Raw genomic sequence first — 45,443 nt, forward strand, 5'->3', positions numbered from 1 at the left:
CTGCTGCACGAGCTGATGCAGCAGACGCTGCGGGTCGGCAAGCGGGCGCACGCCGAGACCGGCATCGACCGGGCCGGGCAGAGCGTCGTGACGGCCGCCCTCGACCTGGCCGCCGAGCACCTCGGCGCCGACCTGGCCGGGCGATCCGCGCTGGTCATCGGGGCCGGGGCGATGGGCGCGCTGTCGGTGGCCACGCTCACCCGGGCCGGTGTGGGCCCGCTGCGGATCACCAACCGCAGCCACGAGCGCGCCGACCGGCTCGCCGAGGCGTACGGGGCGGTCGCCGTCCGGTTCGACGACCTCGACGCGGTGTTGAAAGAGGTCGACATCGTGGTGTGCGCCACCGCCTCCACCGCGCCCGTGCTCACCCGGCAGCGCCTGGAGCGGGTCGGCAAGGAGCTGGTGGTCCTCGACCTGGCCGTTCCGCGCGACGTCGCGCCGGATGCCGCCGATCTGCCCGGCGTGCACATCATCGACATCAACAGCCTCGCCAGCAGCCGCCGGTCCCATCCGGCCGCCGCCGAGACCGCGGCCGTCGAGCAGATCGTCGCCACCGAGGTGGAGAACTTCCTCGGCTGGCTGCGCGGCGCCGAGATCGCACCCACGGTGGCCGCCCTGCGGACCCGGGCCGAGGAGGTCGTCTCGGCCGAGATGCGCAAGCTGATCGCCCGGCGGCCCGAGTTCACCGAGGAGCAGCGGGGCGACGTCTCCCGTACCCTGCACCGGGTCGTCCAGCAGTTGCTGCACTCGCCGACCGTGCGGGTCCGGCAGCTCGCCGCCGAACCCGGCGGCGACCAGTACGCGGCCCTGCTCCGTGAGTTGTTCGACCTGGACGTCCCGCTGGCCACACAGGCGAACGCGGTACCGGAGATCGGGGGGAAACCGTGACGCTTCGGCTCGGCACCCGGGGCAGCGCCCTGGCGCTCACCCAGTCACAGATGGTCGCCGACGCGCTGACCGCCGCCACCGGTCGCCCGGTCGAGCTGGTCCGGATCGTCACCCCCGGTGACCGGTCCGACGCTCCGGTGGCCCGGCTCGGCGTCGGGGTGTTCGTCTCCGCGCTCCGGGACGCGCTGCTGGCCGGCGAGATCGACTTCGCCGTGCACTCGTACAAGGACCTCCCCACCGGCGAGCACCCAGGGCTGCACATCGCCGCCGTACCGGCCCGGGAGGACCCGCGTGACGCCCTGATCGCCCGCGACGGACTGACGCTGGCGGAGCTGCCGCCGGGCGCCACCGTCGGCACCGGTGCGGTGCGCCGCATCGCGCAACTCCACGCCCTGGGGCTGGATTTGCAGGTCACGCCGATCCGAGGGAATGTGGACTCGCGCATCGCCCGGGTTCTCGGCCCCGAGGCCGACCTCGACGCCGTCGTTCTGGCCCGGGCCGGTGTGGCACGCCTCGGCCGGTCTGCGGAGATCACCGAGACGCTCGACCCGATGCTCATGCTGCCCGCCCCCGCCCAGGGTGCGCTGGCGGTGGAGTGCCGGGCCGACGACACCGACCTGATCGAGCTGCTGTCCGCTCTCGATCACGCACCGACCCGCGCCGCCGTGCTGGCGGAGCGGGCGATGTTTGCCACGCTCGAGGCCGGGTGCTCCGCCCCGGTCGCGGCACACGCCGAGATCGCCGAAGGCGACGACGGTGACGAGATCTACCTGCGCGGTGCGGTGATCAGCCCGGATGGGGTCCGAGCCATCCGACTGTCGCGCACCGGAACGCCCGCCGGCGCGGCGGAGATCGGCAAGGCGCTTGCCATCGATCTCCTCGACGCCGGAGCCGATACCCTGATGGGGAGCACAGAATGACCACCCGCACCGCCCGTAAGCCAGCCGGACGCATCGCGTTCATCGGCGCCGGACCCGGCGACCCGGAGCTGCTGACCCGCCGCGCGTACGCGGCGCTGACCGATGCCGACCAGGTGGTCTACGACCGCGGCGTGCCCGACACCCTGCTCAGCGCGATCCGCTCCGACGCCAAGGAGGACGCGCAGTTCAGCCCGGCCGAGGGCGCGCCCGGAGACGTCGCCAAGGTGCTGCTGTCCGCCGCCAAGTCGGGCCTCTCCGCCGTGCACCTGGTCGCCGGTGACCCGTTCGGCCACGACGCGGTGGTCAAGGAGGTGCAGGCGGTCGCGCGTACCGCGGTGCACTTCGAGGTGATCCCCGGCATCGGCCAGGCCGAGGGCGTCGCCGCCTACGCCGGCGTGCCGCTGCCCGGCGTCCGGATCTCCGCCGACGTCGACGACGTCACCACCCTGGACTTCGACGCCCTCGCCGGCGCCGCCCAGAAGGGCTCCTTCGCCGTCGCGGTGGACGCCGGTGACCTGGCCGCCGTTCGTGACGGCCTGCTGGCCGCCGGTGTCGAGCCGGGCGTCCCGGTCGCGGTGACCGGCGACGGCACCGGTGAGACGCAGTACACCACCACCTCGACCGTGGACAGCTTCGTCGCCGCGGCGCTCGGCTTCACCGGCCGGGTCGTGCTCACCGTCGGCGCCGAGGTGGCCGAGCGGGACACCCTCAGCTGGTGGGAGAACCGTCCGCTGTACGGATGGAAGGTGCTCGTCCCGCGGACCAAGGAGCAGGCCGGCGCCATGTCCGCCCGGCTGCGTGCCTACGGCGCCATCCCGTGCGAGGTGCCGACCATCGCGGTCGAGCCGCCCCGTACCCCGGCGCAGATGGAGCGCGCGGTCAAGGGCCTGGTCGACGGCCGGTACGCGTGGGTCATCTTCACCTCGGTCAACGCGGTCCGCGCCGTCTGGGAGAAGTTCGGCGAGCACGGCCTCGACGCCCGCCACTTCGGCGGTGTGAAGATCGCCTGTATCGGTGAGGCCACCGCCGACGCGGTCCGCGCCTTCGGCATCCAGCCCGAGCTGATCCCGTCCGGGGAGCAGTCCAGCGAGGGCCTGCTGGCCGAGTTCTCGCCACACGACGAGATCCTCGACCCGGTCGGCCGGGTGCTGCTGCCGCGCGCCGACATCGCCACCGAGACCCTGGCGGCCGGGCTCATCGAGCGAGGCTGGGAGGTGGACGACGTGACCGCGTACCGGACCGTCCGGGCCGCCCCGCCGCCCGCCGAGATCCGGGACGCGATCAAGTCCGGCGGGTTCGACGCGGTGCTCTTCACCTCGTCCTCGACGGTCCGGAACCTGGTCGGCATCGCGGGTAAGCCGCACGCCCGTACCGTGGTCGCGGTGATCGGCCCGAAGACCGCCGAGACCGCGGTCGAGTTCGGCCTCCGGGTCGACACCCAGCCGCAGACCGCCTCGGTGCCCGACCTGGTCGAGGCCCTCGCGGACTACGCACTGGAGCTCCGCGAGAAGCTGGCCGCGATGCCGGCCAAGCAGCGCCGCGGCTCCAAGGTCCAGGGGCCGACCGCCCTCCGATTCCGCTGATTCATCGAGAAGCGCGCCGATCATCGAGTCGGCGCGCTTCTTCTTTTCTCGAGGAGCGCCCGATGTCCTTCCCCGACATCCGCCCGCGCCGCCTGCGGCGCACACCCGCGATCCGCCGCCTGGTCGAGGAGACCCGGCTCGCCCCGTCCGAGCTGGTCCTGCCGCTCTTCCTGAAAGAGGGCCTGACCGAGCCGAAACCGATCAGCTCCCTTCCCGGAGTCGTCCAGCACAGCCGCGAGTCGCTGCGCAAGGCCGCGACCGAGGCGGTCAGCGCCGGCGTGGGCGGGCTGATGCTCTTCGGCGTGCCGGACAACGCCAACAAGGACGAGACCGGCTCGGGCGGCCTCGACCCGGACGGCATCCTCAACGTCGGCCTCCGCGACCTGCGGTCCGAGCTGGGCGACAGCACGGTGATCATGGGTGACCTGTGCCTGGACGAGTTCACCTCGCACGGCCACTGCGGCGTCCTGGCCGCCGACGGCTCGGTCGACAACGACGCCACCCTCGCGATCTACGCGGACATGGCGGTCGCGCAGGCCGAGGCCGGCGCCCACATGGTCGGCCCGTCCGGCATGATGGACGGCCAGATCGGTGTGATCCGCAAGGCTCTGGACACGGCCGGCCACCAGGACGTGGCCATCCTCGCCTACTCGGCGAAGTACGCGGGCGCCTTCTACGGCCCGTTCCGCGAGGCCGTCGAGTCGACCCTCCAGGGCGACCGCCGCCAGTACCAGCAGGACCCGCCGAACGTCCGCGAGGCCCTGCGTGAGGTCGACCTCGACGTCGCCGAGGGCGCCGACATCGTCATGGTCAAGCCGGCGCTGCCCTACCTGGACATCATCGCCGCGATCCGCGAACGGGTCACCGTGCCGGTCGCCGCCTACCAGGTGTCCGGCGAATACGCGATGGTCGAGGCCGCCGCCGCCAATGGCTGGATCGACCGCGAACGCGTCATTCTGGAAACCCTCACCTCGATCAAGCGGGCCGGCGCCCAGATCACCCTCACCTACTGGGCCACCGAGGTCGCCCAGCTGCTCCGCTCCCGCTTCTAAAGATCAAACCCGTTTCCGGTACGGCGTTCCCCGCCCGCAAAGCAGGGACGCCGTCCCGCCGGCTTCCCGCGAGCACCTGCCGGGTCAAGCCTGTGCCGCGCCCGCCGGGCGCAGATCGGTGCTCCGGCACACCACAAGACCACTCCACCCGCACATCAGTGCACTCGACATCCCCCGCAAAACGCCGCCGGTGTCGAGGCAAGTGATTTCCCGACGCCAGCGGGGTGTGCTGGCGGCGGGAAATCACCTGCCTCGACACCGGTTACAAGGCGTTTTGCCGCGGAGCGAAGCGCAGCCAAGCTAGCTCAGCTCTAGGCTCTGGACCAGTTGTGTCACGTCGGCTATGTACTCGTACCAGTCGCGGTCGGACTGGTAGCCCAGCTCGGCGTTGACCTTGAGCATCGATTCGTTGTGCTGTGCGTTCCACGTCTGGACCTGGCGCAACGTCGGCTCCGCGGCCCGCAGCTCGAACAGCATCCGCGCCTTGATCGCCCGGTCGATGCCGTATCCGCGGTGCTCCCGGACGACGATCGTGTCGTACTGGTCGGCCCGCTCCGGATGCTGCGCCGGAACGACCACCTCGGTCAGCCCGGCCACCGCACCGGTCGCCTCATGGATGGCCAGCACGATGTACGGCTTCAGACCACGCCGGTGGAGCGTTTCGATGGAATCGCGAAGCCGCTGCGGATCGGATGAGCGGGGCGCCAGCTCCAGGTCCTCATCGTCGTGCTGCGCCTCGGCCTTGGCCCGCGCGTAGGCCTCCAGCAGATGATCCGGCGGCCCGCCCGGGTGGTACTCGATCCGGTAGCCGGGGCTGATCCCGCTGGCCATGCCACCCAGGGCCAGCCAGTCCACCGAGTCCAGGTTGAGCACGCCGCGGGTCTCCACATACTCCCGTTCGAAGCCGAGCGACTCGTAGAACGGGATGGCCGTGGTGCCGCCGATCGCCTCCACCCCGATCGAGGAGAAGCCCTCCAGATAGGCCCGGCGGGCCGCCACCGCGACCAGCTGCCGACCCAGGCCGCGGCGCCGCAACTCGGGCCGGACCAGCACCTCGAGCACCCCGATGTCGCCGAGAAGCAGGATGCTGACATGCGCGAAAATCTTGCTCTCCCCCTCGGGGAGACGGTCGTCCTCGGCCACCCAGGTGATCCGGCGCTCGCCCGGCATGGTCTCGGCCAGATAGTCCCGGACCTGCACGTCGCGCCAGGGTGGATCGTCCGGGAGATCGGCCGCTAGGACCGCGTTCACCGTCTCCACGAGCGAGCGGACCTCGGCCGCGGACGCGGAGCGGGGATCCCATTCACGCACCCTCACGGGTACATCGTGCCGTTTGTGAGACCTTGAGGGAAGTGCTCACCACGCAAAAGTGCAGCTACGCTTACGCTGAGTCGCGAAATCTGTGTCGATCACATCTTGCTGCGACGTCCGTAGTCGTCGGCGATCCGGAACACCTTCTCCGCGTACGGGCGAACCGCGTTGTACGACAGGATCGCGTCCCACCAGGAGTCGGCGTTGGACATGTCGCGGCCACCCTTGCAGAGGTACACGGCCGCGGTGAGGCTGGCGTCGTCGACGTCGTTCGGGTTGACCACACCGTCCCGGTCGGCGTCGATTCCTGTCTCCTTCCAGGTGGACGGGATGAACTGCATCGGCCCGATCGCCCGGTCATAGGTCTTGTCCAGGTCCATCACGCCCTGGTCGGTGTCCGGGATCAGCTGCCGCCCACCCTGGCCGTCCAGCGGAAGCCCGATGATCGCCGGCAGCGCCACCCCGTCGGCCCCCAGCACCGCCCCGTTGACACTGCCGTGCGACGACTCCACCTCGCCGATGGCGGCGAGCGTCGTCCAGTTCAGATGACAGCCGGGCGTGGTCTGCGCGGTGACCAGCTCGGCATAGACGTACGCCTGCACCGCCACCACCGGGATGCTCACCCGGGTGCCGATCTCCGACGCCCAGCCCGCCAGCGCGTCCGCCGGCCGGGTGTTGTTGACCGTCGGCTGTGGCAGCCCGCCGATCCCGGTGGTCGGCACCGGAAGACTCGGCGGCGCGCTGGCCACCCCACCGGCCGGCACGCCACCCGGCGAGGCCCAGACCGGAGGCGGCACCGAGGCGCCGTCCGCCCCGAACGCCGGCGTCGCGCTGGGCGCGGGCGTCACCTCGAGCGCCTTGGGCACGAGATAGGCCCCCGAAGTCACCGCCAGCCCGACGAGCGCCGCCAGCATCGCCCCGGGAAGAACCACCCGCCCACTGGGCCCTTTGGCCCAGGCCGCCGTCCCGCGCGCGGCCCGCTTGGCGGCCCGCACCGGCCGAAACCGCCGCCGAACACTCTTCCCGGCCCCGGCCCCGGCCGTCACCGGGCTGCCACTCGCGGCGCCCTCCACCGCCTTGTCCGAGCCCTTCCCGGCCCCGGCGTTTTCAGCTCCAGCGTTCCCGGTTCCAGCGCTTCCGGCCCCGGTGCTCCCGGCCTTCTTGGCTGTTCCCACCTTCCCGGGTTCGGCGCCCTCAGCCGCTGCGGCCGGGGTCTTCTTCACCCCGGGGCTCTCGGCGCTTCCGGTCGCCGTTGCGTTCGTGGCATTGCCCGATCGCGCCATTTCGTCCGCGACTTTCCCGCTCCCGGCGGTCTTCTCCCCACCGGTGGCCACATCCGCAGCGCTTTCGGTGGGCTCGGCTTCGACGGCCGCCGCCTTCTCCGGGCTGGACGCCCCGGAACGGGCCTGGCCCGTGCCGGACGTAGCGGCCTTCGGAGTGGCGGCGACCTTCGAGCTGTCGACGTCGCTGGTCTTCTGGGCCGCGTCGGCCGGATTGCTCTTCGAGCTGGTGCCGCCGGTCGTCCGCGTCGCGTCAGCAGGTGTGGTGGGATCGATGGACGGCTGGGGAGTGGTCGTGGCCCCCTTCTCCGGGGCCGCCCCGGAACTGCCCAGCGGCCCGCCCCGATGCGGTGCCGCGGGTCGCAGCTCCGGACGCTCTGCTGGGTTCTTCCGCACCTCCGCCACGCGTCGACCCTACCCGCCGGAAACCACTCTCGGGGAGGCCGCCGAAGTCCCGTGGACCACTCCTCCTACACGCCTCGGGGCAGGGGCCCTACGCTGGTCGGATGCCGCGTTATGAGTACCGTTGCCGCGCCTGCGGCGCCACCTTCGAAGTCAGTCGCCCGATGCGGGAGGCCGCCGCCGCGGCGACCTGCCCGGAGGGTCACGGCGACACCGTCAAACTGCTGTCCACTGTTGCCGTGACCGGTCGCGGCGGAGCGGCCCCGTCCGCCGGCGGCGGTGGTGGCGGCTGTTGTGGTGGCGGCTGCGGCTGCTGACCCCCGTCGCCCGGCCGTGCGGCCCGGAGATCAGCCCTGGCATCCAGCTGGATTTTCCCGGCTGGCTCCCCGAGCTGTCTCGCCCGGCTTGAGTCAGCCCCGATGTCCAGCGGGATCTTCCCGGCCGGCTTCCCGAGCTGTTTCGTGGGGCTTGGGACAGCTAGCCGGATCTCTGCGGCTGGTTCTCAGGGCTGTCTCGGCGGGCTTGAGGCAGCTCTGGTGTCCGATTCTCTTCGAGTGGGGGACAGGGAGTGGACACGCCGATGTGGAGGTCGACTCGACGCGTGGCTCGGGTGACACCGTGGTGAATATTCGGCGAACGTACGAAGATCCGGCGAGGCTTACCGCGGAAGTGCATCACGACGGCGGCACCGTGAGGGGATGGCGTCGCAAGGAAATGACCATGGTCAGTGTCGACTTCGGCCGGTGACGCCTCGCTCGCGCGCGGTGGCGAAAGTGTGACCCGTTCGGGTACACCCGAACGGCCCGCCGCTTTTGCCCGCCCGCCGCGTTTCCGCGTTCGATCTCTTTCGTTACGAGACGCGTAGTCCCGTATGCCTCCGGTCGATCCCAAACGATCAGGGCGTCCTCCGTAAGGGGTCGGCCGTGGCGGGCAAATGATTACCGTCCGTTTCTACGATGGGCGGTGACGCAGAGATACGGCAGCATGAGTCGCGACTTCCCAAAGGGGGCGGAGGTTCCACCGTGTCGGGACGGATCGAGCTACCCAGTGGTCTGGTGACCTTTATGTTCACCGACATCGAGGGCTCGACGCGACTGGCTCGGATGCTCGGTGAGGCGTATCGGACCGTCCTCGGCGCGCACCGAGCCGTGCTACGCGCTGTGTTCAAAGATTTTGATGGTGTCGAACTCCTTACGGAGGGTGACTCCTTTTTCGTGGCGTTCTCGAATGCCGACGCGGCGGTCGCGGCCTGTGTCGAGGCGCAGCGGCGACTGTCCGCGTACGACTGGCCACGCCGTGACGCGATTCCCAAGGTCCGCATGGGCCTGCACACCGGGCGGGCCGTTCCGATCGGCCAGGAGTACGCGAGCGCCGAGGTCCACCGTGCCGCCCGGGTGTCGGCTGCCGCACACGGCGGTCAGGTGCTCTGCTCGGAGGCGACCGCGCTCGCCGTGACCGCCACCTTCGCCGCGACCTCGGGTGGGGGCGCCGCGGCCGCCGCCACACTGGCCACCGTGGACCTGCTGGACATCGGCGCCTTCCGGTTGCGCGGGTTCGACGACGACGAGCGGATCTTCCAGGTGTGCGCGCCCGGCCTGGAGCGGGAGTTCCCGCGCCCGCGGACCGCCGAGGCGCCCCGGCACAATCTGCCCGCCGAGCACAGCCCGTTCGTCGGGCGGCGTACCGAGATCACCGAACTGGCCGAGCTGATCAGCCACAACCGCCTGGTGACGGTGGTCGGGCCGGGCGGTTCCGGCAAGACCCGGCTGACCTTGGCGGTGGCTGAGCGGCTGCTTCCGGCGTACCCGGGCGGGGTGTGGACGATCGATGCCGCGACCGCGGCGCAGGGCCTGCCCAACGCCTTGGCCACCGCTCTGGGCCTGCGCCCGGAACCGGGCCGCCCGATGATCGACACGGTGGTCGAGCAGTGCGCCGAGCGCCGGATGCTGGTGCTGTTGCAGACGTGCGACGCGGCGCCGGCCCTGACCGCGACGCTGGCGCACCGCCTGCTCGGCCGGTGCCGGCGGCTGGACGTGGTGGCGACCGGCCGGGCGCCGCTGGCGCTGGCCGGGGAGACCGTGTGGCGGATCCCGCCGCTGGCTCCGGCGGACGCGTTCGCGCTGCTGCGGGACCGTGCGGCGGCCGCGCAGGGTGGCCGCCCGGGTGACGGTGACGCGCAGCTGGCCCGGCTGGCGGCGCGGCTGGAGGGTTCGCCGCTGGCCATTCAGCTGGCCGCCTCCCGGTTGCGGCTGCTGCCGGCCGAGCATCTGGCCCGGCGGCTCGACGATCCGCTGGGCGCCCTGGACAACGACGCGGCCGGGGACGGCCGGCACGCCAGCCTGGCGAACAATCTGGCCTGGTCGTACCGGACGCTGGGCAGCCGGGCGGCGGATCTGCTGCGCCGGCTCGCGGTCTTCGCCGGGCCGGTGGATCTCACGACCGTGGAGTGGTGCGACGCGGAGGCGTTCAGCGCGCTGTCCGAGCTCGCCGACAAGTCGCTGGTCGAGGTGATCCCGGGCCCGCGGTACCGGATGTCGGACCAGGTGCGGGCGTACGCGCTGCGCCGTCTCGCGGCCACCGGCGACGAACCGTCCGTGCGCGGCCGCCATCTCACCTGGTCGCTGCACACGCTGGACCGGGTCGCGGTGGTCGCCGAGGATCCGGCCCGTACCGTCTCGCTCACCGAGTTCGCCCCTTTCGTGACCGAGTGGGAGGGCGCGCTGCGCTGGGCCGCCACGATCGGTGACGTGCCCGCCGGGCTGCGTCTGGTGGCGGCGCTGGATCCGTGGTGGCGCGAGCACGGCGGTGGGCGGAGGGGCCGTGAGCTGCTCCTCGCCCTCTACCGCGCGCTGCCCGGCGACGACTCGGTGGCGCCCGCCGACCTGACCGGCGCCTTTCTGGCGCACGCCGGCCTGACCGGCGACCGGGCGGAACGCGACCGGTACCTGGCCCGGGCCGAGGAGGCGGCCGGACGGTCCGGCGATCCGGCGCTGCCGATCCGGGTGCGGGCCGCCCGGGTGGCGCTGCCGGAGGGTGATCCGGCCGCCGCCGAGCGGAGCTGTCGCGAGGTGATCGCCGAGGCCGAGCGGGCCGGTGTCCCGAACGCCGCGCTGCCCGCCGTGCTGACCCTGGCCGAACTGCTGTGGCGCCGGGACGCGCTCACCGAGGCGGCCGATCTGCTCGGCGCGGCCCGGCATCTGGAGACGCTGTGCCCGGAGGCGCGTGGCCGCCGGGCCGTCGACTGGCTTCTCGGCATGGTGGCGCTGCGCCGGGGCGACCTGGTGGCCGCACACGATCACCTGGTGGTGGCGTTGCGGTCGAGGCTGCGGCACGGTTTCCGGGGCGCGGCCGCGGACGCGGTGGCGGCGATCGCGGTCCGCTGCGCGCTCGGCGGCGATCCGGCGACCGCCACGGTGCTCTTCGGCGGTGCGGAGGTGGCGCGCGGCGCGCGGCGTACCGCGTCGTTCGGCGCGTTCTGGTCGGCCCAGCAGATGTCGCTGCGGGCGGCGCTCGGCGACGCGGCCTTCGACGCGGCCTACGCCGACGGCGCCGGCCTGGGCTTCGACCGGATAGTCGCCATGGCCTTGGCCGTCGAACACCCCGACCTCGAGAACGGCGCGGCCCGTTTCGCGCAGATAATTCGATAAAAAGATTTCCGGTACGCCGTACCGGATCAGGTTTTCGGTAGGGACCGCACGGCCCGGTGGTAGGCGAAGGCGATGGCGTTGCAGGGACGCCGGGCCGCGGGGCGGTGTGCGTCACAGACGCGGCGCATGTCGGCGCGGAAGACCTCGTCGAGGCGGTCCTTGTGCCTGGCGAAGGTGCCCTGGGCCCGATAGTTGCGGTAGCCGAAGTCGTGGTGCCGGCAGGCATCGGAGAAGTCGAAGCCGAGCGGCACCTCCAGAGCCCGCGAGCACAGGTCGGTGGACCAGTCGAAGCGGTAGGACGCCCAGCGGACGCGGTGGCGCCGTGCGGTGTTCCAGGCGGCGTAGCTGGCGTCGGTCGGCTGCGTCCAGCGGGCGAGCACCTCGGCGCGGCTCATCGAAGCCTGTGCCGGTACGGCCGGGGTCAGGACGGCGATCAGCAGCGCGACCACCGCGATATGGCGCATACGGGACCTCCAGCGCGCGGCCGGTGACGGATGTGATGTCCTACAGCTAGGACCTCAAGCTTGACCGTTAGGGTGATCGCGTGCGGGCGGTTCCATGATTCATCTACCTCTGGTCCGGCAGGGGCCGTTGCGGGCGCTCAGCGTCCGCCTGGTGATGGCGTGCGTCCTGGTGTTCCTGGCGGTCGGTGTCATCTACATCGACCGGGACGGGTACCGCGACGTCAACGAGGACGGGCTCACCCTCCTCGACTGCTTCTATTACGCGGTCGTGTCGCTCTCCACCACCGGCTACGGCGACATCACTCCGGCGACCCAGGGAGCCCGGCTGGTGAACGTCCTGTTCATCACCCCGGCCCGGGTCCTCTTCCTGATCATCCTGGTCGGCACCACACTCGAGGTGCTGACCGACCAGTTCCGCAAGGGGCTGAGGGTCAGCCAGTGGAGGCGCAAGTTGAAGGACCACGTGATCATCTGCGGTTACGGCACGAAGGGCCGGGCCGCGGTCGCCGCGTTGCTGGAGACGGGCTACGACAAGTCCCGGATCGTCATCGTGGAGAACCGTGAGGCCGGCGTCCGGCAGGCCACCCAGGGCGGGTTCGTCGTCATCGAGGGCGACGCCACCCGGTCGGCGGTGCTCAACGACGCGGACGTGAAGAACGCCAAGTCGGTCATCATCGCCACCGACCGGGACGAGGCCTCGGTCCTGATCTCGCTGACCGTCCGGCAGTTGACCGCCGGGCAGGTCCGGATCATCGCGGCGGTCCGGGAGCAGGAGAACGCCGCGCTGCTCAAGCAGAGCGGCGCCCACCACGTGATCGTGTCGTCCTCGACGGCCGGCCGGCTGCTCGGCCTGACCACCACCGCGCCGCCGCTGATCGACGTGGTGGAGGACCTGCTCACCCCGGGGCAGGGCATGGCGCTGGCGATGCGCTCGGCGGAGCGGTCCGAGGTCGGCCGCAATCCGCGCGAGCTGCTCACCCTGGTGGTGGCGCTGATCCGCCGGGGCAAGGTGCTGCCGCTCGGCGGCGAGCAGGCCGTCAGCATCGAGACCGGCGACCTGCTCGTCTACATCCGCGATGAGGCGACCGCCACCAACGGGGTGTCGGTCTAGAGGATGGTCCAGGTGTCACCGGCGTTGAGGAGACCGTCGAGCATCTCCTCGGGGCTGCCGGTGGCCTGGGTCTTCGCGTCGAGCACCTGCTTGCGGACGATCTCGTCGTAGGACGGCCGCCGCACGTTCCGGAACACGCCGATCGGGGTGGTGTTCAGGTCGGAGCCGGAGAGCCGGGTCAGCGCGAAGGCGTACGCCGGGTCCTGCACGGTCGCGTCGTGGACGATCGGGGTGCCGCCCTCCTGCACCTTCAGGCCGAAGCTGCCCTCCGGATGGACCACGTTGTATTTCCCGACCGTGATCGGCTGGCCCTGCTCCAGCCGGATCAGGTGCTCGTCCCGGGTGGCCGGGTCCTTGATCAGGTCGAAGGCGCCGTCGTTGAAGATGTTGCAGTTCTGGTAGATCTCCACGAACGCGGAGCCCTCGTGCTCGGCCGCGGCCCGCAGCACCGACTGCAGGTGCTTGCGGTCGGAGTCGATGGTCCGGGCCACGAAGGTCGCCTCCGCGCCGAGGGCCAGCGACAGCGGGTTGAACGGCGAGTCCGCCGACCCGGCCGGCGTCGACTTGGTGATCTTGCCGATCTCCGAGGTGGGGGAGTACTGCCCCTTGGTGAGCCCGTAGATCCGGTTGTTGAACAGCAGGATCTTGAGGTTCACGTTCCGCCGGAGCGCGTGGATCAGGTGGTTGCCGCCGATCGACAGGGCGTCGCCGTCGCCGGTCACCACCCAGACGCTCAGATCGGGCCGGGAGGCGGACAGGCCGGTCGCGATCGCCGGGGCGCGCCCGTGGATCGAGTGCATCCCGTACGTGTTCATGTAGTACGGGAACCGCGACGAGCAGCCGATCCCGGAGACGAACACGATGTTCTCCCGGGGGATCGCCAGCTCCGGCATGAACTGCTGCACCGCGGCGAGGATCGCGTAGTCCCCGCAGCCGGGGCACCAGCGGACCTCCTGGTCGGACTTGAAGTCCTTGGCGGTCAGTTTCAGCGCGATCGTCTCAGCCATTCTTGACCACGTCCTCGAGCATGCTCTCCAGCGTCGCGGCGGTGAACGGCAGGCCGCTGATCTGGTTGAACGGAACCGCGTCGACCAAATACCTCGCCCGGATCACCGCGGCCAGCTGACCCAGGTTCATCTCCGGGACGACCACCTTCTCGTACCCGGCGAGCACCTCGCCCAGGTTGGCCGGCAGCGGCGACAGGTGCCGCAGGTGCGCCTGGGCGATGGTCAGGCCGCGCTGGCGCAGGGCCCGGCAGGCGGCGCCGATCGGCCCGTACGTGGAGCCCCAGCCGAGCACCAGCACCTGCGCGTTCTCGTCCGGGTCCTCGACATCCACATCGGGCACCGGAATGGCCTCGATCCGGGCCTGCCGGGTGCGGACCATGAACTCGTGGTTCGCCGGGTCGTAGGAGATGTCACCGGTCTTGTCGGCCTTCTCCAGGCCGCCGATGCGGTGCTCCAGGCCCGGCGTGCCGGGTACGGCCCACGGCCGTGCCATCGTCTCCGGATCACGGAGGTACGGCAGGAAGCGCCCGTCCTCGGTGTTCGGCGCCGTGGCGAACTCGACCCGCAGGTCGGGCAGCTCGTCGACGGACGGCAGCAGCCACGGCTCGGAGCCGTTGGCCACGTAGTTGTCGGACAGCAGGATGACCGGGGTGCGGTAGGTCAGCGCGATCCGGGCCGCCTCCAGCGCCGCGTGGAAGCAGTCCGACGGCGACTTCGGCGCGATCACCGCGAGCGGCGCCTCGCCGTGCCGGCCGAACAGGGCCATGTTCAGGTCGGCCTGCTCGGTCTTGGTGGGCATGCCGGTGGACGGGCCGGCCCGTTGCACGTCCACGATCACCAGCGGCAGCTCCAGGGCGATCGCGAGGGAGATGGTCTCGCCCTTGAGCGCCACGCCCGGCCCGGAGGTGGTGGTGACGCCGAGCGCCCCGCCGTAGGCCGCGCCGAGCGCCGCCCCGATCGCGGCGATCTCGTCCTCGGCCTGCATCGTGGTCACACCGAACCGCTTGTGCTTGGACAGCTCGTGCAGGATGTCCGAGGCCGGGGTGATCGGGTAGGCGCCGAGGAACAGCGGCAGCCTCGACCGCACGGCGGCGGCCACCAGCCCGAGCGCGAGCGCCTGGTTGCCGGTGATGTTGCGGTAGGTGCCGGGCTGCATCTTGGCCGGCTTGATCTCGTAGCGCACCGAGAACGCCTCGGTGGTCTCGCCGTAGTTCCAGCCGGCCTGGAAGGCGGTCTTGTTCGCGGCGACCAGGTCCGGCCGCTTGGCGAACTTGCGCTCCAGGAACCGCAGGGTGGACTCGAACGGTCGCGAGTACATCCAGCTGAGCAGGCCCAGCGCGAACATGTTCTTGGCGCGCTCGCCGTCCTTCTTCGAGACGCCGCTCTCGGCCAGGGCGCCTAGGGTCAGGGACGTGAGCGCGACCGGATGTACGGCGTACTCGGCGAGCGAGCCGTCCTCCAGCGGACTCTCGGCGTAGCCCACCTTGGCCAGGTTGCGCCGGGTGAACTCGTCGGTGTTGACGATGATGTCGGCGCCGGCCGGCAGGTCGGCCAGGTTCGCCTTGAGTGCGGCCGGGTTCATCGCGACGAGGACGTTCGGCGCGTCACCCGGGGTGAGAATGTCGTAGTCGGCGAAGTGCACCTGGAAACTGGAGACCCCGGGAAGGGTGCCCGCTGGTGCACGGATCTCTGCGGGGAAGTTCGGAAGGGTCGAGATGTCGTTGCCCAACTGGGCGGTTTCCGACGTGAACCGGTCTCCGGTGAGCTGCATTCCGTCACCGGAGTCGCCGGCGAATCGGATCACCACCCGGTCCAGCTGCTCGACTCGCTTCGCGGGAGCGGCCACGATTCAACCTCCATAGGCGCGGTCCGGCGGCTTCAAGACTGTCGATGAGCCGGCCCGCAAATCGTCAGTTCCACACTACGTCGCCGCTCCTTACGAAGCGGCCGTGGACCGTTGCCCACGGTAGCCGCGAGGGTGAACAACCAGCTAGCAGATCTCACTGGTTGCGTCAGATAGGCTCCCCGATCGTGGAGGGATACCTCGGTTCGTACGCCACCATGGGGCTGCTGCTGCTCGCCGGAGTCCTGCTGTTCGTGGCCGCGTTCGGCGCGAACCGGCTGCTGCGCCCGGCCCGTCCGGCCGAGCCGCCGGGCAAGCGGATCGCCTACGAGAGCGGCATCGACCCGGTCGGCGGTGACTGGGCGCAGGCGCAGATCCGGTATTACGTCTATGCGTACCTCTATGTGCTTTTCGCCGTGGAAGCCGTATTTCTCTTCCCGTGGGCGGTGATCTTCGACCGGCCGGGTTTCGGCGGCCTGGCCATCGCCGAGATGGGCATCTTCGTGGCCGTGCTGGCCCTGGGCATCCTGTACGCCTGGCGCAAGCGGATCCTCACCTGGACCTGACCGTCCAGACGGGTGGTGGGCTCGCCTACGGAATGCGGACATGTCAACATCGTGCGCATGGGTCAGCTTCTGCTCTTCGTTGTCGTGGCACTGGTCGTCGCGACGATCGTCTTCGGCGTGACCGTTCTGCTGAGCGGGAGCGACCCCGGCCTGACCCCGGTCGAGCCCGACGGTCGCGCGGTTCCGCTGCCCAGCGACCGTCCCCTCGGTGAGGACGACATCTCCCGGACCAGGTTCGACTCCGTCTGGCGCGGTTACCGGATGGAGCAGGTGGACCAGGCGTTGCAGCGGGCGGCGTACGACATCGGCTACAAGGGTGAGCTGATCGGCGTGCTGGAGGCCGAGGTGGTCGCGCTACGCGAGGGCCGCACCGAGGACGCCGACGCGCTCCGCAAGGCCCGGGAGGCCGCGATGGCCCCGGTCGCCGGCCTGCCGCCGGTCCCGGAGCCGCCGGTCATCCCGATGGAGACGGGTCAGCAGGAGCCGGTGGAGAAGTGATGAGCGATGCGGAGGGCGGCCCAGGTAACGGGCTGGGTGACGCCGCCCGGGCGGGTTCCGGTGAGTTCACCGCCAAGGTGATCGTCAACGCGCCCGCGTCCCGGGTCTTCGCCGCGTTCATGAACTGGGAGAAGCAGTCCGAGTGGATCCCGTTCACCCGGGTGCGGGTGGTCGAGGGCGACGGCGGCGAGGGCAGCCTGGTCGAGGCGGTCACCGCGCTCGGCCCGGCGGTCCTGCGTGACGAGCTGCGGGTGGTCAAGGTCAACGCGCCGTACGAGGTCCGCGTCGTGCACTGCGGCAAGGTGCTGCGCGGCCCCGGTTCGATGCGGTGCACCGCGATGTCCGGCGACCGGACCCAGATCGTGCTGCACGAGTGGTTCCACCTGCCGCCCGGCGCGGTCGGCAAGATCGCCTGGCCGGTCCTCTGGCCGGGCTCCAAGATCGGCTTCACCGGGACGCTCAAGCGCTTCGCGCGGCTGGTCGAGCAGGGGCGGCTGCCGTGAGCGACATCGGGCTGGTGATCGGCGCCGACGGGCGGCCACGGTGTTTCTGGGCGGGCGGCTCACCGGACTACACGGCCTACCACGACGACGAGTGGGGCCGGCCGGTCCGCGGCGACGACGCCCTCTTCGAGCGGCTCACCCTGGAGGCCTTCCAGTCCGGCCTGTCCTGGATCACCATCCTGCGCAAGCGCCCGGCGTTCCGGGCCGCCTTCGACGGTTTCTCGATCGCCAAGGTGGCCGGGTACACCGAGGCCGACGCCGAGCGCCTGATGGCCGACGCCGGCATCGTCCGCAACCGGATGAAGATCGACGCGGCGCTGCACAACGCACGGGTGGCGGCCGAGGTCGATCTGACGGAGCTGCTCTGGTCGTTCGCGCCGCCGGGCCGGGAGCGCCCGCGTACCCGCGCCGACGTCCCGGCGGTCACACCCGAGTCCACCGCCATGGCCAAGGCGCTCAAGAAGCGCGGATTCAGGTTCGTCGGACCCACCACGGCGTACGCGTTGATGCAGGCCACCGGCATGGTGGACGACCACCTCACGGACTGCCACGTGCCCGTGATGAGATGAAGCCATGGCGCGATGGTCGGTAGTTCTTCCGGATGAGCAGTGGGCGACCGAGCGGTTGTTCCAGCACGATGTGGTGACCGTGGTCGACGGCCCGGCCGGGGCGGCGGTCGGCGACGAGGTGCTGGTGGTCGCCGAACAGCAGGTCGTGGCGTTGGCCCGGGTGGAGAAGACCGACGGCGGTCTCGCGTTGTGGTATCTGCGACGGGCCTTCGACGAGCCGATTCCGGCAGCTCTCTCGGCGGGCCCGGTCGACGAGGCGACGTTCCGGCGGTTCGCCGAGCGCCTGGGCGGCCCGTCCGACAAGAAGGCCTGGCTGGTGAGCGTGGCCATGCCGATCGAGGCGGTCAACCCGGCCGAGGCGGTGCGCCAGTTCTGGTCGCACGTGCTGGAGCTGGGCCCGGCCGAGCTGCCCACCTACGTCTGGCCCTCCGGTGACGAGCTGGCCATGCAGGCCTTCGTCCTCGGGGCCGAGGCGAACCAGGACCCCGAGGAAGAAGACGACGAGGACTAGCGTCCCTGGAATTCCGGGCGCTGCTTGTTCACGAAGGCGTCGACCGCGGCCGAGTGGTCCGCGGTCGCGCCGCAGATCGCCTGAGCCTGGGCCTCGGCCGCCAGGGCGTCGGACAGCGTGCCGGCCGTGGCGATGGACAGCTCGCGCTTGATCGCGCCGTACGCCACCGTGGGGCCGGCCGCCAGCCGCGCGGCCAGCTCCTGGGCCGCCGGCAGCACCTTCTCGTCGTCGTCCAGCAGCTGGGTCAGCATCCCGATCCGGGACGCCTCCTCGGCCTTCACCGGCTTCGCGAGCAGCAGCAGCTCCACCGCCTTGGCATGCCCCACGATCCGCGGCAGCGACCAGGAGATGCCGCTGTCCCCGGCCAGGCCGACGTTGGCGAAGGCCATCAGGAAGCTGGTCCGGGGGCCGCCGATGCGGAAGTCGGCGAGCAGGGCCAGCGAGGCGCCGGCGCCGGCGGCCATCCCGCCGACCGCGGCGATCACCGGCTTCGGCATGTTGGCCAGCCGCTGCGCGATCGGGTTGTAGTGCACCTGCACGGTGTTCAGATCGGTCGCGCCCGACCGCAGCAGCGACGCGTGCTCCCGCAGGTCCTGGCCGCCGCAGAAGGCGCCGCCCGCGCCGGTCAGCACGATCGCCCGGCACGACCGGTCGCCCTCCAGCTCGGCGAGGGTGTCCCGCAACGCCTCCTTGAGGTCGACGGTGAAGGAGTTCATCGCGTCGGGGCGGTTGAGGGTCAGGGTGACTACCGCGTCAGTGCGGTCGACGAGGAGCGAGTCGGTCATGGGTTCGAGAATCCCACACGCGCTCCACGGGTGGCCGACTGCAGGCAACGTTCCACGTGCCGGTCGGCGGCCGGGCGCAGCCGGGCGGCGTGCTTGTCGAAGAATCCGGCGGCCTTGACGCCCGGCCAGCCCGGCGGCAGCAGCGCCGAGGGCAGCTGCGGGTCCTGGAAGAGGAACGACCGCCAGGCGTGCACCAGGCGGAACCGGGCGGCGTACGCTTCCTCGTCGGTGCTACGTGGAGTGATCGCCTTGACGACGGGCAGTAGTTCCTCGACGAAATCCTGGTACGACTGTCCGATGCGGGCGAGGTCCCAGGCCCGGTCCACGATCCCGGTGGCGTCCGCCGCGGGGCTGGCGCTGAACCGCTCGTAGCCGGCGCCCGCCTCGGCCAGCAGCGCCTCGACCTCTTCGGAGGCCCGGGGCGCCACCCAGACCTGGTCGCTGAGCGGCCCGTAGCCCAGATAGGTGAGCCGGAGCGCGTCCCGCCGCGTGACCGGCTCGTGGAGCAGGATCATGTCGAAGCGACCGTCCCAGCCACCGCGACCGGTTCGGTACACCCGGGCGGCCGCCTCGTCGAGCCGGCGCGCGGCCTTCGGGGTGAGCAGATAACCCGGTCCGGCGGCCAGCCGGAGCGGGTGCAGCCAGCCCTGTCGCACCATTCGCGACACTGCGGTGCGGACCGCCGGAGCCGCGATGTCGAGCGGTGCCAGCAGCCGGACCAGCGCCGAGACCGGGGCTCGGGAGCCGCGATCGCGCAGGTAGTCGCCGTACAGGTCGAAGAGTGCGGACCGCGCCTGCATGACCGCACATTGTGACAGCCCAAAAGACGATATGCTAGATGCTGTCACATCCGCCCGGGCTGGGTTTGGGTTCGCCGGTGTTCATCAGGGAAAATGTTTGATCGGCACGGTGGGCCGCAACGCGTGGAAACGTGAAACGGCCTGTACGGCCGCCGGTCGGAAACGAGCACCGCGTCGCGTGGGGCTGAGCACGTGACGGGGCTGCTGGCATTCCAGGAGCAAGTGGCTGTGGGGCAACCCACCGACCCTGACGTAGGTCTGAGGGGAGACAAGATGGCGGCGATGAAGCCGCGGACGGGCGATGGTCCGCTGGAGGTCACCAAGGAGGGTCGTGGCATCGTCATGCGCGTCCCGCTGGAAGGTGGTGGCCGTCTCGTCGTTGAGATGACTCCGGACGAGGCCAACGCGCTGGGTGACGCGTTGAAGTCGATCGCCGGCTGACGTTTCACGCGAGCCCGCCGGTACGGTACCGCCCGTACCGGCGGGCTTTCCACGTCTCAGGGAAAGGTCATCCTCCCGTGTTCACCATCCGATTGACCGACGTCTCCGACGACACTCACACCCGGGTCCTCCCGGTCGGCCCCGGCCTGGATCCGGAGATGTCCGCACTGGTCGGCGCGACCGAGGGCGCCGATACGGCGGGCCGGATCACGGTGTTCCCACGCCCGCTGCGGCAGCCGTCCCGGGTCCTGCTGGCCGGGGTGGGCGCCGGGGACGAGGCGGCCTGGCGTGCGGCCGGCGCCGCGATCGTGCGGGAGGCCGGAGACGACGAGACCCTGGAGGCGCTGCTTCCGGCGGATCTCGCCCCGGCCGCGCTGCGCGGCCTGGCCGAGGGCCTCTGGCTGGGCGGCTATCGCTATCGCGATGCCGTCAAGGCGCCCCGGTCCGGCGAGGTGCGGCTCGTTCTCGACGACCCTTCGGCGTACGCGGAGAGCCTCGCGGCCGCAAGGGTGACCGCCGAGGCCACCTGGCTCGCCCGGGACCTGACCAACACACCCGCGTCGGTGAAGAACCCGGAGTGGTTCGCCGGCCAGATCGTGGCCGAGGCCGCGCGCCGCACCGGCCTGACCGTGACCGTCCGGGCCGGCGACGAGCTGGAGCGGTTCGGCGGTCTGCGGGCCGTCGGCGGCGGCTCGGTGTCGCCGCCGCGCTTCGTCGAGATCTCCTGGCAGCCGCCCGGCGCCACCACCCACGTGGTGCTGGTCGGCAAGGGCATCACCTTCGACACCGGCGGCATCTCGATCAAGCCGCGGGACAGCATGAAGCTGATGAAGAAGGACATGGGTGGCGCCGCCGCGGTGGTCGCCGCCACCCTGGGCGCCGCCGACCTGAACCTGCCGGTGCGGATCACCACGCTGGTGCCGCTCGCCGAGAACGCGATCGGTGGCGGCGCCTTCCGCCCCGGCGACGTGATCACCCACTACGACGGCTCGACCACCGAGAACACGAACTCCGACGCCGAGGGCCGTCTCGTGCTGGCCGACGCCCTGGCGTACGCGGCCGCCGAACTGAGCCCCGACCTGGTGATCGACCTGGCCACCCTGACCGGGGCGAACGCCGTGGCGCTCGGCAAGCGCACCGCCGCCCTGATCAGCCCGGACGAGGAGCTGGTCACGGCGCTGACCGCGGCCGGCGAGGCGGCCGGCGAGCAGATGTGGCGGCTGCCGCTCGCCGACGACTACGTCGAGCACCAGCGCAGCGACATCGCCGACCGGATCAACGCGGGCGCCGGGCCCGGCGTGATCACCGCCGCCCTGTTCCTGCGCGACTTCTACGGCCCGGTCCGCTGGGCGCACTTCGACATGTCCGCGCCGAGCTGGTCCGAGTCGGCCGACGGGGAGCTGACCAAGGGCGCCACCGGCTGGGGCGCCCGCACGTTGTTGCGCTACCTCTCAGCGCTTGACGGCGGTCAGCAGGCCGGCGCCTGACGGGATCACCGCGGGGATCCAGTCCTCGGAGTCCCGGATCGCCTTGACCGTCTCCCGGATGGTCAGGGTGTCCACGTCCCGGGCGGACGGGTCGCTGATCCGGCCGCCCGCGTGCGCCCCGTTCACGATCAGCACCCCGCCCGGCCGGAGCAGGCGCAGGGCGGCCTCGGTGCAGGCGGCGAACTCGGTGGTGTCGGCGTCCACGAAGATCAGGTCGTAGACGCCGTCGGCCAGCCGGGGCAGCACGTTCAGGGCGCGCCCGCTGATGATCCGGGTCCGGGAGGAGGCGTACCCCGCCTCCAGGAAGATCCGCCGGGCGATCCGCTGGTGCTCGTGCTCGACGTCGATGGTGGTGAGCACCCCGTCCGGCCGCATGCCACGGAGCAGCCAGATGCCGCTCACGCCGGTTCCGGTGCCGATCTCGACCACCGCCTTGGCGCTGCCCGCGGCGGCCAGCAGGCGCAGCACGGAGCCGGCGCCGGGGGAGACACAGGGCAGGCCGAGCTCGTGTGCCAGGGCACGCGCGGTCTGCAGGACCGGGTCCTCGACGGCGTAGGTCTCGGCGAACGGCGTCGATTGCGCCGCCGGCTGACCGAAGGAACGAGCGGGACCGATGATGACGACCTCCGTACGAGCGGTGGTGGATGTCCGTGGCGGAACCACGCACATCGGATAAGAGAGTAGAGCGATGTTCTCCGGTGACGCACTGCGCCGTCGATGGATAAAGGGGGTCACTCGGCTCAGGGGCACCCGTGGCAAGGTGGGTACCGCCGGATCCGTGTCATCCTGGAGAGCGCGGATCCGGGCGAGCGGATGGAGGCACCGACGTGACCGACGGCTGGAACTGGCGCCGGCCACCGACGCCGCCTGCCCACGGCACCCCGCAGTCCCCGGCTCCCGGCCGGCCAGGCTCGCCCTGGTGGTCCGGTGCGACGACCGATCCGTGGCGTGATCCGTACGCTCCGTCAGCGGTGGTCCTGCCCGCCCCACCGGCCGGCGGCGGCGCCCCGGAGCCGGTCACCGATCCCGACGCGCCTCGCCGGCCGTACGCGGCCATCATCGTGATCTGCCTGGTCACCGCCCTGTTGGCGGGTGGCATCGGCGGCACGCTCGGGTTCGTCTTCGCGGTCCGCGGCGGATATGCCGCGAGCAGCGGGACCCAGCTCGGCGCATCCGGCCAGAAGATCCCGGAAAACACGCAGCGTGCACCCGAGTCGCTCGCCGGTGTGGCCGAGCGGGTCATGCCGAGCGTCGTCACGGTCCGGGTCAGCGGGGCGATCGGCTCCGGTTTCGTGGTGTCCACGGACGGCTACGTGATCACCAACGACCACGTGGTCGAGGGCGCCGACGACACCCTGTCGGTCTCCTTCCACGACGGCTCCACGGCCACCGCGAAACTGATCGGCCGCGACCCGGAGTCCGATGTGGCAGTGATCAAAGTCGCAAAGAGCGGTCTCACCCCCGTCTCGCTCGGCAATTCCGACGACATCGCGGTCGGCGACCCGGTGCTCGCCTTCGGTTCGCCGCTCGCGCTCGTCAACACGGTCACCCAGGGCATCGTGAGCGCCCTGGACCGGCCCATCCAGGCCGGTGAGGAGGGCGGCACCACCCGCTACTACGCGGCCATCCAGACCGACGCCGCGGTCAACCAGGGCAACTCCGGCGGGCCGCTGGTCGACGCGGGCGGCCAGGTGGTCGGGGTCAACTCGGTGATCCGTTCGGTCGGTGGCGCCGACACCGAGGCCGGCAACATCGGCCTCGCCTTCGCCATCCCGATCAATCAGGCCAAACGGGTGGCCGAGGACATCATCGACACCGGCAAGGCCCGGCGGACGGTGATCGGCGCCGAGGTGATGACCGGGGAGACGGCGGCCGGCGCCCGGCTGCGCGGGGTCGAGCAGGCCGGTCCCGCGGCGACGGCCGGTCTGCGGGCCGGCGACGTCATCACCAAGCTCGACGGGCATCCGCTCGAGGAGGGCACCGACCTGATCGCGCTGGTCCGCAAGTACGCTCCCGGCTCCACCGTCGCGGTCGAGTACCGCCGCGGCACCAAGACCGCGTCCGTGTCGGTGACCCTCGCCGCGGACACCAACTGACGCCGAGGTCCCGTCCGGGTGGGCTGTGCTCACACAGGGAGCGTGCGTAGTCTTGGCGCGGGACGTTGGGGAGGCCGGACGTGTTCGAGAATCTGAACTGGTGGGAGATCGGCGCGCTGCTCATGCTCGCGCTGCTGATCTTCGGTGAGCGCCTGCCCAAGGTGCTGGGTGACGGTCTGCGCATGCTGCGCGGCCTGCGCAGCATGGCGCAGAACGCGACGTCCGACCTGAGCCGTGAGCTGGGCACCGACATCCAGCTCGAAGACCTGCATCCGAAGGCGTTCATCCGTAAGCACCTGCTCAGCGAGGAGGACGAGCAGGCGCTGCGCAAGCCGTTGCAGAGCCTCTTCGACGACGTGAAGCAGGACCTCAACGGGGTCAAGTCGGAGCTCTCCGACGTCGCCTCGGCCGCCGACTTCAAGAGCGCCCCGAAAACGACCGCGCCGGTTGAGAGCCCTCAACCGGCGCAGCAGCGTTACGACCTGGACGCGACCTAGTCAGCCCCGTTTGGCGTTCACCATGAGGCCCAGCGGCTTGCCGACCAGGGACTCGCGGCGGACGGCCAGCCTGTCGGCCACGCCGTCGATGGCCTTGGCGGCCGGGGCGTCCGGCTCGGCCAGCACGATCGGGGTGCCGCCGTCGCCGGCCTCACGGACCCGGGTGTCCAGCGGGATCTGACCGAGCAGCTCGACCCGGGCGCCGATGGTGGTGCTCAGCGAATCGGCCACGGTCTGGCCGCCGCCCGCGCCGAAGACCTCCATGCGGGAGCCGTCCGGCAGCTCCAGCCACGACATGTTCTCCACCACGCCGACCAGGCGCTGGTGGGTCTGCAGGGCGATCGCCCCGGCCCGCTCGGCCACCTCGGCGGCGGCCATCTGCGGGGTGGTGACGACCAGGATCTCCGCGTTCGGCAGGAGCTGGGCCAGCGAGATGGCCACGTCACCGGTGCCCGGCGGCAGGTCGAGCAGCAGCACGTCCAGGTCGCCCCAGTAGACCTCGGCGAGGAACTGCTCCAGCGCGCGGTGCAGCATCGGGCCACGCCAGACCACCGCGGCGTTGCCGGACGTGAACATGCCGATCGAGATGACCTTCACGCCGTGCGACTGCGGCGGCATGATCATGTCCTCGACGCGGGTCGGGCGGTTCTCCACGCCGAGCATCCGCGGCACCGAGTGGCCGTAGATGTCCGCGTCGATCACGCCGACCGACAGGCCCCGCTTGGCCAGGGCCGCGGCCAGGTTCACGGTGACGCTCGACTTGCCGACGCCGCCCTTTCCGCTGGCCACCGCGTACACCCTGGTGCGGGAGCCCGGCTGGGCGAAGGGAATGACCGGTGCCGCCGAAGCGCCACCACCGCGCAGCGTGGTCTGCAGCGCCTTGCGCTGCTCGTCGGTCATCACCCCGAAGTTGATCGAGACCCGGTCGATGCCGGGGATCTTGGTGAGCGCGGCGGTGATGTCGTTGTTCAGCTTGTCCCGCAGCGGGCAGCCGGCGACGGTGAGCAGCAGATCGACCTTGACCAGGCCGTCGCTCACGGTGAAGCCCGAGACCATGCCGAGGTCGGTGATCGGGCGGCGGATCTCGGGGTCGTCCACGGTCGCCAGAGCGGCCTGGATCGCGTCCTCGAGCGTGTTGGCGGGAGCGGACATGCAGCCCATGCTACGTCGAGGTCAGGGGCGTCCTCGCTGAGGTGAGGCTCACTCCGTACGGCGCTTCTCCCGGCGCAGGGCGGCCTCGTCGAGCTCGTCCGCGAGACGGCTCAGCTCCGACCGGAGGAAGTCCCGGGTCGCGACCTCACCCAGGGCGATCCGCAGCGCGGCGATCTCGCGGGCCAGGAACTCGGTGTCCGCCTTCTGCATCGCCGCCCGCCGCCGGTCCTCCTCCATGGCGAGCCGGTCGCGGTCGGCCTGCCGGTTCTGCGCCAGGAGGATCAACGGCGCGGCGTACGACGCCTGCAACGACAGGATCAGGGTGAGGAACGTGAACGTGTACGGGTCGAAGCGCAGGTTCTCCGGCGCCAGCGTGTTCCACGCGAACCAGGCGGCGATCACCACCGTCATGTAGACGATGAACTTCGCCGTGCCCATGTACCGCGCGATGCTCTCCGACCAGCGGCCGAACGCCTCCGGGTCGAACCGGGGCAACTGCATCCGCCCCGGGTCGCGCGGCCGGTCCAGCCCCCGCCTGTTGTCGCTCACGGGATCACCTGCTCGTCCACGTGGACGTCGTGTTCCCGCCAGTCGCGCGGCAGCAGGTGGTCGAGCACGTCGTCGACGGTCACCGCGCCGAGAAGCCGGTACGCCGAGTCCACCACCGGCATGGCCACCAGGTCGTACGTCGCCATCCGCCGGGTGATCTCCGCCAGCCCGGTATCGGTCCGTAACGGTTCGATGCCGCTGTCCACCAGCCCGCCCACGATCGAGGCCGGAGGTTCCCGCAGCAGCCGCTGGAAGTGCACCACGCCCAGGTACTTACCCGTCGGCGTGGCCATCGGCGCCCGGGCCACGAAGACCTGCGCGGCGACCACCGGCGACAACTCGGCGTTGCGGATCCGGGCGAGCGCCTCGGCGACCGTGGCGTCCGGGGTGAGGATCACCGGCTCCGAGGTCATCACACTGCCCGCGGTGCCCGCCTGGTAGCTCATCAGCTGCCGGACCGGCGCGGCCTCCTCCGGCTCCATCAGGTCGAGCAGCACCGCCTGCTCGGTCTGCGGCAGCTCGGCGAGCAGGTCGGCCGCGTCGTCCGGGTCCATCCGCTCGAGCACGTCGGCGGCCCGCTCCCGCTCCAGCCCGACCAGGATCTCCACCTGGTCGTGCTCGGGCAGCTCCTCCAGCACGTCGGCCAGCCGCCGGTCGTCCAGGGCGGCGGCCACCTCGTTGCGGCGGGCGTCCGGCAGGTGTTGCAGCGCGTTCGCCATGTCGGCCGGGCGCATCTGGTCCAGCACGGCCATCAGGTTCGCGGTCCCCTGGGTGTCGGTGGGGCCGACCAGGCCACGGACCCGGTCGTACTCGGCCTGGTAGACGTGCCCGCGCCGGGCCAGCCGCCCGGTCAGCTCCCGGACCGCGATGCGCGTGACGATCCACTCGGTGTTCCGGTTCAGGTCCATGCCGACGTCGACCACGATCCCGTGGTGGACGGGGCCCTCACCGTGCTCCGGCACCACGGTCACCCGGCGGTCGAGCAGATCCTCCAGGACCAGCAGCTCGTTCGGCCGCTTCTCGAACCGGCGCAGGTTGAGGGTGCCCGTGCTGAGCACCACCGCCTCCGCGTCCATGCTGGTGACCCGGCCGATCGGCAGGAAGATGCGCCGCCGCAGCGCCATCTCGGCGACCAGGCCGACGATCTGCGGCGGGCGGTTGGTCGTGCGCAGGCGGACGACCGCGTCGCGGACCCGCCCCACCCGGTCGCCGTTGGGGTCGAACACCGGCAGGCCGGCGAGGCGAGCCAGATAAATCCTCGTCCCCATGGTCACGACCCCAGCCTAGGTTAGGGTCCGGACATGTCCACCTTGGCGTACGAGATCGTCGACGTGTTCACTGATCGGCCGTTCGCCGGCAATCCACTCGCCGTGGTGTTCGGTGGCGCGCGGCTCGCGACCGCCCAGATGCAGGCCCTGGCCCGGCAGTTCAACCTCTCCGAGACGGTGTTCCCGCTGCCTCCGTCGGCGCCCGGGGCCACGTATCGGGCCCGCATCTTCACCCCGGAGGGCGAGATCCCGTTCGCCGGCCATCCCTCCGTCGGGGTGGCGGTCACCGCGATGCGCCGGGGCATGTTCCGGGCCGGTGCGGTGGTCCAGGAGTGCGGCGCCGGCCTGCTGCCGATCACCGTGACGGCCGCGGGCACGGCCACGCTCACCGGCGCCGAACCCCGGCTCGGCCCGCCCCTCGATCCGGCGCCGCTGCTCGCGGCGGTCGGCCTGACGGCCGCCGACCACGCCGGTGACGATCTCGCTGCCCCACGTTCCGCCGGGTGCGGCCTGGACTGGTTGCTTCTTCCGGTACGCCGGGAAGCGCTCGCCCGTGCCCGGGTCGACGTGGCGGCGGCGGAACGGGCCGGGGTCACCGACATCAGTGTCTTCTCGTGGGCCGACGGCGAGGCGCACGCCCGGGTCTTCGTGGCCGGCGGTGCCGTGCCCGAGGATCCGGCGACCGGTTCGGCGGCGCTGGCCCTCGGGGTGTGGCTGGTGGCGGCCGGCCGGGTGCCCGGCGAGGGCGTCTCGTCCTACCGCATCCATCAGGGCGTGGAGATGAAGCGCCCGTCCCGCCTGGAGTGCACGGTCACGGCTTCCGGCGGCGCCGCGGTCTCCGCGACCGTGAGCGGCCAGGTGTGGCCGGTGGCGGCCGGCGAGATAGCCGTCCCACCGTTCATCGGGTGACGAGCCTGACCCAGTGGCCGTGCGGCGTCAGCCGCCCGGTCAGCGTTTCTTGACGCGGTGCAGGCGGAAGGGGCGGCGGGTCTCGACGCGGGCCGGGGTCTCGCGGGGCGGCGCGGCCTGTGACGCGGCCGGGAGGTCGGCGGCCCCGGTCGCGGCGTCGGCGGCCGGGGTGAGGCGGACCAGCGCGCAGCCGTCGGCCGCCCAGCGGGCCACCACCTCCTCGGCAGTGCCGGAGGCGTTGAGGCGTTTGCCGGCCAGCTGCGGGGCGATCCCGTCCCACTCCGGGGAGCCCGGGACCAGCCGGGACACCTCGGCCTCGGCCTGCACGATCAGCCCGCCGTGGTCGCCGCGGAGCCGGACCGTCGCCCGCCGCGCCTCGGCCAGCCCCGGCGCGAACTGTTCACCGGGCCCGCTCACCACGGCCAGCGAGGACTCCACCGGCATGCACCAGAGCGCGTAGGCCGGCCCGTCATCCACGGAGATCCAGGCGATCGCGGCCTTCTTGATCGCCTCTTCCAGCACGCCAGAGCTCACCGGGCCATCCTCCCACGCCGCGTCACACCAGGACGGGCACCGAGTCGAGCAGGGTCAGCACCTCGGTGAGCGACCGGACCGTACGTCCCGCGAAGTTGGTGTCCGCGTCGAAGACCAGATGGTTGGCGAGGTCGGGGGCGGCCAGGCGGACCGGTGTCATGCCGACCGCCGCCGCCCCGGTTAGCTCGTGGCTTCCGCCGTCGCCGACGTACAGGCAGTCCTCCGGGGCGACGTCGAGGGCGGCACAGGCGGCCAGGTAGATCTCCGGGTCGGGCTTGCACACGCCGATCTCGACCGAGTAGATCTGGGCGTCCAGCAGCGGTGCGACGGGCAGGCCGGGCAGGAAGGCGGGGAGTTCGTGGGTGCAGTCGCTGACCACCGCGGTGCGTACCCCGCGCCGGCGGACGGCGGCGAGAGCGCTCACCGCGTCGGGCCGCAGCTGGGTGTCGGCGCGCAGCGCGTCGATCCGGGCCGGCACTCCGGCGCGGATGGCGCCGGGGTGGGGATGGCCACCGGCCTGCTCGATCACCCAGCGGAGGGTGGCTTCGGCGGAGCCGTAGCGGCCGCACGCCCGGGCCCGGAACGTGCGGTTCAGGACGCCGACCACGGCGTCCGGGTCGGCGCCGAGCGACCGGGCGATGGCGGCGTGCTGGGGGCCGCGCTGGACAGACCGGGTCAAAGTGCCGAAAAAGTCAAACACGACCGCACGGTATGCGGGCATGTGAATCGGCCTCCAGGACATGGGGGGCGGAAACAGGGAGTGAACCGCCGGTGACTGTATCGACTCCGTCACTGTCCGCCAATAGACAGTGGCAAACTCGCCAGGACTACCGCGCAAGAAGCGACGGCCGGGGATGAATATGCGCTCACCAGGTCAACCGGCGAGCCTGATCTTGGCACTGACCGTCGCGGTGCTGGCCGTTTCCTCGTCGGCCCCGTTGATCGCCTTCGCGGCCGCGCCGGCCCTCGCCATCGCGTTCTGGCGCAACGGCCTCGCGGCGCTCGCGCTCACCCCGATCACGCTCGGTCCGCGCCGGGCCGAGGTGCGCCGGGCCGCCGGCGGCCCGGCCGGGATCCTCTGCGTGCTCGCCGGGCTGGCGCTGGCCCTGCACTTCGCGACCTGGATGCCGAGCGTGCAGCTCGGCTCGGTGGCCACCGCGACCGCGCTGGTCGCCACCCAGCCGGTCTGGCAGGGCCTGATCGCGGCGGCGCAGGGCCGGCGGCCCTCGGCGGCCGGGTGGACCGGTATCGGGCTGGCGGTGGCCGGCGCCGCCTGGGCCACCGGCGCCGATGTCGGGGTGTCCGGGCAGGCCGTCCTGGCCGACGTGCTGGCACTGCTCGGGGCGGTGGCGGCGGCCGTCTACACGGCTCTCGGCGAGCGCGCCCGGACCCGGCTGAGCACCACCACGTACACCTGGATCTGTTATGGCACGTGCGCCGTCGTGCTGCTCGCCGTCTGCCTGGTCTTCGGCGTCGGCCTGACCGGGTACGACGGCCGCACCTGGGCGGCGATCCTGGCCCTCGTGGCGGGCGCCCAGCTGCTGGGGCACTCGATGTTCAACTACGCGCTCCAGCACACGTCGGCCACCACGGTCAGCGTCCTGATCCTGCTGGAGGTGCCGGGCGCGGCCTTCCTCGCCTGGTGGTGGCTCGGGCAGGTACCCCGGGCGGGCTCGCTGCCGGGGCTGGCGCTGCTGCTGACCGGGGTCGCGGTGTTCCTCGTGGGCGCGGCGCGGGTGGTCCGTACCGAATCTCTTTCCAGCTAAATATGGGCTGATTGCAACCTTCTTCCGATTCAGTACTCGAAGCTCGGTCGTTGGCCCCGCCGAAGCCCCTCCTCCCTCGGCGGCCGCGGGCCGCCCGCTGGCGGAGGGTGGCCGGCACGCGATAGTGAAGGAGGATGCGATGTATGGCGATCGGCTGGTCCGGCTTCTGCTCGCCGGGGCGCTCCTCATGACCGCGCCCGGCTGCGGCGAGATCGACGGCGGCGACCCGCGGGAGCACTCCGGGCCGACCGGCGGCTGGCGCACGGCCGGTTGCCAGTTCAGCCGCCCGGCGCAGTTCAGCACGGTCGGTGGGCGGAGCATGCCGGTCACTCCGCAGCGGCTCGCCGCCGCCATCGAGCGGATCGACCGCGGCGGGCGTGAGCGGTTCGCCGACAGCTTCGCGGGGCTCGAGGTCGATCAGCTCCGGGTACGCGCGATCGTGTACCGCGTACCGTCGGAGGTTTTCGACGACTTCATCCGGGAGAGCGCCGAGGACACCTGTGTGGTGGTGCGGGACGCGGCGCACGCCGTCGCCGAGCTCACCCGGTGGCACGACCGCGTGGTGGCCGACCTGCCGTACTGGGACTCCCGCGGCATCCGGATCGTGACCGTGGGCAGCCGGCACGACGGCGTGGGCGTGGAGATCGGCACCCGCGACATCGACCGGATCCGCCGGGAGTTCCCGGACCGTTACGGAGCGGATGCCCCCCTGGTGTTCGTCGAGGAGGGCCCGGTGCGCCCGCTCACCCCCGAAACCGGTGACTGATCTTTTCGCGTCCTGTCGGAAAGCCGTCACTACCAGGGCGGACGTGATGCGGGGACGGTCGTCCCGGGCGACGCCACAGTGACACGATGTTTGCCCCGGCCTGCTGGAGCAGGCAGGATCGCCGCATGGTCTTCGACGCCCGTTCCACCGGGGGCAGCCCGTCCCGGCGCGACACCACACGCCCGGCCGACGGCCGACCACCGAACTCCGGCGCTCCCGGCGAAACCCTCGACCGCCCGACCGGAACCGACATGCAGGAGCTCGTCGAGGCGGAGATCGAGGCCTCCGGCGACGCCCCGGTGACGCTCCGCCTGGACGGGAAGGTCGCCCTGGTCACGGGCGCCGGCAGCCCGGACGGGATCGGGTACGCGACAGCTCGTCGCCTGCGTGACCTCGGCGCCCGGGTGGCGATCGTGTCCACCACCCGCCGCATCCACGAACGCGCCACCGAGCTCGGCGTGACCGGCTTCGTGGCCGACCTCACCGACGAGTCCGAGGTCGGCGCCCTGGCCGACGCGATCGCCGACCAGCTCGGCGACGTCGAGGTGCTGGTCAACAACGCCGGTCTGGCGAGCCGGGCCAGCCCCGAGGTGCTGCGGCCGGTCGCCCAGCTCACCTTCGACGAGTGGAAGGCCGAGATCGACCGGAACCTCAGCACCGCCTTCCTGTGCAGCCGGGCGTTCGTCGGCGGCATGACGGAACGCGGCTGGGGCCGGATCGTCAACCTGGCCGCGACCGCCGGCGCGGTGAACGCGCTGCCGACCGAGGCGGCCTACGCGGCCGCCAAGGCCGGTGTGGTGGGCCTGACCCGGGCGCTGGCCATGGAGCTGGTCGCCGACGGGGTCAACGTCAACTGCGTGGCCCCCGGCACGATCTACACGGCCGCGTCGACGGTGACCGAGATCAAGCAGGGTCTGGGCACCCCGATCGGCCGCCCGGGCACCCCGGACGAGGTCGCCGCGGCGGTCAGCTTCCTCTGCTCGCCGGCCGCGTCCTACATCACCGGCCAGATGCTGGTGGTCGACGGCGGCAACAGCGTCCGCGAGGCCCAGTTCCGCTGACCCGGACAGAACGAAGGTGGACCGGTCCGCCGGACCGGTCCACCTTGTGCCGGGTCAGAACGTGGTCGAGCCCGTGGCGCCCTCGCTGACCGCCCAGACGACCACCACCACGTAGAAGACGATGACGATCAGGCTCAGCACGCTGAGGATGTAGCCGACCCACAGGCCCGCCGTGGCCATGCCGTCGCCGGCCTCACCGGTCTCCCGGATCTGCTTCTTCGCGATGTGCCCGAGCACCACGCCGACCGGCGCGCTGATGCACGTCAGGAGACCGGCGAGCGAGCAGATCAGCGACGCGATGGCCAGGCCGTTGGTGGGCCGCTGAGCGCCGTAGTGCGGGTAGGGCGCACCGTAGCCGGGCGCGCCGGGCGGCCCGTAGCCGGGCGGAGGACCATACCCGGCCGACGGCGGCGGATATCCGGCCCCCGCGGGCGGATATCCCGTCCCGTCCGTCGCCGGCACGTAGCCCGGCGTCGGCGAGTAACCGGGGCCCTTGGACGGCGCGGGACTCGTCGGCGGGGGGTACTGCAGAGTCGGGTCGTTGGCCGGAGGCTGTGGCGGCTGGTAAGGATCCGGGTTGCCGTCAGCCGGGGGATAGGTCATCTGAGGTCCTCCTTGAGTCCTCGCACCGTACCTGCCGGGGAGGAGGGATGTGAGACCGGCTTCCGTGCGGGCGGAACCCGATGGCCTCCCATTTTGGCCCGTCACGCCAAGTCCGGGAGCGCCGGGCGTGGTCCGGGATCAGCCGTGCGGCCCGTCGCTCAGGGGCGCTTGGTGAGCTGGCCGAGCGCGCGCTCGACGGCCAGGCAACGATCCTCGACATACTCCAGGCCCGCCTCCTCGGCGATCCGCCGTGCCTCGGCCGAGACGATGCCGCTCTGCAACCACACGGCCGGCGCCTTCACGGCCACCGCCTGCCGGACCACGTCGACCGCGTCCCGGGCCGGACGGAACACGTTCACCAGGTCGATCGGCTCGTCGATCTCGGCCAGCGTGGGCACGGTCGGGACGCCGAACAGCTCGTCGACGAACGGGTTGACCGGGATGATCCGCCACCCGTGCCGGAGCATCTGCAGCGGAATGGTGTGCGCCGGTTTGTAGGGATCGCGGGAGGCTCCCACCACCGCGATGACACTCGCCCCGGCCAGGATCTGCTGAGCGCTCCGCATACCCGAACTCTATCCACGTCCGGTAGGGCGAGGTTGGGTGGTTTCCCCGGGCCCGAACCGTGCTCCCGGCCGGGCGTCACAGCAGGGTGAGCTGGTCGTGAACCGGGCGGGACGCGGGTGTGCCACCGGTCGGCCGGTGGGTCCCGGTCGCAGCCGGCGACCGGTGCAGGCCGTGCCGCCGGGACGCCATCCGCACCCGGGCCGCGATCTCGTCCTGGTAGGCCCGGGGCAGGTAGCTTCCGTTGCCGTACAGCTCCCGGTAGCGCGGCCGCAGGTGCGGATGCTCCCGGCCGATCCAGGCCGCATACCACTCGCGGGCGCCCGGGCGCAGATGCAGCGCCAGCGGCGTCACGCCGACGGCCCCGGCCGACGCGATCGCGGCCACCGTCTCCTCTATCGACTCGTCGGTGTCGGTGAGCCCGGGCAGGATCGGGGCCATCAGGACGGTCACCGCGAAGCCGGCGTCGGTCAGCCGCCGGACCACCTCCAGCCGGCGGCCGGGGCTCGGCGTGCCCGGTTCGGCGGAGCGCCAGACCGTCTCGTCCACGAAACCGACCGAGACCGCCAGCCCGACCCGGGTCACCTCGGCGGCCTGCCGGAGCAGATCGAGGTCGCGCAGGATCAGGGTGCCCTTGGTGAGGATGGAGAACGGGTTGGCGTGGTCGCGTAGCGCGGCCAGGATCTCCGGCATGAGCCGGTAGCGGCCCTCGGCCCGCTGGTAGACGTCGACGTTGGTGCCCATCGCGATCGGCGCGCCGGCCCACCGCGGGTCGGCCAGCTCCCGGCGGATCAGCTCACCGGAGTTCACCTTCACCAGGACCCGGCTGTCGAAGTCGTGGCCGGCGTCGAGATCCAGATAGGTGTGCGTCTTCCGCGCGAAGCAGTTGTGACTGACCACCCCGTCGGCGATGAAGTCGCCGGTCCCGGTGGAGATGTCGAAGAGCGGCAGGGTGAGCCCGAGCTCCTCGATGTCGGCGACGGCCAGCCGCCGCTCCCCACGGACCCCGACCCCGGAGGCGTCCAGCGGGCCCATCGAGGCGCCGGTCAGGTGCCGGAAGCGCAGTGCCGCGTCGAGGTGGCGCTCGGTCTCCACCCGGCCGGTCGCCCCCGGCCGCACCGGCCCCGGGCCCCGGGCCACCAGGCCGAGATGGGTCAGGGCGTGCACGATCCACCGCAGATAGCCGACGTCGGTGCTCTCCAGGACCACGGCCAGCCGATCGGTCCGCCCGACCGCACCGAAGGCGCCGGCCAGGAAGCCACGGAACCAGTCACTGGTGGGCAGCTCGGGCCAGCGCACCGCCTCGGTGAGGGAGACGTCGTCCAGATAGCCGTCGGCCCGCACCCAGGCGTCGCCCTCGGCCGCCACCCCGGGCCCGGACGCGTCACCCCGGATCAGCCCGCAGACGAACCCGGACTGATAGTCGGGCGACTCCTTGGGCGGCTCGGCGAAGTGACCCACCCCGAACATCAGGTCGCCGACCGCGAGCGCCGGCTGGTGCGGCTCCGCCGGGCTGACGTGCCGCCAGCCGCGGTCGGTGAGGAAGCGATGGTCGCCGCTGGACACCAGGCGGGTCCCGTCGGCCAGGGTCACCCGGAACGCCGGCTTGGTGGTCTCCCAGTGGTCGAGGACCGTGGTGGGCACACAACGCCGGTGCGCGCCGGCGCCCATCGTGCCCATCACCGCGTCGCCGGGCCGGATCTGTGCCAGCGGCCGGGTGGAGCCGTCGGCGAGCAGGATCGGGGTGTCGCCGGCCAGGCAGTACGTGCACGCGTGGGAGCAGCCGCGATAGGGGTTGACGGTCCACTCGAACGGCACCCGGGAGGTGCCGGGAACCCGGTTGATCAGGGATTTCGCGTGGATCTCGTAGAACGTCATCCCGGCGAACCCGGGAGTGTCGAACCGGCGCACGGTCGCGCCGGGCAGCGCCAGCGGCAGGGGTGGGGCCGCCGGCGCCGCCCTGTCCGGGAGCGAGCCGTCACCGGGCTGAGCCGACAGGTGGGACCATCGCATGGCAGGTATTCGAACACACGTTCTAGGGCCTGTCCATGACCTTGCTCGAACGAGCGTACGAAAAAAGGCCCGCGAACCGAACCGGTTCGCGGGCCTTCGTTCGTCGGGCCGGGTCAGCCGCGTGCGGCGGCCGGCTCGTCCTTGTCCTTGCGCTGCGCGGACACCTGCTCGCGCACCTGGTCCATGTCCAGCTCCGCGACCTTCTCGATCAGGCTCTCCAGGGCGGACGCGGGGAGCGCGCCGGGCTGGGAGAAGACGACGATGCCGTCACGCACCGCCATGATCGTGGGGATGGACCGGATGTCGAACTTCTGCGCCAGACCCGGCTCCGCCTCGGTGTCGATCTTGCCGAAGGTGATCTCCGGGTGCTTCTCCGAGGAGCGCTCGTAGGTGGGCGCGAAGCTTACGCAGGGCCCGCACCAGCTGGCCCAGAAGTCGACCAGGACGATGCCGTCCTTACTGGTGACCTCGTCGAAGTTCGCTGCGGTCAGCGCAACCGTCGCCATGATGCCTCCGTCTGCGGGAATCGCTTTCGTCGGGTGGAACTCCTGGCACCCATCCATCATTCCCGTGTCGAGCGCCGGCACACGTGGCGTACGGCACCCTCGGGCTCCGGACCGTCAAACGACCATGGGCGCTCTATCGTAACCGAAAGTAGGCGCATGGTGTCTGTTTGCTGACACGATTGTGTTGACGTTTCCGTACCTGATCAAGGCTTGATGGGTGATTTGTCCTACCTGTGGAGACCTAATGGGAGCGGTCCCACCGTAGACCATTAACTGTTAAGTTACTTAAATGTGAGCTGGCTCACATTTGAAAGTCCTTCACATGGATACGGACGGTGAGGCAAACTCTTTTCCAACAGAGCGTGGGCGGCGGGTGCCGGGGAGGGCCCCGCCGCTCATTGCGTCTCCTGCCGGGTGAGTCGCCCCCGGCGGAATCGGTAGCCTATCGCCCCATGACGGCGGGCGAGAACATATCCACCGAGGTCGGAGTCGGTCCCTGGGCGGGTGAGCGGCCGGCCGGTGAGCACTGGGATCCGGAGTTGCTCGAGCAGGGCGATCGCCGCAACGTGGTGGACCGGTACCGGTACTGGAGCCGGGAGGCCGTGGTCGCGGACCTGGACACCCGGCGCCACGACTTCCACGTCGCGATCGAGAACTGGCAGCACGACTTCAACATCGGCACCGTGGTGCGCAACGCCAACGCGTTCCTGGCCGCCGAGGTCCACATCGTCGGGCAGCGCCGGTGGAACCGGCGGGGCGCCATGGTGACCGACCGCTACCAGCACGTCCGGCATCACCCGGCGATCGAGGACTTCGTGGCGTGGGCGGCGGGCGAGGACCTCCCGGTGATCGGCATCGACAACCTGCCCGGCTCGCGGCCGATGGAGACGGTCACCCTGCCGCGCCGCTGCGTCCTGCTCTTCGGGCAGGAGGGGCCAGGCCTGTCCGAGCCGGCGCGGGCGGCCTGCTCGCAGCTCTTCTCGATCGCCCAGTACGGCTCGACCCGCTCCATCAACGCCGGCGTGGCCAGCGGCATCGCCATGCACGCGTGGATCCGGGCGCACGCCGGCCCGCCTCCGGCCTGACCCGGATCAGCCCGTCTTCTGCCGATTCGCTTGACGGGGGCTCGCCCGGGCAGCACGGTATGGAGTGTGGGTGTCACGGTGAGTTGCCCCAGATGTGCTGCACAGGTTCGGAAGCCGGACCTGATGCACAGCCACTGGCGGTGCGACAACTGTGGCGACGTTCCGCCGTTCCACGTGGCCGAGCACATCAGTGCGGAGATCGTCGGAACGGTGCTGCGGGAGTCGGCGTCGAGCGCCGAGCGGATTCCGCTCTGGTGCCCCTGGCCGCTGCCCTCCGGGTGGATGGTCACCGGGGTGGGCTGGTCCGGTGACGACCGCTTCGGTGTGCGGGCGACCGTGCTCGCGTGCAGCGGCCCCGAACCGCTCGGCGGCGGGCCCGCGGACCTCGTCCTGATCGCCGAGCAACCCGGCGTCGGGCTGGGCACCAGATTCGCCGGCATCCCCGGGCTCGACCCGGGCCACCTGCTCTCCGAGGCGCTGGCCGACCGCGGTGCGCACGCCGGTCCACATGCGAAGATCAAGGCGGCCGGGCATCCCACTCCACTGTGGTGTGTCAAGTCACCCGAGGATCGAAGCGCCTACGTGAGTGAGGCCAAAGGAATGTGGCTCTATGCGGTAGCGTGGCCCGCGAGCGCGGGCTATCTACTCGCGGAGCATGTCGTCCTGCACGACCTCTCCGAGGGGGTGCCGTCCGAGCTCGTGTTCGGAGCGCCGTCGCCGTACCTGCACGGTCGTGCCTGACTCTTAGGTGTGACCTGCGGCTATGGCAATCGACTTTCCGGCCACTTTGTTCACACGAAGCGACGAAGCTGATACCGTCAGTACTGCCGCGGCGCAGAGCGTACCCCGCACCGGAGGAGAAGGCCCCCATGGTCAAGAAGGTCCTCACCTGGCTTGGTATTGCATTCTTGATCTTCTTCATCGCCTTCAACCCGAGTTCGGCCGCGGCGGTGTTCGAGTCACTCGGAGGCACGATCGCGGACATCGCGCGTGGTTTCGGCACTTTCTTCACGGACCTCGTCGCATAGCATCTCTTCATGGAGCCTGGTGAGCCGCGCGACCCGCGAGGCGAGGGCGCGCGCCGCCCTCGGGATGACGATGAGAGCTACGGGTACCGCGACCCGGCCTTCGACGACGACCCCGACTACGCCGAGGGCGACCTCTATGAGGACGATCCCGCATTCGGGCGCCGCCGCTCACCCTCCGACGTCTACGACGAGCCGGAAGAGTACGAGGCACCCAGCTTCACCGCCGAGGAGCTGGAAGGGCTCGACCGCGGTGGCGGACCGCGCCGCTTCCTCCCCCTGGAGGACGAACCGACCACATTGGTCGCCCGCTACCTGTTCCCCACCGAGCGGTACCGCGGCGAGTGGAAACGACACTGGATCCACCTCTCCAAGCCGCTCGGCATCGGCGCCGCCGCCACCCTCGCGCTGGGGTACCTGGCCGGCTTCCTGACCCGCCAGGAGGACCTCGACGGTCTGGTCACCGTCGCCGTGCTGGTCTGGCTCGGCGTGATCAGCTGGGTGGCCTGGAAGGTCTTCGACTGGTATTTCGACAGGTTCATCCTCACCAACAAGCGGGTGATGGTGGTCAACGGCATCGTCACCCGGAAGGTGGCGATGATGCCCCTCCTGCGGGTGACCGACATGAAGTACGAGCAGTCGGCTCTCGGGCGCATGCTCAGCTACGGCACGTTCGTCCTCGAGTCGGCCGGCCAGGACCAGGCGTTGCGCGAGGTCAAGCACCTGCCCAACCCCAACGAGCTGTACCTGCGTGTCGTCGAGGAGATGTACGAACCGCAGGCCGTGGAGGCTCGTCTCGGCAAGGACGACGAGGGAGAGGACGCCTGACCGGCCGACCGGCGGTAGCGTGACAGCGGTGACCGGAATCGACCTGCACTGTCATTCGACCGCCAGCGACGGCACCTTCACCCCGGCCGAGCTGGTCCGGGCCGGAGCGGCCGCCGGACTGGACGTCATGGCGATCACCGACCACGACACCACCGGCGGCTGGGACGAGGCCGCCGCCGCCCGGCCCGCCGGCCTGCGCCTGGTGCGTGGCGCCGAACTGTCCTGCCGGTGGCACGGCGCCGAGCCGGCCATCCCGCTGCACCTGCTCGCCTACCTGTTCGACCCGGCCGAACCGGTCCTCGCCGGCGAGCTGGTGCGACTCCGCGAAGATCGGGAACAGCGGGCCGAGAAGATCGTCGGGAAACTGCGGGCGGACGGTGTGCCGATCTCGTGGGACGAGGTGAGCGGCTACGCGGCCGGCGGTTCGGTCGGGCGGCCGCACATCGCCCAGGCGCTGATCAGAGCCGGTCTCGTGCGGACCACCACCGAGGCGTTCGCCTCCGCGTGGCTGGGTGCGCGGTACTTCGTACCAAAGTCTGATCTTGATGTTTTCGATGCCGTGCGGGCGGTGCGTGAAGCGGGCGGGGTGGCCGTTTTCGCTCATCCGCGGGCGACCGTGCGCGGGCGGGTGGTGCCCGACGAACTGATCGCCGAGCTGGCCCGGGCCGGCCTCTTCGGCCTGGAGGCCGATCACGAGGACCACACGCCCGCCGAGCGGGCCCAGGTGCGGGCCCTCGCGGACCGGCTCGGCCTGGTCGTCACCGGATCATCCGACTTCCACGGCACGCACAAGGCGGTCCAACTGGGAGCGTTCACCACCGACCCCGAGGCGTACGAGAAGATCGTCTCGGCGGCGGCCGGAGTACCGGTCCTGGGGTGACACTCGACGCACCGGCCAGCGCCGGAGCATCCCGGCACCTACCTTGATCGGGTGAACCTCAAGCTGTTCGGTGAGTTCTTCGTGACGCTGCTGGTCATCGTCGACCCGCCCGGCATGGTCCCGGTCTTCCTCGCGCTCACCGGCGCCATGCAGGCGAAGGCCCGGAACCGGGCCGGCACCCAGGCCGTGCTGCTCGCCCTCGGCGTGATCGTCGGGTTCGCGGTCGCCGGGCAGACCCTCCTCGACTACCTGCATGTGCAGCTCCCGGCCCTCCAAGCGGCCGGTGGCCTGCTGCTGGTGCTGGTCGCGCTCCAACTGCTCACCGGCAAGACCGACGAACCCGCCGACCAGGCCGGCACCAGCAACGTCGCACTCGTGCCGATCGGCACCCCGCTGCTGGCCGGGCCCGGCGCCATCGTCGCCACCATGCTGTTCGTCCAGCGTGCCGAGAGCGCCGACGAATACCTCGTCCTGGCCGCCGCCATCCTGGCCGTGATGGCGTGCGTGTGGCTGGTCCTGCGGTTCTCCGGGCTGATCGTCCGGCTGCTGCGCCCGGCCGGCATCGAGGTGCTCACCCGGATCGCCGGGCTCCTGCTGGCCGCCATCGCCGTACAGTTGATCGCCGACGCGGTGTTCGCCTTCGTGCGCTCCTACGCGGGCATGGTCTGAGTTTTGTCGGGGGGTGCTGGCAGGATTGTTCCGTGCCCCCCACTCGACGTGCCACCAGGTCCGCGGTTCCCGAGCAACTCGGCTTCGCCGGCATGCCCGAGCGACTCTTCGTCTGCACGCCGAGCAAGCTCGGAGCCTATGCCGACTGCCCACGCCGGTATCGGTATTCCTACGTCGACCGGCCCAGCCCACCCAAAGGCCCGCCGTGGGCGCACAACTCCCTCGGCGCCAGCGTGCACACGGCGCTGAAGAACTGGTTCGCCCTCCCCCCGGAGCGGCGCGAGCCCGAGGCGCTGCCCACCCTGCTCAAGGCCACCTGGGTGCGGGAGGGCTATCGCGACGTCGAGCAGGAGCGGGTCGTCTACCGCCGGGCGCTCGACTGGCTGGAGACCTATGTGGCGACCCTCGACCCCGAGGAGGAGCCACTCGGTGTCGAGCGGGTGGTCGCCACCAAGACCTCGGTGCTGGCCCTGAACGGGCGGGCCGACCGCATCGACGCCCGGGGGCCCGAGGCGGTCATCGTCGACTACAAGACCGGGCGGTCCGGGCTCAGCTCCGACGACGCCCGGGGCTCGCAGGCGCTCGCGCTGTATGCGTACGCGGCCGAGCGAGTCTTCCGGCGGCCGTGCCGTCGCGTCGAGCTGCACCACCTGCCCACCGGCACGGTGGCCGTCCACGAGCACACCGAGGAGTCACTGGCCCGGCAGGTGCGCCGGGCCGAGGAGACCGCCCTCGACATCATGGCGGCCGAGAAGGCGGTGGCGGCGGGCGCCGACCCGGACGAGCAGTTCCCGGTCAATCCGGGGTCGCTGTGCGGATGGTGCGACTTCCGCAAGGTGTGCCCGGCCGGGGCCGACGCCGCGGCGAAGGAGCCGTGGACAGCGGTCGAGCACCTGAACGGCTAGGCCCCGGTCCCGGCGCCGCCGGACCCGTCGGACCTGCCATCGGCTGTTTCGAAGCCAGTCGCTCGTCGGCTCTACGAGCATCCCTGGTCCGCCTGGCTGTTCGCCTTTGCTGTTCGCCTTTGCCGTTTGCCGTTTGCCCTTGCCCTTGCCCTTGCCGCTTGCCGTTCGCGTTTGCCCTTGCCGTTTGCCCGGCTGTTCGTTGTCCGTCCGAGCATCCCCGGTCCGCCCGGTCGCTCGGACGGCCTGTCCGGTCAGGCCAGGCCGGCTCGTTCCATGGCGGCTCGGCGTAGCGGGGCCATGCGGTACTGCTCGGGCAGGGTGGCCAGGACGCCGGCGATCAGGGCGCGTAGACCGCGGACCGAGAGCGCGGCGGCCATGTCGGTGGTGGGCCAGCCGAGGCCGCCGTACATCTTGCGGGCCCAGGCGGGCAGGAGGCCCAGCGCCGTCCCGGCGATGCCGAAGTAGGCCCACCGGGCCGGGCCCAGCGTCAGGCCGAGCCGGAACGGCAGGCCACCCCAGTGGCCGGGGATCGGTGGCACGGTGAGGAAGACGGCGGCCTCCGCGCCGTCCCTGGTCAGGCCCAGCTGCGGGCGCATCGCCGTGAAATAGGCCGCCACCTCGGCCGCGGTCGCCGGGACGGTCGCCGGGTCCAGGCCCACCAGTTCGGCGGAGCGCAGCTGCTCGGTGTAGTAGCCGTCGATCTCCTCCGCGGTGAGGTCCACCCCGGCACGCACGGCCGTGGTGAGGAACGACTCCACCTCGGCCACGTGCACCCAGCGCAGGAGATCCGGCTCGTCGATCCGGAAGCGCTCCCCGGTCCGCGGATCGGTCGCCGACATCCGGGCGTGCAGCCGCCGGAGCCGGCCCGCCGCCTGCCGGACCTCGTCGGTGGTGCCGTAGATGACCGTTCCGACATAGTCCGAGGTGCGCATGAGACGACCCCACGGATCGGCCCGATAGCCGGAATTCTGTGCCACCCCGGCCACCGCCCGCGGGTGCAGCGCCTGCAGATAGAGCGAGCGCAGGCCGCCGAGCATCAGAATGGGTTCGCGGTGCAGTTTCCAGGTGACCGAGTCCGGTCCGAACAGCCCGACGTCTCCCGTCATGCCCTCCAGCCTGCCACGGCCGCCGTCGATCCGTTACGGCACGAGCTCAAGCGGGGTCGGAACGGTCGGCTTCCCGGCGGGTCTGACACGCGGGGCACAGGCCCCAGAAGGTGATCTCGGCTTCGTCCAGATCGAAGCCGTGGGTTTCGCCGGGCGTCAGGCAGGGGCGGCGGCCGACGGAACAGTCGACATCGGCGATCGCGCCGCAACCTCGGCAGACGATGTGATGGTGGTTGTCACCGACCCGGGCCTCGTAGCGGGCGGGGCTGCCGGCCGGCTCGATCCGGCGCGCCAGACCGGCCCGGGACAGGGCGCCCAGCACGTCGTAGACGGCCTGGGTGGAGACCGAGTCCAGCCGGGCGCGGACCTGCTGGGCGATCTCATCGACTTCGAGGTGACCGCCGTCGGTGAGGATGTCCAGCACGGCCAGCCGGGGGCGAGTGACACGCAACCCGTGCGCACGCAGGAGTTCCGCACCTGTGGACATCCGTCCATGACAACACGGGCACGCGGATTCACCAACAGGTGTTGATCACACTGGTTCGGTCACGCTTCGCTGGCAATCGTGGTCAAGGGATGTTTGCCGCGTCACGCAACTCCTAAGCTAGCCACACCCCGGATCGAGGAGGAATTGGTGTTAGACCAGGTCAACGGCTTGCCGGTACATGTCCTCGTGCTCCACGCCGCCGTCATCTTCGTGCCCCTGCTGGCTCTCGGGGCGGTCGTCTACGCCCTCGCCGCGCCACTGCGCTCCCGCATCGGCTGGGCGGTGGGCCTGCTGGCCGTCACGGCGCCGGTCGCCGCCCTGATCACCATGCTCTCCGGCACCCAGTTCTACGACCGGCTGCTCAGCGAGGAGCGCGTCTCCCCGGCCGGCAAGGAGATCCTCGACGGCCACATGGCGAACGGGACGCTCACCTTCTGGCTCACCCTCGGCCTCGGCGTGGTCACCCTGCTCCTGGTCGCCCTCACCTTCCGTGACCCCCGCGCTCTGCCGAAGGGCGCCGACCTGGGCTTCGCCGTGGTCCTGGTGGTGCTGGCCGCCGCGAGCGGCTACTACCTCTACCAGACCGGGGACTCCGGAGCCACGGCCGTCTGGGGCACTTACTGACCCGGCGCCGACCTCCCGAGCATTCCTGAAGCCGACCGCCCGGCGGGGCGGGCGAGACGGAGGCGTGCGCCGGGCGCGACGCGGCCGAGGGCCGTGCGCCGACGGGTGGGCGGCGTGTGTGGGAGACGGGCTCGTGCGTTGGGCGCGGCCGGGACCCACGCATGCGCCGGGCGCGACGCGGCCGCCGGCCGTCCGCCAACGGGTGGGCGGCGTGTGTGGGAGACGGGCTCGTGCGTTGGGCGCGGCCGGGACCCACGCATGCGCCGGGCGCGACGCGGCCGCTGGCCGTCCGCCGACGGGTGGGCGGCACGTGTGGGAGACGGGCGCGGGTGGCAGTGGCGGGGCGTGCGGCTGTTCATGGGCGTGGGTGATGGGTGGCGGGCCCGGGCGGCAGGGGCGTGCGGTGGGTCAGAACACGACCCGGGCGCAGAGCAGGCAGACGACCACCAGGGCGATCGCCCCGACGACCAGGCCGACGCCGAAGGTGACGGTGCGGGCGGAGCCCTCTGCCTCGTCCAGTGCGTCCATGTCCTGCGGCGGCAGGGTGCGCGGCGGCGGCGGGTGGGCGATCGTCGGCGGGCGCCAGTCGGCCGGGGGCGGCTCGGCTCGGGGCGGGCCCGGGTATGGCGGCGTCTCCGGTTCGGGGGCCGGCCCGGGCCGGCCCAGTGGATCAGCGGACGGGTCCGGCCGCTGCCAGTAGGCGTCGTCGTCCGAAGGGCGCGTGGGGGAACTCACGTTCACCGACGGTACAGCCGGAGGGGGACGACGGCCGCAACGCTCGCGGCTTACCCTCGTAGTCGTGGACATCCTGGACGAGCCTGAGCGGGACAACGACGCCGAGCGCGAGGTCGACTTCGAATCCGAAGAGGCACCGGTGTTGCCCGACCAGACCCGTGATGACACCGAGCGCGGTTGGGGTGAGCGCAGCCACTCCAACGACGACCGCCTGCTCGAGGACCGCCCGCCGCACTGGGACTGATTGCCCGGCCCGGTCTCTCGGGGCGTTTCGGCGGATCAGCCGGGGCGGATCAGGATGGCGAAGCCCCGGGCCGGAGTGCTCACCGCGCGGTCTGCCTCGTCAGGGGTGAGGGCCAGGAGCAGCCCGCCGGTCACCGGGTCGTCGGCTCCGGTCACATCGAGGACCAGGGCCGAGCTCGCCACGGGAGTGGGCCGGTCCCGGTCGCCGTCGATTCTCAGCAGGTCCACCCGGTTGCCGGGGCGGACCACGGTCAGGGCTGTCGGGTCGGCCAGGCGGACCGGCACTCCGACACTGCCCGGTGGGATCGGCCGGGCGGCGGACTGCCCGGACGGCGTCGCCGACGGCTCGCCGGTCGCGGACGAAGACGACCGTGGCGTCGCCGTGATCGGTACGCAGCCGGACGGCTCCACCCACAAAACCGCGGCCGCTGTGATCAACAGCACCGTGGCCGCGGCCAGCCTGAGCAACATGCCGCGGCTCGGCCGGCGCCATCGCACGGGATCGAGGCGCTCGCCGGACCGTGCCGGAGCCGCGCGGGGCATGAGGGCCTCCAGAGAATCGCCACACCCTGTCGAGCTGTCGCGGGAACGGCCGCATCGACATCGGGCCGCCGGAAGAGCGACCGCATCGACGTTAGGCATGGGTGACTCGGTGCTGCGCGAACGCCTGTGGAAGACGGGCGAATGTGGAAAACCCCCGCCACGCCACGAAACCTGCTACGACGCGGCGCTGTCGCGGCTTGCCGAAGCGTGAGGGGACAGCGGCGCGGGGCAACGGCGGCGCGGGGCAACGGCGGCGCGGGGCAACGGCGGCGCGGGGCAACGGCGGCGCGGGGCAACGGCGGCGCGGGGCAACGGCGGCGCGGGGCAACGGCGGCGCGGGGCAACGGCGGCGCGGGGCAAC

At 71.4% G+C, this 45,443-nt stretch carries 50 protein-coding genes (1 of these 50 cut by a window edge); 29 read left to right on the forward strand and 21 right to left on the reverse strand.

What is annotated here, in order from left to right:
- The 4 genes from J5X75_RS24530 to hemB form a co-directional block, all read left to right on the forward strand.
- Nucleotides 1-888, forward strand: the 3' portion of a protein-coding gene (locus J5X75_RS24530; protein WP_208469836.1) for a glutamyl-tRNA reductase. 408 nt of this gene lie to the left of the window's left edge; 888 of the gene's 1,296 nt are visible here — the last part of the coding sequence; its start codon lies off the left edge, out of view; it ends in the stop codon at nt 886-888.
- A complete protein-coding gene (gene hemC / locus J5X75_RS24535; protein WP_208469837.1) occupies nt 885-1,808 on the forward strand; it encodes a hydroxymethylbilane synthase in 924 nt (307 codons plus the stop codon). The genes J5X75_RS24530 and hemC overlap by 4 nt, the downstream gene beginning before the upstream one ends.
- Entirely contained in the window at nt 1,805-3,391 is a 1,587-nt protein-coding gene (locus J5X75_RS24540) for a bifunctional uroporphyrinogen-III C-methyltransferase/uroporphyrinogen-III synthase (RefSeq protein ID WP_208469838.1), read from the forward strand. Before hemC ends, J5X75_RS24540 begins: the two co-directional genes overlap by 4 nt.
- Nucleotides 3,392-3,453: 62 nt before the next feature.
- Complete coding sequence (gene hemB / locus J5X75_RS24545) at nt 3,454-4,443, forward strand: porphobilinogen synthase (RefSeq protein ID WP_208469839.1); 990 nt, start codon at nt 3,454-3,456, stop codon at nt 4,441-4,443.
- Nucleotides 4,444-4,743: 300 nt separating this feature from the next.
- Here hemB and J5X75_RS24550 read toward each other — a convergent pair whose 3' ends face one another.
- Both J5X75_RS24550 and J5X75_RS46070 read right to left on the reverse strand, forming a co-directional pair.
- Entirely contained in the window at nt 4,744-5,760 is a 1,017-nt protein-coding gene (locus J5X75_RS24550) for a GNAT family N-acetyltransferase (RefSeq protein WP_208469840.1), read from the reverse strand.
- 92 nt (nt 5,761-5,852) lie between these two features.
- Nucleotides 5,853-7,439 (reverse strand): lytic murein transglycosylase, encoded by a 1,587-nt coding sequence (locus tag J5X75_RS46070; protein ID WP_208469841.1) that lies wholly within the window; start codon nt 7,437-7,439, stop codon nt 5,853-5,855.
- A 101-nt stretch (nt 7,440-7,540) separates the two neighbouring features.
- On the opposite strand from J5X75_RS46070, the gene J5X75_RS24560 reads away from it, so the two are divergent.
- Together J5X75_RS24560 and J5X75_RS24565 are read left to right on the forward strand one after the other, a co-directional pair.
- The gene (locus J5X75_RS24560) at nt 7,541-7,753 is read left to right on the forward strand and encodes an FmdB family zinc ribbon protein (protein ID WP_208469842.1); all 213 of its coding nucleotides are present in this window, start codon (nt 7,541-7,543) and stop codon (nt 7,751-7,753) included.
- A gap of 705 nt (nt 7,754-8,458) precedes the next feature.
- Nucleotides 8,459-11,083 carry an ATP-binding protein gene (locus J5X75_RS24565; RefSeq protein ID WP_208469843.1) on the forward strand — a complete coding sequence of 875 codons (2,625 nt, stop codon included), beginning with the start codon at nt 8,459-8,461 and terminating at the stop codon, nt 11,081-11,083.
- A 26-nt stretch (nt 11,084-11,109) separates the two neighbouring features.
- Here J5X75_RS24565 and J5X75_RS24570 read toward each other — a convergent pair whose 3' ends face one another.
- On the reverse strand, nt 11,110-11,547 hold the full coding sequence (locus J5X75_RS24570) for a phospholipase (RefSeq protein ID WP_208469844.1): 438 nt from the start codon (nt 11,545-11,547) through the stop codon (nt 11,110-11,112).
- 94 nt (nt 11,548-11,641) lie between these two features.
- Between J5X75_RS24570 and J5X75_RS24575 the strand changes: the two genes are divergently transcribed.
- Nucleotides 11,642-12,658 carry a potassium channel family protein gene (locus J5X75_RS24575; protein WP_208469845.1) on the forward strand — a complete coding sequence of 339 codons (1,017 nt, stop codon included), beginning with the start codon at nt 11,642-11,644 and terminating at the stop codon, nt 12,656-12,658.
- Here the strand turns inward: J5X75_RS24575 and J5X75_RS24580 are convergent.
- Together J5X75_RS24580 and J5X75_RS24585 are read right to left on the reverse strand one after the other, a co-directional pair.
- Complete coding sequence (locus tag J5X75_RS24580) at nt 12,655-13,665, reverse strand: 2-oxoacid:ferredoxin oxidoreductase subunit beta (protein ID WP_208469846.1); 1,011 nt, start codon at nt 13,663-13,665, stop codon at nt 12,655-12,657. The two genes, J5X75_RS24575 and J5X75_RS24580, sit on opposite strands and share 4 nt — an antisense overlap.
- Complete coding sequence (locus tag J5X75_RS24585; RefSeq protein ID WP_208469847.1) at nt 13,658-15,511, reverse strand: 2-oxoacid:acceptor oxidoreductase subunit alpha; 1,854 nt, start codon at nt 15,509-15,511, stop codon at nt 13,658-13,660. Before J5X75_RS24585 ends, J5X75_RS24580 begins: the two co-directional genes overlap by 8 nt.
- A gap of 185 nt (nt 15,512-15,696) precedes the next feature.
- Here J5X75_RS24585 and ndhC point away from each other — a divergent pair, with 185 nt between their 5' ends.
- The 5 genes from ndhC to J5X75_RS24610 are packed head-to-tail and all read left to right on the forward strand — an operon-like array spanning nt 15,697 to nt 18,155.
- Entirely contained in the window at nt 15,697-16,074 is a 378-nt protein-coding gene (gene ndhC / locus J5X75_RS24590; protein ID WP_208469848.1) for an NADH-quinone oxidoreductase subunit A, read from the forward strand.
- Between the two features lie 57 nt (nt 16,075-16,131).
- The gene (locus J5X75_RS24595) at nt 16,132-16,572 is read left to right on the forward strand and encodes a DivIVA domain-containing protein (RefSeq protein WP_208469849.1); all 441 of its coding nucleotides are present in this window, start codon (nt 16,132-16,134) and stop codon (nt 16,570-16,572) included.
- The gene (locus J5X75_RS24600; protein WP_208469850.1) at nt 16,572-17,075 is read left to right on the forward strand and encodes an SRPBCC family protein; all 504 of its coding nucleotides are present in this window, start codon (nt 16,572-16,574) and stop codon (nt 17,073-17,075) included. The genes J5X75_RS24595 and J5X75_RS24600 overlap by 1 nt, the downstream gene beginning before the upstream one ends.
- Nucleotides 17,072-17,644, forward strand: a complete 573-nt coding sequence (locus J5X75_RS24605) for a DNA-3-methyladenine glycosylase I (RefSeq protein WP_208469851.1) — start codon at nt 17,072-17,074, stop codon at nt 17,642-17,644. Before J5X75_RS24600 ends, J5X75_RS24605 begins: the two co-directional genes overlap by 4 nt.
- A gap of 4 nt (nt 17,645-17,648) precedes the next feature.
- Complete coding sequence (locus J5X75_RS24610; RefSeq protein ID WP_208469852.1) at nt 17,649-18,155, forward strand: hypothetical protein; 507 nt, start codon at nt 17,649-17,651, stop codon at nt 18,153-18,155.
- Here J5X75_RS24610 and J5X75_RS24615 read toward each other — a convergent pair.
- Both J5X75_RS24615 and J5X75_RS24620 read right to left on the reverse strand, forming a co-directional pair.
- Nucleotides 18,152-18,940, reverse strand: coding sequence for an enoyl-CoA hydratase-related protein (locus J5X75_RS24615; RefSeq protein ID WP_208469853.1), 789 nt, complete (start codon nt 18,938-18,940; stop codon nt 18,152-18,154). The two genes, J5X75_RS24610 and J5X75_RS24615, sit on opposite strands and share 4 nt — an antisense overlap.
- Nucleotides 18,937-19,740 (reverse strand): PaaX family transcriptional regulator, encoded by an 804-nt coding sequence (locus J5X75_RS24620; protein ID WP_208469854.1) that lies wholly within the window; start codon nt 19,738-19,740, stop codon nt 18,937-18,939. Before J5X75_RS24620 ends, J5X75_RS24615 begins: the two co-directional genes overlap by 4 nt.
- 273 nt (nt 19,741-20,013) lie before the next feature.
- Here J5X75_RS24620 and J5X75_RS24625 point away from each other — a divergent pair, with 273 nt between their 5' ends.
- Both J5X75_RS24625 and J5X75_RS24630 read left to right on the forward strand, forming a co-directional pair.
- Nucleotides 20,014-20,181 (forward strand): DUF3117 domain-containing protein, encoded by a 168-nt coding sequence (locus J5X75_RS24625; RefSeq protein WP_014447667.1) that lies wholly within the window; start codon nt 20,014-20,016, stop codon nt 20,179-20,181.
- Between the two features lie 77 nt (nt 20,182-20,258).
- On the forward strand, nt 20,259-21,668 hold the full coding sequence (locus tag J5X75_RS24630) for a leucyl aminopeptidase family protein (RefSeq protein WP_307798241.1): 1,410 nt from the start codon (nt 20,259-20,261) through the stop codon (nt 21,666-21,668).
- Here the strand turns inward: J5X75_RS24630 and J5X75_RS24635 are convergent.
- Nucleotides 21,633-22,337: an O-methyltransferase gene (locus J5X75_RS24635; RefSeq protein WP_238489055.1), complete on the reverse strand. Its 705-nt coding sequence runs from the start codon at nt 22,335-22,337 to the stop codon at nt 21,633-21,635. The genes J5X75_RS24630 and J5X75_RS24635 overlap by 36 nt on opposite strands.
- A 158-nt stretch (nt 22,338-22,495) precedes the next feature.
- Between J5X75_RS24635 and J5X75_RS24640 the strand changes: the two genes are divergently transcribed.
- Nucleotides 22,496-23,764, forward strand: a complete 1,269-nt coding sequence (locus J5X75_RS24640) for a S1C family serine protease (RefSeq protein WP_208469855.1) — start codon at nt 22,496-22,498, stop codon at nt 23,762-23,764.
- Nucleotides 23,765-23,844: 80 nt separating this feature from the next.
- Nucleotides 23,845-24,261: a twin-arginine translocase TatA/TatE family subunit gene (locus tag J5X75_RS24645; protein ID WP_208469856.1), complete on the forward strand. Its 417-nt coding sequence runs from the start codon at nt 23,845-23,847 to the stop codon at nt 24,259-24,261.
- Here the strand turns inward: J5X75_RS24645 and J5X75_RS24650 are convergent, their stop codons facing one another.
- The 3 genes from J5X75_RS24650 to J5X75_RS24660 are packed head-to-tail and all read right to left on the reverse strand — an operon-like array spanning nt 24,262 to nt 27,230.
- Nucleotides 24,262-25,413 (reverse strand): Mrp/NBP35 family ATP-binding protein, encoded by a 1,152-nt coding sequence (locus J5X75_RS24650; RefSeq protein WP_208469857.1) that lies wholly within the window; start codon nt 25,411-25,413, stop codon nt 24,262-24,264.
- A gap of 48 nt (nt 25,414-25,461) precedes the next feature.
- A complete protein-coding gene (locus tag J5X75_RS24655) occupies nt 25,462-25,914 on the reverse strand; it encodes a DUF1003 domain-containing protein (RefSeq protein ID WP_208469902.1) in 453 nt (150 codons plus the stop codon).
- A gap of 44 nt (nt 25,915-25,958) precedes the next feature.
- Nucleotides 25,959-27,230 carry a magnesium transporter MgtE N-terminal domain-containing protein gene (locus J5X75_RS24660; RefSeq protein ID WP_238489057.1) on the reverse strand — a complete coding sequence of 424 codons (1,272 nt, stop codon included), beginning with the start codon at nt 27,228-27,230 and terminating at the stop codon, nt 25,959-25,961.
- 33 nt (nt 27,231-27,263) lie between these two features.
- On the opposite strand from J5X75_RS24660, the gene J5X75_RS24665 reads away from it, so the two are divergent.
- Nucleotides 27,264-28,139 carry a PhzF family phenazine biosynthesis protein gene (locus tag J5X75_RS24665; protein WP_208469859.1) on the forward strand — a complete coding sequence of 292 codons (876 nt, stop codon included), beginning with the start codon at nt 27,264-27,266 and terminating at the stop codon, nt 28,137-28,139.
- A 39-nt stretch (nt 28,140-28,178) separates the two neighbouring features.
- Here the strand turns inward: J5X75_RS24665 and J5X75_RS24670 are convergent, their stop codons facing one another.
- Nucleotides 28,179-28,673, reverse strand: a complete 495-nt coding sequence (locus J5X75_RS24670; RefSeq protein ID WP_208469860.1) for a hypothetical protein — start codon at nt 28,671-28,673, stop codon at nt 28,179-28,181.
- 22 nt (nt 28,674-28,695) lie between these two features.
- Nucleotides 28,696-29,394, reverse strand: a complete 699-nt coding sequence (locus J5X75_RS24675; protein ID WP_208469861.1) for an HAD family hydrolase — start codon at nt 29,392-29,394, stop codon at nt 28,696-28,698.
- Between the two features lie 133 nt (nt 29,395-29,527).
- On the opposite strand from J5X75_RS24675, the gene J5X75_RS24680 reads away from it, so the two are divergent.
- The 3 genes from J5X75_RS24680 to J5X75_RS24690 all read left to right on the forward strand — a co-directional run bounded on the left by J5X75_RS24680 (nt 29,528) and on the right by J5X75_RS24690 (nt 32,266).
- Entirely contained in the window at nt 29,528-30,439 is a 912-nt protein-coding gene (locus J5X75_RS24680; protein ID WP_208469862.1) for a DMT family transporter, read from the forward strand.
- Between the two features lie 139 nt (nt 30,440-30,578).
- Nucleotides 30,579-31,205, forward strand: a complete 627-nt coding sequence (locus tag J5X75_RS24685; RefSeq protein WP_208469863.1) for a hypothetical protein — start codon at nt 30,579-30,581, stop codon at nt 31,203-31,205.
- Nucleotides 31,206-31,330: 125 nt separating this feature from the next.
- On the forward strand, nt 31,331-32,266 hold the full coding sequence (locus J5X75_RS24690; protein WP_208469864.1) for an SDR family NAD(P)-dependent oxidoreductase: 936 nt from the start codon (nt 31,331-31,333) through the stop codon (nt 32,264-32,266).
- A gap of 54 nt (nt 32,267-32,320) precedes the next feature.
- Here J5X75_RS24690 and J5X75_RS24695 read toward each other — a convergent pair whose 3' ends face one another.
- From J5X75_RS24695 to trxA, 4 genes are all read right to left on the reverse strand, one after another.
- The gene (locus J5X75_RS24695) at nt 32,321-32,869 is read right to left on the reverse strand and encodes a DUF4190 domain-containing protein (protein WP_208469865.1); all 549 of its coding nucleotides are present in this window, start codon (nt 32,867-32,869) and stop codon (nt 32,321-32,323) included.
- Nucleotides 32,870-33,027: 158 nt separating this feature from the next.
- Nucleotides 33,028-33,435 (reverse strand): CoA-binding protein, encoded by a 408-nt coding sequence (locus J5X75_RS24700; RefSeq protein ID WP_208469866.1) that lies wholly within the window; start codon nt 33,433-33,435, stop codon nt 33,028-33,030.
- A gap of 76 nt (nt 33,436-33,511) precedes the next feature.
- Nucleotides 33,512-35,446: an intein-containing Rv2578c family radical SAM protein gene (locus J5X75_RS24705; RefSeq protein WP_208469867.1), complete on the reverse strand. Its 1,935-nt coding sequence runs from the start codon at nt 35,444-35,446 to the stop codon at nt 33,512-33,514.
- Nucleotides 35,447-35,559: 113 nt separating this feature from the next.
- The gene (trxA, locus tag J5X75_RS24710) at nt 35,560-35,952 is read right to left on the reverse strand and encodes a thioredoxin (protein WP_208469868.1); all 393 of its coding nucleotides are present in this window, start codon (nt 35,950-35,952) and stop codon (nt 35,560-35,562) included.
- 452 nt (nt 35,953-36,404) lie between these two features.
- Here trxA and J5X75_RS24715 point away from each other — a divergent pair, with 452 nt between their 5' ends.
- From J5X75_RS24715 to J5X75_RS24745, 7 genes are all read left to right on the forward strand, one after another.
- Nucleotides 36,405-37,037 carry a TrmH family RNA methyltransferase gene (locus tag J5X75_RS24715; protein ID WP_208469869.1) on the forward strand — a complete coding sequence of 211 codons (633 nt, stop codon included), beginning with the start codon at nt 36,405-36,407 and terminating at the stop codon, nt 37,035-37,037.
- A 78-nt stretch (nt 37,038-37,115) separates the two neighbouring features.
- Nucleotides 37,116-37,778, forward strand: coding sequence for a DUF6758 family protein (locus J5X75_RS24720; RefSeq protein WP_372450941.1), 663 nt, complete (start codon nt 37,116-37,118; stop codon nt 37,776-37,778).
- A gap of 128 nt (nt 37,779-37,906) precedes the next feature.
- Nucleotides 37,907-38,065, forward strand: coding sequence for a hypothetical protein (locus tag J5X75_RS24725; RefSeq protein WP_173476757.1), 159 nt, complete (start codon nt 37,907-37,909; stop codon nt 38,063-38,065).
- A gap of 9 nt (nt 38,066-38,074) precedes the next feature.
- Nucleotides 38,075-38,890: a PH domain-containing protein gene (locus tag J5X75_RS24730; protein WP_208469871.1), complete on the forward strand. Its 816-nt coding sequence runs from the start codon at nt 38,075-38,077 to the stop codon at nt 38,888-38,890.
- A 28-nt stretch (nt 38,891-38,918) separates the two neighbouring features.
- Entirely contained in the window at nt 38,919-39,770 is an 852-nt protein-coding gene (locus J5X75_RS24735; protein ID WP_208469872.1) for a PHP domain-containing protein, read from the forward strand.
- Between the two features lie 51 nt (nt 39,771-39,821).
- Complete coding sequence (locus J5X75_RS24740) at nt 39,822-40,439, forward strand: MarC family protein (protein WP_208469873.1); 618 nt, start codon at nt 39,822-39,824, stop codon at nt 40,437-40,439.
- A 92-nt stretch (nt 40,440-40,531) separates the two neighbouring features.
- Nucleotides 40,532-41,344 carry a RecB family exonuclease gene (locus J5X75_RS24745; protein ID WP_238489185.1) on the forward strand — a complete coding sequence of 271 codons (813 nt, stop codon included), beginning with the start codon at nt 40,532-40,534 and terminating at the stop codon, nt 41,342-41,344.
- 251 nt (nt 41,345-41,595) lie between these two features.
- Here J5X75_RS24745 and J5X75_RS24750 read toward each other — a convergent pair whose 3' ends face one another.
- Together J5X75_RS24750 and J5X75_RS24755 are read right to left on the reverse strand one after the other, a co-directional pair.
- The gene (locus tag J5X75_RS24750) at nt 41,596-42,450 is read right to left on the reverse strand and encodes an oxygenase MpaB family protein (protein ID WP_208469875.1); all 855 of its coding nucleotides are present in this window, start codon (nt 42,448-42,450) and stop codon (nt 41,596-41,598) included.
- Between the two features lie 46 nt (nt 42,451-42,496).
- A complete protein-coding gene (locus tag J5X75_RS24755) occupies nt 42,497-42,937 on the reverse strand; it encodes a Fur family transcriptional regulator (RefSeq protein WP_208469876.1) in 441 nt (146 codons plus the stop codon).
- 147 nt (nt 42,938-43,084) lie between these two features.
- Here J5X75_RS24755 and J5X75_RS24760 point away from each other — a divergent pair, with 147 nt between their 5' ends.
- Nucleotides 43,085-43,561 (forward strand): DUF2231 domain-containing protein, encoded by a 477-nt coding sequence (locus J5X75_RS24760; RefSeq protein ID WP_208469877.1) that lies wholly within the window; start codon nt 43,085-43,087, stop codon nt 43,559-43,561.
- 408 nt (nt 43,562-43,969) lie between these two features.
- Here the strand turns inward: J5X75_RS24760 and J5X75_RS24765 are convergent, their stop codons facing one another.
- Nucleotides 43,970-44,296: a translation initiation factor 2 gene (locus J5X75_RS24765; protein WP_307798243.1), complete on the reverse strand. Its 327-nt coding sequence runs from the start codon at nt 44,294-44,296 to the stop codon at nt 43,970-43,972.
- A 64-nt stretch (nt 44,297-44,360) separates the two neighbouring features.
- Between J5X75_RS24765 and J5X75_RS24770 the strand changes: the two genes are divergently transcribed.
- On the forward strand, nt 44,361-44,540 hold the full coding sequence (locus J5X75_RS24770) for a hypothetical protein (RefSeq protein ID WP_183222573.1): 180 nt from the start codon (nt 44,361-44,363) through the stop codon (nt 44,538-44,540).
- Nucleotides 44,541-44,575: 35 nt separating this feature from the next.
- On the opposite strand, the gene J5X75_RS24775 is transcribed toward J5X75_RS24770, so the two are convergent.
- A complete protein-coding gene (locus tag J5X75_RS24775; protein ID WP_238489062.1) occupies nt 44,576-45,010 on the reverse strand; it encodes a hypothetical protein in 435 nt (144 codons plus the stop codon).
- Between the last annotated feature and the right edge of the window lie 433 nt (nt 45,011-45,443).

Source organism: Actinoplanes flavus (genome assembly GCF_017592555.1).
GTDB classification, from domain to species: Bacteria; Actinomycetota; Actinomycetes; order Mycobacteriales; family Micromonosporaceae; genus Actinoplanes; species Actinoplanes flavus.

Coding starts and splice junctions, on each gene's coding strand:
- J5X75_RS24635 (WP_238489055.1), bottom strand. CDS start 22,337: ATGTGCGTGGTTCCGCCACGGACATCCACCACCGCTCGTACGGAGGTC.
- J5X75_RS24725 (WP_173476757.1), top strand. CDS start 37,907: ATGGTCAAGAAGGTCCTCACCTGGCTTGGTATTGCATTCTTGATCTTC.
- J5X75_RS24655 (WP_208469902.1), bottom strand. CDS start 25,914: ATGCAGTTGCCCCGGTTCGACCCGGAGGCGTTCGGCCGCTGGTCGGAG.
- J5X75_RS24570 (WP_208469844.1), bottom strand. CDS start 11,547: ATGCGCCATATCGCGGTGGTCGCGCTGCTGATCGCCGTCCTGACCCCG.
- J5X75_RS24675 (WP_208469861.1), bottom strand. CDS start 29,394: ATGCCCGCATACCGTGCGGTCGTGTTTGACTTTTTCGGCACTTTGACC.
- J5X75_RS24610 (WP_208469852.1), top strand. CDS start 17,649: ATGGCGCGATGGTCGGTAGTTCTTCCGGATGAGCAGTGGGCGACCGAG.
- J5X75_RS24660 (WP_238489057.1), bottom strand. CDS start 27,230: ATGGGGACGAGGATTTATCTGGCTCGCCTCGCCGGCCTGCCGGTGTTC.
- J5X75_RS24685 (WP_208469863.1), top strand. CDS start 30,579: ATGTATGGCGATCGGCTGGTCCGGCTTCTGCTCGCCGGGGCGCTCCTC.
- J5X75_RS24730 (WP_208469871.1), top strand. CDS start 38,075: ATGGAGCCTGGTGAGCCGCGCGACCCGCGAGGCGAGGGCGCGCGCCGC.
- J5X75_RS24575 (WP_208469845.1), top strand. CDS start 11,642: ATGATTCATCTACCTCTGGTCCGGCAGGGGCCGTTGCGGGCGCTCAGC.
- J5X75_RS24595 (WP_208469849.1), top strand. CDS start 16,132: ATGGGTCAGCTTCTGCTCTTCGTTGTCGTGGCACTGGTCGTCGCGACG.
- J5X75_RS24680 (WP_208469862.1), top strand. CDS start 29,528: ATGAATATGCGCTCACCAGGTCAACCGGCGAGCCTGATCTTGGCACTG.
- hemB (WP_208469839.1), top strand. CDS start 3,454: ATGTCCTTCCCCGACATCCGCCCGCGCCGCCTGCGGCGCACACCCGCG.
- J5X75_RS24755 (WP_208469876.1), bottom strand. CDS start 42,937: ATGTCCACAGGTGCGGAACTCCTGCGTGCGCACGGGTTGCGTGTCACT.
- J5X75_RS24620 (WP_208469854.1), bottom strand. CDS start 19,740: ATGCAGGCGCGGTCCGCACTCTTCGACCTGTACGGCGACTACCTGCGC.
- J5X75_RS24665 (WP_208469859.1), top strand. CDS start 27,264: ATGTCCACCTTGGCGTACGAGATCGTCGACGTGTTCACTGATCGGCCG.
- J5X75_RS24650 (WP_208469857.1), bottom strand. CDS start 25,413: ATGTCCGCTCCCGCCAACACGCTCGAGGACGCGATCCAGGCCGCTCTG.
- J5X75_RS24715 (WP_208469869.1), top strand. CDS start 36,405: ATGACGGCGGGCGAGAACATATCCACCGAGGTCGGAGTCGGTCCCTGG.
- J5X75_RS24580 (WP_208469846.1), bottom strand. CDS start 13,665: ATGGCTGAGACGATCGCGCTGAAACTGACCGCCAAGGACTTCAAGTCC.
- J5X75_RS24745 (WP_238489185.1), top strand. CDS start 40,532: ATGCCCGAGCGACTCTTCGTCTGCACGCCGAGCAAGCTCGGAGCCTAT.
- J5X75_RS24600 (WP_208469850.1), top strand. CDS start 16,572: ATGAGCGATGCGGAGGGCGGCCCAGGTAACGGGCTGGGTGACGCCGCC.
- trxA (WP_208469868.1), bottom strand. CDS start 35,952: ATGGCGACGGTTGCGCTGACCGCAGCGAACTTCGACGAGGTCACCAGT.
- J5X75_RS24695 (WP_208469865.1), bottom strand. CDS start 32,869: ATGACCTATCCCCCGGCTGACGGCAACCCGGATCCTTACCAGCCGCCA.
- J5X75_RS24560 (WP_208469842.1), top strand. CDS start 7,541: ATGCCGCGTTATGAGTACCGTTGCCGCGCCTGCGGCGCCACCTTCGAA.
- J5X75_RS24705 (WP_208469867.1), bottom strand. CDS start 35,446: ATGCGATGGTCCCACCTGTCGGCTCAGCCCGGTGACGGCTCGCTCCCG.
- J5X75_RS24615 (WP_208469853.1), bottom strand. CDS start 18,940: ATGACCGACTCGCTCCTCGTCGACCGCACTGACGCGGTAGTCACCCTG.
- J5X75_RS24775 (WP_238489062.1), bottom strand. CDS start 45,010: ATGTTGCTCAGGCTGGCCGCGGCCACGGTGCTGTTGATCACAGCGGCC.
- J5X75_RS24625 (WP_014447667.1), top strand. CDS start 20,014: ATGGCGGCGATGAAGCCGCGGACGGGCGATGGTCCGCTGGAGGTCACC.
- J5X75_RS24690 (WP_208469864.1), top strand. CDS start 31,331: ATGGTCTTCGACGCCCGTTCCACCGGGGGCAGCCCGTCCCGGCGCGAC.
- J5X75_RS24540 (WP_208469838.1), top strand. CDS start 1,805: ATGACCACCCGCACCGCCCGTAAGCCAGCCGGACGCATCGCGTTCATC.
- J5X75_RS24700 (WP_208469866.1), bottom strand. CDS start 33,435: ATGCGGAGCGCTCAGCAGATCCTGGCCGGGGCGAGTGTCATCGCGGTG.
- J5X75_RS24750 (WP_208469875.1), bottom strand. CDS start 42,450: ATGACGGGAGACGTCGGGCTGTTCGGACCGGACTCGGTCACCTGGAAA.